The 57671-nt window shown below is 48.2% G+C and carries 57 protein-coding genes and 1 tRNA gene (2 of these 58 running past the window's edge); 24 read left to right on the top strand and 34 right to left on the bottom strand.

The annotated features are described in order from the left end of the window. The 5 genes from H6995_01080 to murJ all read right to left on the bottom strand — a co-directional run. On the bottom strand, positions 1-120 hold the start of the coding sequence (locus H6995_01080) for a peptidylprolyl isomerase (GenBank protein ID MCP5213590.1). It extends 318 nt beyond the left edge of the window; the window shows 120 of its 438 coding nt (coding positions 1-120); it begins with the start codon at positions 118-120; its stop codon lies beyond the left edge, outside the window. Positions 121-123: 3 nt separating this feature from the next. Further along, positions 124-633 (bottom strand): lipoprotein signal peptidase, encoded by a 510-nt coding sequence (locus H6995_01075; GenBank protein MCP5213589.1) that lies wholly within the window; start codon positions 631-633, stop codon positions 124-126. Between the two features lie 28 nt (positions 634-661). Continuing rightward, positions 662-3484, bottom strand: coding sequence for an isoleucine--tRNA ligase (gene ileS / locus H6995_01070; GenBank protein ID MCP5213588.1), 2823 nt, complete (start codon positions 3482-3484; stop codon positions 662-664). 69 nt (positions 3485-3553) lie between these two features. Beyond that, a complete protein-coding gene (gene ribF / locus H6995_01065) occupies positions 3554-4510 on the bottom strand; it encodes a bifunctional riboflavin kinase/FAD synthetase (protein MCP5213587.1) in 957 nt (318 codons plus the stop codon). Between the two features lie 120 nt (positions 4511-4630). Beyond that, complete coding sequence (murJ, locus tag H6995_01060; protein ID MCP5213586.1) at positions 4631-6199, bottom strand: murein biosynthesis integral membrane protein MurJ; 1569 nt, start codon at positions 6197-6199, stop codon at positions 4631-4633. 253 nt (positions 6200-6452) lie between these two features. On the opposite strand from murJ, the gene rpsT reads away from it, so the two are divergent. Continuing rightward, entirely contained in the window at positions 6453-6719 is a 267-nt protein-coding gene (rpsT, locus tag H6995_01055) for a 30S ribosomal protein S20 (GenBank protein ID MCP5213585.1), read from the top strand. 75 nt (positions 6720-6794) lie between these two features. Here rpsT and H6995_01050 read toward each other — a convergent pair whose 3' ends face one another. From H6995_01050 to rplU, 4 genes are all read right to left on the bottom strand, one after another. Continuing rightward, positions 6795-7931 carry a glutamate 5-kinase gene (locus H6995_01050; GenBank protein ID MCP5213584.1) on the bottom strand — a complete coding sequence of 379 codons (1137 nt, stop codon included), beginning with the start codon at positions 7929-7931 and terminating at the stop codon, positions 6795-6797. 37 nt (positions 7932-7968) lie between these two features. Further along, positions 7969-9162, bottom strand: a complete 1194-nt coding sequence (obgE, locus tag H6995_01045; protein MCP5213583.1) for a GTPase ObgE — start codon at positions 9160-9162, stop codon at positions 7969-7971. Positions 9163-9278: 116 nt separating this feature from the next. Then, positions 9279-9539, bottom strand: a complete 261-nt coding sequence (gene rpmA, locus H6995_01040) for a 50S ribosomal protein L27 (GenBank protein MCP5213582.1) — start codon at positions 9537-9539, stop codon at positions 9279-9281. 2 nt (positions 9540-9541) lie between these two features. Continuing rightward, the gene (gene rplU / locus H6995_01035; protein ID MCP5213581.1) at positions 9542-9898 is read right to left on the bottom strand and encodes a 50S ribosomal protein L21; all 357 of its coding nucleotides are present in this window, start codon (positions 9896-9898) and stop codon (positions 9542-9544) included. Positions 9899-10202: 304 nt separating this feature from the next. On the opposite strand from rplU, the gene H6995_01030 reads away from it, so the two are divergent. Together H6995_01030 and H6995_01025 are read left to right on the top strand one after the other, a co-directional pair. Continuing rightward, positions 10203-11174, top strand: coding sequence for a polyprenyl synthetase family protein (locus H6995_01030; GenBank protein ID MCP5213580.1), 972 nt, complete (start codon positions 10203-10205; stop codon positions 11172-11174). A 21-nt stretch (positions 11175-11195) separates the two neighbouring features. Then, positions 11196-11272: transfer RNA gene (locus tag H6995_01025), tRNA-Pro, on the top strand. A 162-nt stretch (positions 11273-11434) separates the two neighbouring features. On the opposite strand, the gene rpmG is transcribed toward H6995_01025, so the two are convergent. The 3 genes from rpmG to radC form a co-directional block, all read right to left on the bottom strand. After that, positions 11435-11590: a 50S ribosomal protein L33 gene (gene rpmG, locus H6995_01020; protein ID MCP5213579.1), complete on the bottom strand. Its 156-nt coding sequence runs from the start codon at positions 11588-11590 to the stop codon at positions 11435-11437. 46 nt (positions 11591-11636) lie between these two features. After that, positions 11637-11867: a 50S ribosomal protein L28 gene (gene rpmB / locus H6995_01015; GenBank protein MCP5213578.1), complete on the bottom strand. Its 231-nt coding sequence runs from the start codon at positions 11865-11867 to the stop codon at positions 11637-11639. A gap of 160 nt (positions 11868-12027) precedes the next feature. Next, the gene (gene radC, locus H6995_01010) at positions 12028-12702 is read right to left on the bottom strand and encodes a DNA repair protein RadC (protein ID MCP5213577.1); all 675 of its coding nucleotides are present in this window, start codon (positions 12700-12702) and stop codon (positions 12028-12030) included. A 194-nt stretch (positions 12703-12896) separates the two neighbouring features. On the opposite strand from radC, the gene coaBC reads away from it, so the two are divergent. From coaBC to slmA, 5 genes are all read left to right on the top strand, one after another. After that, complete coding sequence (gene coaBC / locus H6995_01005) at positions 12897-14126, top strand: bifunctional phosphopantothenoylcysteine decarboxylase/phosphopantothenate--cysteine ligase CoaBC (protein MCP5213576.1); 1230 nt, start codon at positions 12897-12899, stop codon at positions 14124-14126. Continuing rightward, positions 14107-14562: a dUTP diphosphatase gene (gene dut, locus H6995_01000; GenBank protein MCP5213575.1), complete on the top strand. Its 456-nt coding sequence runs from the start codon at positions 14107-14109 to the stop codon at positions 14560-14562. The genes coaBC and dut overlap by 20 nt, the downstream gene beginning before the upstream one ends. A gap of 50 nt (positions 14563-14612) precedes the next feature. After that, complete coding sequence (locus H6995_00995; GenBank protein ID MCP5213574.1) at positions 14613-17225, top strand: phosphomannomutase/phosphoglucomutase; 2613 nt, start codon at positions 14613-14615, stop codon at positions 17223-17225. A 60-nt stretch (positions 17226-17285) separates the two neighbouring features. Beyond that, a complete protein-coding gene (gene argB, locus H6995_00990; GenBank protein MCP5213573.1) occupies positions 17286-18185 on the top strand; it encodes an acetylglutamate kinase in 900 nt (299 codons plus the stop codon). A gap of 100 nt (positions 18186-18285) precedes the next feature. Then, positions 18286-18903: a nucleoid occlusion factor SlmA gene (gene slmA / locus H6995_00985; protein MCP5213572.1), complete on the top strand. Its 618-nt coding sequence runs from the start codon at positions 18286-18288 to the stop codon at positions 18901-18903. Between the two features lie 70 nt (positions 18904-18973). Here slmA and H6995_00980 read toward each other — a convergent pair whose 3' ends face one another. The 3 genes from H6995_00980 to rph all read right to left on the bottom strand — a co-directional run bounded on the left by H6995_00980 (position 18974) and on the right by rph (position 21143). Then, the gene (locus H6995_00980) at positions 18974-19609 is read right to left on the bottom strand and encodes a hypothetical protein (GenBank protein ID MCP5213571.1); all 636 of its coding nucleotides are present in this window, start codon (positions 19607-19609) and stop codon (positions 18974-18976) included. Positions 19610-19746: 137 nt separating this feature from the next. Beyond that, on the bottom strand, positions 19747-20391 hold the full coding sequence (gene pyrE, locus H6995_00975; GenBank protein MCP5213570.1) for an orotate phosphoribosyltransferase: 645 nt from the start codon (positions 20389-20391) through the stop codon (positions 19747-19749). A 35-nt stretch (positions 20392-20426) separates the two neighbouring features. Then, positions 20427-21143, bottom strand: coding sequence for a ribonuclease PH (gene rph / locus H6995_00970; GenBank protein ID MCP5213569.1), 717 nt, complete (start codon positions 21141-21143; stop codon positions 20427-20429). A gap of 117 nt (positions 21144-21260) precedes the next feature. Here rph and H6995_00965 point away from each other — a divergent pair, with 117 nt between their 5' ends. The 10 genes from H6995_00965 to ubiA all read left to right on the top strand — a co-directional run bounded on the left by H6995_00965 (position 21261) and on the right by ubiA (position 32107). Next, positions 21261-22127 (top strand): YicC family protein, encoded by an 867-nt coding sequence (locus tag H6995_00965; GenBank protein MCP5213568.1) that lies wholly within the window; start codon positions 21261-21263, stop codon positions 22125-22127. 16 nt (positions 22128-22143) lie between these two features. Next, positions 22144-22764 (top strand): guanylate kinase, encoded by a 621-nt coding sequence (gmk, locus tag H6995_00960; GenBank protein MCP5213567.1) that lies wholly within the window; start codon positions 22144-22146, stop codon positions 22762-22764. Between the two features lie 138 nt (positions 22765-22902). Next, positions 22903-23259, top strand: a complete 357-nt coding sequence (rpoZ, locus tag H6995_00955) for a DNA-directed RNA polymerase subunit omega (GenBank protein ID MCP5213566.1) — start codon at positions 22903-22905, stop codon at positions 23257-23259. Between the two features lie 200 nt (positions 23260-23459). Further along, on the top strand, positions 23460-25568 hold the full coding sequence (spoT, locus tag H6995_00950) for a bifunctional GTP diphosphokinase/guanosine-3',5'-bis pyrophosphate 3'-pyrophosphohydrolase (protein ID MCP5213565.1): 2109 nt from the start codon (positions 23460-23462) through the stop codon (positions 25566-25568). Between the two features lie 35 nt (positions 25569-25603). After that, the gene (locus H6995_00945; GenBank protein MCP5213564.1) at positions 25604-25990 is read left to right on the top strand and encodes a RidA family protein; all 387 of its coding nucleotides are present in this window, start codon (positions 25604-25606) and stop codon (positions 25988-25990) included. 27 nt (positions 25991-26017) lie between these two features. After that, the gene (locus H6995_00940) at positions 26018-26926 is read left to right on the top strand and encodes a hydrogen peroxide-inducible genes activator (GenBank protein MCP5213563.1); all 909 of its coding nucleotides are present in this window, start codon (positions 26018-26020) and stop codon (positions 26924-26926) included. A gap of 10 nt (positions 26927-26936) precedes the next feature. Then, on the top strand, positions 26937-29051 hold the full coding sequence (gene recG, locus H6995_00935; GenBank protein MCP5213562.1) for an ATP-dependent DNA helicase RecG: 2115 nt from the start codon (positions 26937-26939) through the stop codon (positions 29049-29051). A gap of 96 nt (positions 29052-29147) precedes the next feature. Next, positions 29148-30545, top strand: coding sequence for an HDOD domain-containing protein (locus H6995_00930; protein MCP5213561.1), 1398 nt, complete (start codon positions 29148-29150; stop codon positions 30543-30545). A gap of 85 nt (positions 30546-30630) precedes the next feature. Next, positions 30631-31197: a chorismate lyase gene (locus H6995_00925; GenBank protein ID MCP5213560.1), complete on the top strand. Its 567-nt coding sequence runs from the start codon at positions 30631-30633 to the stop codon at positions 31195-31197. 34 nt (positions 31198-31231) lie between these two features. Further along, complete coding sequence (gene ubiA, locus H6995_00920; GenBank protein MCP5213559.1) at positions 31232-32107, top strand: 4-hydroxybenzoate octaprenyltransferase; 876 nt, start codon at positions 31232-31234, stop codon at positions 32105-32107. A gap of 47 nt (positions 32108-32154) precedes the next feature. On the opposite strand, the gene H6995_00915 is transcribed toward ubiA, so the two are convergent. From H6995_00915 to rpe, 8 genes are read right to left on the bottom strand one after another with little or no spacing between them, the layout of a single operon-like run. Continuing rightward, complete coding sequence (locus H6995_00915) at positions 32155-33330, bottom strand: hypothetical protein (protein MCP5213558.1); 1176 nt, start codon at positions 33328-33330, stop codon at positions 32155-32157. Further along, on the bottom strand, positions 33302-33811 hold the full coding sequence (locus tag H6995_00910; protein ID MCP5213557.1) for a gamma-glutamylcyclotransferase: 510 nt from the start codon (positions 33809-33811) through the stop codon (positions 33302-33304). The genes H6995_00915 and H6995_00910 overlap by 29 nt, the downstream gene beginning before the upstream one ends. Continuing rightward, positions 33804-34190, bottom strand: coding sequence for a hypothetical protein (locus H6995_00905; GenBank protein MCP5213556.1), 387 nt, complete (start codon positions 34188-34190; stop codon positions 33804-33806). Before H6995_00905 ends, H6995_00910 begins: the two co-directional genes overlap by 8 nt. 27 nt (positions 34191-34217) lie before the next feature. Then, complete coding sequence (locus H6995_00900; GenBank protein MCP5213555.1) at positions 34218-34859, bottom strand: DUF2959 domain-containing protein; 642 nt, start codon at positions 34857-34859, stop codon at positions 34218-34220. Positions 34860-34900: 41 nt separating this feature from the next. Continuing rightward, positions 34901-35938 (bottom strand): anthranilate phosphoribosyltransferase, encoded by a 1038-nt coding sequence (trpD, locus tag H6995_00895; GenBank protein ID MCP5213554.1) that lies wholly within the window; start codon positions 35936-35938, stop codon positions 34901-34903. Between the two features lie 5 nt (positions 35939-35943). Further along, positions 35944-36528, bottom strand: coding sequence for an aminodeoxychorismate/anthranilate synthase component II (locus tag H6995_00890; GenBank protein MCP5213553.1), 585 nt, complete (start codon positions 36526-36528; stop codon positions 35944-35946). Positions 36529-36531: 3 nt separating this feature from the next. Beyond that, positions 36532-38055, bottom strand: coding sequence for an anthranilate synthase component I (locus tag H6995_00885; protein MCP5213552.1), 1524 nt, complete (start codon positions 38053-38055; stop codon positions 36532-36534). Positions 38056-38115: 60 nt separating this feature from the next. Then, positions 38116-38787 carry a ribulose-phosphate 3-epimerase gene (gene rpe / locus H6995_00880; protein MCP5213551.1) on the bottom strand — a complete coding sequence of 224 codons (672 nt, stop codon included), beginning with the start codon at positions 38785-38787 and terminating at the stop codon, positions 38116-38118. 271 nt (positions 38788-39058) lie between these two features. Between rpe and H6995_00875 the strand changes: the two genes are divergently transcribed. Then, positions 39059-39634, top strand: a complete 576-nt coding sequence (locus tag H6995_00875; GenBank protein ID MCP5213550.1) for a HupE/UreJ family protein — start codon at positions 39059-39061, stop codon at positions 39632-39634. 37 nt (positions 39635-39671) lie between these two features. Here H6995_00875 and H6995_00870 read toward each other — a convergent pair whose 3' ends face one another. The 6 genes from H6995_00870 to H6995_00845 all read right to left on the bottom strand — a co-directional run bounded on the left by H6995_00870 (position 39672) and on the right by H6995_00845 (position 45440). Next, positions 39672-39980, bottom strand: coding sequence for a hypothetical protein (locus H6995_00870; protein MCP5213549.1), 309 nt, complete (start codon positions 39978-39980; stop codon positions 39672-39674). A 15-nt stretch (positions 39981-39995) separates the two neighbouring features. Next, a complete protein-coding gene (locus H6995_00865) occupies positions 39996-40613 on the bottom strand; it encodes a cytochrome c oxidase subunit 3 family protein (protein MCP5213548.1) in 618 nt (205 codons plus the stop codon). Positions 40614-40646: 33 nt separating this feature from the next. Then, positions 40647-41423, bottom strand: coding sequence for a CbbQ/NirQ/NorQ/GpvN family protein (locus H6995_00860; GenBank protein ID MCP5213547.1), 777 nt, complete (start codon positions 41421-41423; stop codon positions 40647-40649). Positions 41424-41437: 14 nt separating this feature from the next. Continuing rightward, the gene (locus tag H6995_00855) at positions 41438-43270 is read right to left on the bottom strand and encodes a nitric oxide reductase activation protein NorD (GenBank protein ID MCP5213546.1); all 1833 of its coding nucleotides are present in this window, start codon (positions 43268-43270) and stop codon (positions 41438-41440) included. A 135-nt stretch (positions 43271-43405) separates the two neighbouring features. Beyond that, positions 43406-44824 (bottom strand): cbb3-type cytochrome c oxidase subunit I, encoded by a 1419-nt coding sequence (locus tag H6995_00850; GenBank protein ID MCP5213545.1) that lies wholly within the window; start codon positions 44822-44824, stop codon positions 43406-43408. Positions 44825-44993: 169 nt separating this feature from the next. Next, on the bottom strand, positions 44994-45440 hold the full coding sequence (locus H6995_00845; protein MCP5213544.1) for a cytochrome c: 447 nt from the start codon (positions 45438-45440) through the stop codon (positions 44994-44996). A gap of 297 nt (positions 45441-45737) precedes the next feature. Between H6995_00845 and norR the strand changes: the two genes are divergently transcribed. Genes norR through H6995_00830 form a run of 3 tightly spaced genes read left to right on the top strand, consistent with a single transcriptional unit; the run spans position 45738 to position 48970 of the window. After that, positions 45738-47303: a nitric oxide reductase transcriptional regulator NorR gene (gene norR, locus H6995_00840; protein ID MCP5213543.1), complete on the top strand. Its 1566-nt coding sequence runs from the start codon at positions 45738-45740 to the stop codon at positions 47301-47303. A 28-nt stretch (positions 47304-47331) separates the two neighbouring features. Continuing rightward, positions 47332-47910 (top strand): hypothetical protein, encoded by a 579-nt coding sequence (locus H6995_00835; GenBank protein ID MCP5213542.1) that lies wholly within the window; start codon positions 47332-47334, stop codon positions 47908-47910. A 37-nt stretch (positions 47911-47947) separates the two neighbouring features. Next, on the top strand, positions 47948-48970 hold the full coding sequence (locus H6995_00830) for a nitronate monooxygenase (GenBank protein MCP5213541.1): 1023 nt from the start codon (positions 47948-47950) through the stop codon (positions 48968-48970). A gap of 227 nt (positions 48971-49197) precedes the next feature. Here the strand turns inward: H6995_00830 and djlA are convergent, their stop codons facing one another. From djlA to H6995_00805, 5 genes are all read right to left on the bottom strand, one after another. After that, the gene (gene djlA / locus H6995_00825) at positions 49198-50007 is read right to left on the bottom strand and encodes a co-chaperone DjlA (protein ID MCP5213540.1); all 810 of its coding nucleotides are present in this window, start codon (positions 50005-50007) and stop codon (positions 49198-49200) included. A gap of 37 nt (positions 50008-50044) precedes the next feature. After that, positions 50045-50734, bottom strand: a complete 690-nt coding sequence (locus tag H6995_00820; GenBank protein MCP5213539.1) for a nucleotidyltransferase family protein — start codon at positions 50732-50734, stop codon at positions 50045-50047. Next, positions 50731-51780 (bottom strand): phosphotransferase, encoded by a 1050-nt coding sequence (locus tag H6995_00815; GenBank protein ID MCP5213538.1) that lies wholly within the window; start codon positions 51778-51780, stop codon positions 50731-50733. The genes H6995_00820 and H6995_00815 overlap by 4 nt, the downstream gene beginning before the upstream one ends. A gap of 84 nt (positions 51781-51864) precedes the next feature. After that, positions 51865-53637, bottom strand: a complete 1773-nt coding sequence (locus H6995_00810; GenBank protein ID MCP5213537.1) for a cation acetate symporter — start codon at positions 53635-53637, stop codon at positions 51865-51867. A gap of 9 nt (positions 53638-53646) precedes the next feature. Then, a complete protein-coding gene (locus H6995_00805; protein MCP5213536.1) occupies positions 53647-53940 on the bottom strand; it encodes a DUF4212 domain-containing protein in 294 nt (97 codons plus the stop codon). Between the two features lie 438 nt (positions 53941-54378). On the opposite strand from H6995_00805, the gene H6995_00800 reads away from it, so the two are divergent. Both H6995_00800 and H6995_00795 read left to right on the top strand, forming a co-directional pair. Beyond that, positions 54379-57156 (top strand): cation-transporting P-type ATPase, encoded by a 2778-nt coding sequence (locus H6995_00800; protein ID MCP5213535.1) that lies wholly within the window; start codon positions 54379-54381, stop codon positions 57154-57156. Positions 57157-57294: 138 nt separating this feature from the next. After that, positions 57295-57671 carry the 5' portion of a universal stress protein gene (locus tag H6995_00795; GenBank protein MCP5213534.1) on the top strand. Its footprint extends 604 nt past the window's final position, so 377 of the gene's 981 nt are visible here — the first part of the coding sequence; the start codon lies at positions 57295-57297; its stop codon lies off the right edge, out of view.

The raw sequence follows: 57671 nt of genomic DNA, 5'->3' as shown, positions 1-57671 counted from the left end.
GTCACCGACCCTAAAGGTTGCCGGAGCTTTATCAAAGTTAGAGTCAACCACTCCCGCATCGACTATCTCAATCGAAAAATGTAAAGTCACCTGTCTATCTGGACCTATTGAATAGCTCATCTTTTATCTACCATTAGGTTGTTTCTTTTTACTCTGCATCAGGGAATCAATAATTAACAATACAGCTCCGACGCTGATCGCTGAATCGGCAATATTAAAAGCGGGGAAATAATGTTGTTGATAGTGTACTGAAATAAAGTCGATCACATAGCCCAAAGTAACACGGTCATAGAGATTACCCAACGCCCCCCCCAAAATCATTGCCAAAGCAATAGCCAACAGGGTTTCCGATGGTTTCAACCGTTTAATCCAAATCACCAACAGCAAACTAACAGCGGCGGCTAATATCGCAAACACCCAGCGTTGCCACCCCCCCGCATCCGCCAAAAAACTAAACGCTGCACCTTTATTGTAAAGTAGCGTTAAATCGAACACGGGAAGTACAGTGGCAGCCTGGGCATAAGAAAGGTACTCGTCCGCCAAATACTTGGATACTTGATCTAAGACGACGATCAGTAGACTTAACCCGAGCCAGATGAGTTGTCCCCATCGCTGCTTGCCTGTCGGACTCATACTCATGCAACCTGATCCCGCAAGTAGCTTATGCATAACGGCGCGATTCGCCGTCACCGAAAGCATTATTAACACAGCGTCCACACAACTCAGGATGTTCTTGATCGATACCCACATCTTCACGTCTATGCCAGCAGCGCCCACACTTCTTATGGCTCGAAGGAACGACAGCCACCCGCAAACCAGAAACCTCCGTTTGTTGCGCCGACATTGTTTTGTCTTCCAGTAACGCTTCCGCTTTAGAAGTAATCAGGACAAAACGTAATTCGTTTTCTAATTGCGCCAACGTTTGTTGCAATTCATCCGAGCAATAGAGTGTCACCTCCGCATCCAGACTTGAGCCAATTGCGCCAGACGCACGAGCAGCTTCCAACTCTTTATTCACCGCCGCTTTTACCTGCATCATCTGCTGCCAGCTTTGACGCCCTTGCGATGCGACAAGGTGCTGAGAGCCTAAAGCCTCATACCAATGCGCCACAAATACCGGATTAGTTCTGTCACCAGGCATATAACCCCAGATTTCATCGGCGGTAAAACTCATAATCGGCGTAATCCAACGCACAAAAGCTTCACACAGATGATACAAAGCCGTTTGCGCCGAACGTCGAGGTAAGCCGCCAGTTTTCGCCGTATAAAGCCGGTCTTTGATAATATCCAGATAAAAACCACCCATGTCGGTTACACAGAAATTGTGTAGCTTTTGGTAGATATGATGGAACTGGAAATTGTCGTATGCAGCGATAATTTCACTTTGCAGTTGTGCTGCCCGATCTAATGCCCAGCGATCCAATGCCAACATATCTTGAACCGGAACTAAATTCGCATCCGGATCAAAATCATCCAATCCAGATAAGAAAAACCGCGCTGTATTACGAATACGCCGGTAGGAATCTGCCGTGCGTTTGAGGATTTCATCCGACACACTCATTTCACCGCTAAAATCCGTCGCCGCTACCCAGAGACGCAAAATATCGGCTCCCAGATCATTCGCTACTTTTTGCGGCGAAATCACATTACCCAACGATTTCGACATCTTTTTACCAGCAGCGTCAACCGTAAATCCATGAGTCAAAACGGCCTTATAAGGCGCGTTACCATTGATAGCGACGGCGGTTTTTAAAGAAGATTGGAACCAACCGCGATGCTGGTCAGAACCCTCCAAATAAAGATCCGCCGGATAGTGCAGCACCTTGTTGCGATTGAGTACGGCGTAGTGGGTCACGCCGGAATCGAACCACACGTCCAATGTATCAGTCACCTTGCTATAGTGTTCAGCTTCGTCACCCAACAATTCGGCAGCATCCAGATCAAACCAGGCATCAATGCCCTCAAGCTCCACCTTTTGTGCTACCTGCTCAATTAATTGGGATGTATTTGGATGTAAATCCTGAGTGTCCTTGTGTACAAACAGCGCTATAGGTACACCCCAGGTACGCTGCCGTGAGATACACCAATCGGGGCTGCTGTCGAGCATGGCCTCAATCCTTGCTTGGCCCCATTCCGGCACCCACTTCACACCCTTGACAGCCTGTTTCACATCGCCCATTAGCTGATTTTTAGTCATGCTAACAAACCACTGCGGTGTGGCTCGATAGATAAGCGGCGTTTTCGTACGCCAGCAGTGCGGAAAACTGTGGGTAATTTTTGCTTGCGCCAACAAACGTCCATGCTCTTCAAGCACGGTTACCACTTTCTCATCAACCTTATAAACATGATCGCCCGCAAACAGCTCTGTTCGTTCGCGGAACAAACCGTTATCGTCCACTAGGTTAAGCGTTCCGATGTTATATTTTTGGCCGACCACAAAATCGTCGACACCGTGATCAGGAGCGGTATGCACCGCGCCAGTGCCAGCTTCTGTGGTCACATGCTCACCAAGAATAATCGGTACTTGCCGATCATAAAACGGATGCGCCAATAGCAAGCCTTCGAGCACTTGGCCTTGGCAACGGCCAACTATTTCAAACTCTTCAGTGCCATAACGCTGCAACGCTGATTGGTATAATTTTTCCGCCAACAATAAACGTTGCTTTGCAACGCCTTCTGGTGGCTGGCATTCGACCAATACATATTCAAGATCAGGATGTAACGATACGGCCTGATTGGAAGGCAGGGTCCAGGGGGTCGTCGTCCAAATCACCACAGAAATCGAGCCCGTGCCAGCCGCACCGCCCATCGCTGCTAGAAAAGCCTCCTGATCAACTACCGGAAAACCCACATCGATTGAATAGGACACTTTATCCTGGTACTCAACCTCTGCCTCAGCCAAAGCGGAGGCGCCGACCACACTCCAATACACAGGCTTAAAGCCGCGCTGCAAATGGCCGTTCGCGACAATCTTGCCAAGTGCTCGAATAATATCTGCTTCGAACGGAAAATTCATGGTGAGATAAGGATTTTCCCAATCACCAAATACTCCCATACGAATAAAGTCTTTGCGCTGCCCATCCACCTGCTTGGTTGCATATTCGCGGCATTTACGACGAAAGGTTTTGTGGTCAACCTTAACACCGGCTTTGCCAATCTTGGTCTCGACCTTGTGTTCAATCGGCAGACCGTGACAGTCCCAGCCGGGCACATAGGGGGCATCATAACCACCCAGCGTTTTTGACTTAACAATAATATCCTTCAACACCTTATTCACGGCATGACCAATATGAATATCACCATTGGCATAGGGAGGACCGTCATGCAGCACATATTTTTCGCAGCCTGCACGAGCTTGGCGAATCTGCTGATAGGTATTTTCCTGCTGCCAGCGCTTGAGGATATCCGGTTCGCGCTGTGCCAGATTTGCCTTCATCGGGAAAGCGGTTTTGGGCAAATTTAACGTTTGTTTATAATCAGTCATTTCTCTTCAAAACTTATTATCTAAATACATAAATTGGTTTCTTGGGCTCGCTATCACTAACGAGTAGGTCTAAATTAGCCCAAAATGTTTTTTTGCCGCTTCTATATCCAACAATATCTGCTGCTTAAGCAGCTCTACATTATCGAACTTTCTCTCATCCCTGATCTTATGCCTAAAAATAACGCGAATACGTTCGCCGTAGATCGCATGGTCAAAATCAAAAATGTGGCTTTCCAGCATTGGCTGCTCGCCGTCAACAGTTGGTCGCAATCCGACGTTAGCAACACCTTGCCATAATTTAATCCCACCAAACCGCTCAAGCCCCGCGACCTGCACTGCATAGACACCTTGCAACGGTGCTTTTTTACCTTTAAGCGACAGGTTGGCGGTGGGAATACCAATAGTTCGCCCTATTTGGCGACCATACATCACCCGCCCCGACATGCTATAAGGCCTACCCAACAATTGTTCCGCTAAGGAAAAATCACCGTCTTCCAAGGCCACGCGAATCCGCGTACTACTGACACGGTGGTTATCCCACACCAGCGTGTCGTTTTTGGAAACACTAAAACCGTGCCTAACACCAGCTTCGCGCAGCAATTCAAAATCGCCACTTTGTTTGTAACCAAAGCGAAAATCATCCCCAACGATTAAGGCCTGAACACCCAGGCTGTTGACCAGAATTTGCTCTATGAACTGATTGGCGGGCATATTGCGCAACGCCTCATTAAAATGCAGGCAGACTACGGAGTCAATCGAGTTACCTAAAATCAGAGCTACTTTTTCATGAAAAGGTGTTAAACGCGCTGGTGCACCACTACCGGCAAAAAACTCCATCGGCTGTGGTTCAAAAATAAGCACGCGTGTTGGCAAACCCAATTCATCCGCTTTCTGTTTGAGCTGACGCAAAATCATCTGGTGGCCGCAATGAACACCATCAAAATTGCCGGTGGTCACCACATATCTTCGATCGGGATTTTTACGTTGCTGCGCGACTAGGTTATGTAACCCGCGTATAAGTTCCATAAATAACACTGAGTGATAAATTTTGGATTATATATCACCGGACCAAGGGGTAACATGGATGATATTGAATGAATTCAGTATTTTACTGAAATATGGGCGCTTTTACGCACCAATTTCTTATTAATGTCGAAAATGGCGAAATCGAACCCCACTTAATAGCAGAGCTGCAAAATACAGAGCAACCCCCAATAGACAGAGCAGGCCCAAATGCCAAGCACGCACCCACCAATCCCACGTCAGCCAAATATTGGTTGGCTCCACAAACCAAAGGACTCCTGAAACTAATACCGCATTGGAGAAAAGTAAGCGCAAGACCAGCAGTTTCCAACCCGGCTGTACACGATACAATCCTAACCGATATAACCCGGCAAATAACAATCCCGCGTTAAGAAAAGACGACAGGGATGTCGCCAACGCCAAGCCTGCGTGTTGTAAAGGCCAAACTAATATAAGATTCAAAACCATATTGGTCACCATCGCCCAAATTGCAATACGAACCGGTGTTTTGGTGTCCTGCCGCGAAAAATAACCTGGCGCCAACACCTTAATCAGCATAAAGGCGAACAAACCAAAGGAGTAAGCGCGCAAGCTCATGGCCGCCATGGCGACATCGCGTTCAGTCATCGCGCCATACTGAAACAGCGTGATAATCAGTGGCTCCGCCAGAATAAACAGCGCCAGCGCCGCCGGCACGCCAATCAAACAAACCGAACGTAGCGCCCAATCCAAAGTCTGAATGAATTTTTCGGTTGACTGGCTCGAATGCAGACGCGACAAACTCGGCAAAATTACCGTCGCAATAGCGATTCCAAACACCCCCAGCGGCAATTCGACTAAGCGGTCGGAATAGTAAAGCCAGGAGACACTGCCGGTTTGCAAAAACGACGCCAGCAGCGTATCTAGCAGCAGGTTAATCTGACTTACCGATACGCCAAATATGGCTGGCAACATTAGTATTAATATTTTTTTCACCCCTTCATGCTGGCGATTTATTCTAGGTCTCGGTGACAAATGCAACTGTGCGAGGAAGGGTAGCTGGAACAAGAGCTGAGCCACCCCGGCAATCAACACACCCCAACCAAGCGCCATCACAGGCTCTTTCAGGTTCGGCGCCAAAAATAACGCGGCACAAATCAATGCAATATTCAGCAGCACTGGCGTAAAGGCTGGCACCCCGAATCGACCATAACTATTGAGAATCGATCCGCCAAATGCCGTCAGAGATATAAAGAAGAGATAGGGAAAGGTAATTCTTAACAGGTCGGTGGTGAGCGCAAACTTCTCTTCGTACTGAATAAAACCCGGTGCAAATACCAACGCAATCACTGGTGCGGCCACCACTGCAATGCCCGTTAACAGGGCTAAAGTTAGACCCAGCGTACCCGCCACATGGTCAACCAGATCCTTAACCGCCCGATGTTCTCGCTGAGTTTTATACTCCGACAAAACCGGCACAAAAGCCTGCGCAAAGGCACCTTCGGCGAACAAACGGCGGAGAAAATTGGGGATTTTAAAGGCGACAAAAAAGGCATCGGCACTGGCCGAAGCACCTATAAAATTAGCAATAACGACATCGCGTAGCAGGCCCAGGATACGTGACAGCATAGTATAACTGCCAACCACACCCGTTGATTTTAGGTGAGAAGGGCTTTTTTTATCGGAATCTGGCGACGGCTCAGCGGGATGCATTCAATCGTTTCTGGAATTTTATTGTTGACGCATCATAGTCTGCATCCCCCACAAATTCCAATATTAGCGGGTGGAATTACGCTGATCTCATCCGCGACGGTTTACGCACGCGGTTCTCCCAGCAACCCAAGGCATATAGAGGCGGAAAAAAATTGACAATTTGAGTTCGAACAGGCATAGTTCCGCGTCCTAAATTTCAACCAAATTATTTTGGTAACCCTTTGTTACCATTTACAACCCAAGGAGCCGAAAAGTGGCAAACAACCCTGGATCTAAAAAACGCGCACGTCAAGCCGTCAAGCGCAACGAGCACAATGCCAGCTTGCGTTCCATGGTGCGTACCTATGTTAAAAAAGTTATCGCTGCCATCCAATCTGGCGATTATGACACTGCACAAGCAGCCTATAATGCGGCCGTGCCTAAAGTTGACTCCATGGCGAACAAGGGCATTATCAAAAAGAACAAAGCTGCCCGCTGGAAAAGCCGCCTCAATACGAGAGTGAAAGCGCTTAAGGCTTAGCTTCTTACTGACTGTAAGGCATAAAAAAAACCGGATCCAATCCGGTTTTTTTTATGCCTGCAAAATATAGATGTTTTATAACAGAACTAAATTATCTCGGTGAATCAGTTCCGGCTCACTCACATAACCAAGAATTGCTTCAATTTGCCCACTGGGCTTACCCATAATTTTTCTCGAATCCTCAGCATCGTAGTTAATTAAGCCGCGCGCAATCGCATTACCATCAAGACCTTCGCAAGTGACCATGTCGCCACGCGAAAAATCACCATAGACCGCTTTGACGCCAACCGGCAATAGGCTTCGCCCTTGACCAATCAGCACATCTACCGCACCCTGATCCAACACTATGCGACCACGAGCCTGCAAATGGCCAGCCAACCAACGTTTGCGAGCGACTAAAGGCTCCAGGTCAGGTATCAATAAAGTGCCGAGTTGTTCGCCTTGATGCAACCGCTCTAAAACCTGTTGTTGTCGCCCACTGGTAATGAGTGTCCCTGTACCGGAGCGCGATGCCAAGCGTGCCGCATTCAACTTCGTTGACATGCCGCCTCGACCTACCCGCCCCATGCCACCACTCACCATCTCATCCAACGTACGATCACTGGCGAAAGCTTGCGAAATAATCGGGGCCTCTGGATTTTGACGAGGATCGCTTTGATGCAAGCCCATCTGGTCAGTGAGTATGATCAGTAGATCCGCCTCTACCAAGTTGGCAACCAGCGCACCCAAAGAATCATTATCACCAAAACGTATCTCGTCGGTGACGACCGTGTCATTCTCGTTAATCACCGGCACCGCCCCAAGTTTGAGCAGCTCCTTAATCGTACTACGCGCATTCAAGTAACGCTGGCGATTGGAAAGGTCATCATGGGTTAGCAATATTTGTGCGGTATGGGTTTGATAGCGCTGAAAATTCGATTCATACGCCTGAATCAGGCCCATTTGACCCACCGCCGCTGCCGCTTGTAAACGGTGCAATTCATGTGGGCGTTGACGCATATTTAGGCGCGACATGCCTTCAGCGATGGAGCCGGAAGAAACTAAAACAATATCTATACCTTGCTTGCGCAGAGCGGAGATTTGATCTACCCAGGCGGCAATCGCCGCTTGATCTAAGCCAGCGCCATCTGCCGTGAGTAGCGCACTGCCAATTTTAACCACCCATCGTTTCGCTTGGGACACTCGGCCCCACGCATTATCTAGTCCCGACAATTAAAAACCCCCGCGCTAATCCCTGATGAAGTGATCATCAAGACACATAGAAAACCTCAGCCTCGCCATCATCGTCTTCGTCGTCATCATCTGAATCCCGCTCTGCTCGTTTCTGGGCGCGTAACTCATGGTAAGCGCGTATACACAAGCGAGCTTCTTTTTCCATCTTTGCCTTAATTGCCTGCTCTTTTTCAGCGGACTCTGGATCTTCAGTCTCTTTTCTATTGCGCTGCTCGATATAGTCCATAATTGCACCGCTTAATTCCTGCGTACCCTGTTTCTGAATCGCCGACACTTTGAATACAGGACCGTCCCAAGATAACTGCTCTAATAAAGCGTTACATCGATCTTCGCGCTCCTCGGCCGGAATTAAATCAAGCTTATTCAACACCAGCCAGCGGTCTCGCTGAGCCAAAGTCGGACTAAATTTTTCTAGCTCATTTGCAATACTACGTACCGCTTGCACCGGATCAGATTCATCAAGTGGCGCCATATCAACCATATGCAACAACAAGCGGGTACGTGCAACATGTCTTAAAAACTGAAATCCTAATCCAGCCCCTTCAGAAGCGCCTTCGATAAGCCCAGGAATATCTGCAATCACGAAACTACGATGCTTTTCGACGCTAACCACACCTAGATTTGGCACCAAGGTAGTAAAGGGATAATCCGCCACTTTAGGCCTTGCCGCAGAAACTGCTCTAATCAAAGTGGACTTACCCGCATTCGGCATACCCAACAAACCCACATCCGCGATAACTTTCAGCTCTAATTTGAGTTGGCGAGATTCGCCAAGTGTGCCATCGCTGGTTTGCCGTGGAGTTCGATTCACACTCGACTTAAAACGCGCGTTACCCAAACCATGGAACCCGCCTTTAGCAATAACAAATTGCTGCCCAACCGTCGTCATATCAACCAATAATTCCAATGTATCCTTATCGATTACCGAGGTACCCACCGGAATCTGCAGCACTAAATTTGCTCCGCCGGCTCCTGTACAGTTTCGACCACGACCATTTTGGCCTGACTCCGCGCTGTAACGTGGTTGATAGCGAAAATCCACTAAGGTATTAATAGCATCGCTAGCTTCCAGAATAACCGAACCACCGTCACCACCATCACCACCGTCGGGGCCACCCTTGGGTCGATACTTTTCACGCAAAAAACTGAGACAGCCATTACCGCCTTTGCCTGCTTCTACGGTGATGTTCGCTTCATCAATAAATTTCATAATTTTAGTGTAACCTGTAATAGCGCCAAAATCAGCTTGATCTCATGTTGACCAAAAGCTCATAACAGTCAAAAAAAAACCCCGCGATGCGGGGCTTTTTCTAATGCTGATTTTCGCTAAGCACTCGCTTCAATACTGACAAATCGTCGATTGTTGGGACCCTTAACTTCAAATTTCACCAATCCATCTTTTAATGCAAACAGGGTATGGTCTCGACCACAGCCTACATTGCTTCCCGGATGGAATTTAGTTCCACGCTGACGAACTATAATACTACCTGCCGTCACTAACTGGCTACCATAACGTTTGACACCAAGGCGTTTCGATTCCGAATCGCGACCGTTACGGGTACTACCACCTGCCTTCTTGTGAGCCATGACTAATCCTCGCTTTCTGCTTCTGCTTTCTTCTTACGGGTTGCTGTACCAAACTTGATGCCAGTGATTTTAATTTCCGTAAACCACTGACGATGGCCCATATGCTTTAAATGATGCTTACGACGTCTGAACTTGATGATATTCACCTTGTCCGCGCGACCGTGAGAAACAATCTCTGCGCTCACCTTACTACCCGCTACAAAAGGCTCACCAATTTTAACCTGATCGCCTTCGCCTACCATCAATACTTCATCGAAATCTAAAACCGAACCAGTCTCAAGGTCGAGCTTTTCCACCTTAAGGGTTTCGCCTTCTTGGACACGATGTTGTTTGCCACCACTTTTAATTACTGCGTACATAACCTTACTCCGAAATTCTGCTCGTCCTATTGTACCCGTAGCGCCCAAACCCAAAGTCCGAAGCGAAAAAGCCTGTTGTAATTCTGATATCAGGGACGAGGTCAACAGGGGGCGCAATTTTACGGCATCGATTGCCTCCAATCAAGCGTAAAACCATAAATAAAACAGGATATTGTCGGAAATTTTGCGCCGCCCCAAAATAAGCAGTGATTATAGTCCATAATAAGGCTATTCGTCAGGCTTGATATTGACAGCCAAAGCCTTGCCACCTAGTATTCATGCCCTAATTTGCTGGCTTTAACCTATGGATTCGAAACCAATTTTTTCGATGGTTGCAGCCGATTTTGAGGCAGTCAATCAGTTAATTCTTGGCCAGCTTCACTCGGATGTTCAGCTTGTCGAGACCATCAGTCAATACCTCGTGGACGGCGGCGGTAAACGCATTCGTCCGCTGTTAGTATTGCTAGCCGCCAATTGCTGCGGCTATCAAGGCAGCAATCATTCCTTGTTAGCTGCTATTATTGAATTCCTACATACCGCAACCCTATTGCATGATGATGTGGTCGACACCTCCGAATTACGACGCGGTCGCTCCACCGCCAATGCCGTTTGGGGTAACGCCCCCAGCGTACTGGTTGGCGACTTCCTCTATTCACGCGCCTTTCAAATGATGGTCGAACTGGGCGACATGCGTATTATGTCAATCCTGGCTCACAGTACTAACCAAATTTCCGAAGGTGAGGTGCGGCAGCTCGCCAATGTGCGTAATGCTGAACTTACCCAGCAGGAATACCGCGATGTCATTAAGGCAAAAACTGCGATACTCTTCGAGGCCTCATCCTATACTGCAGCGGTATTAAGCCAGGTCGACAACCGACAAGAGCAGGCACTTAAAGATTATGGCCTGCATTTGGGCATGACTTTCCAACTTATTGATGACGTCCTCGATTACGAGGGCGATGCCAAGAAAATGGGTAAAAATGTCGGGGATGACCTTGCGGAAGGCAAAGTAACGCTGCCTTTAATTTACACCATGGAAAACAGCAACGAAACCGAACTAAAACTAATACGCGACACAATTACCAATGGTAATTCCACCGCTGCTGAACAAGAAATTATAGCTCTGGTTAATGCCTGCGGCGCCATCGACTTCGCCAAAGAGCAAGCACAACTAGAAGCTCAGCAGGCCGTTCTTCAATTGGAAACTCTTCCTAATAACCAATACCGCGACGCGCTGGAAAATCTGGTCGCGTTGGCTGTCAATCGAAATAATTAATGTGTAAAATCCGCACCGAGTCGGAGTGTGGCGCAGCCTGGTAGCGCACCTCGTTCGGGACGAGGGGGTCGGAGGTTCAAATCCTCTCACTCCGACCAATTAAATCAAACTACTGTCTTACAGCGACTTTCTGTGGCGCTCAGCCCATTCTGAACAATTAGTTACCCAATAATAGAAAAATCTATCTCACTGTAACCAGCTAAACTGACAGGCATAAAAAAGCCCAGACATCGCTGGGCTTTCAAAATAGGCGATTGTGCTTATTTTATTTTAGCTTCTTTATAAAGCACATGCTTACGAACCACTGGATCATATTTTTTGATTTCCATCTTATCGGGCATGTTACGCTTATTTTTGGTAGTGGTATAAAAATGCCCAGTACCTTCAGATGAAACCAATTTAATTTTTTCGCGCATCTTTTAATTCCTTAAAATTTTCGTACCGGCAATATAGATATTTAGCTTATGCTTTGCGAGCGCGGATATCGGACAATACTTTCTCAATACCCTGCTTATCAATAATTCTCATACCTTTAGAAGATACTCGCAGCTTGACGAATCGCTTCTCTGATTCAACCCAAAATCGATGCATATGCAGGTTTGGCAAAAACCGACGGCGCGTCTTGTTGTGTGCATGTGATACGTTATTTCCAGTAACCGGACGCTTTCCGGTAACCTGACATACTTTAGACATTGTTACGTCCTTAACTTAATTAAATCTTTTAATACGTCGCCTAATGTTCATTGGGCAACCGCAAAGGGGACGCATTTATACCAGAACAGTCAATGGTTGACAAGCCATACCTAGACTTTTTCGAGCCGTGAAGAAGCTGCTCCTGCATCAGAGTTGCAATTCATATCAACCCACGCTCAGCAAAGGAAATAACCTCCCCATCCCCAACTATCATATGGTCAAGTACTCGCACATCCACCAGCTCTAGCGCCGACTGTATGCCCCGCGTGATCGTTTGATCGGCTCTGCTCGGCTCCGCCACTCCGGAGGGGTGGTTGTGCGCCAAAATGACTGCAGCCGCATTGTGCTTTAATGCGGTCTTCACCAATTCACGTGGATAGACGCTAGCACCATCCACAGTACCAAAGAAGTGCGTATGAAAATGGATCAGTCGATGCTGACTATCCAAATAAAGGCACGCAAATACTTCCTGCTGGTAGGCACGCATAGTGACGGATAGAAATTCTCTGGTTACATCGGGGCTGGTGATTTCGACTCCGTTCTGCATACGTTCAGCCAAATGGCGGTGAGCCATTTCCAAGATCGCTTGCAATTGCGCATACTTGGCTAACCCCAAACCAGGTTGCGCGGAGAAGCTTTGAAAGTCAGCCTCTAAAATCCCTCTCAGACCACCAAAAGATAGTAATAAACGGCGAGCTAAGTCAACTGCAGTTAACCCTGGTATCCCAGTACGGAGAAAAATGGCAAGCAACTCCGCATCTGAGAGGGCCGCTGCACCAGCCTTGATTAATTTTTCTCGGGGCCTCTCGGCTTCTGGCCATTCCCTAATTGCCATAGTCACATCCTTGTCATAGTGATTATCTTATTTAACCTGTTTATTATTTAACCTTTGCTGAACACTTATCCTTTCTCTGCATTCAAGCTCCGCTTGGCGACCTTGAAAAAGCCGATAATGCATTGCCGGGCCTGTTATCCAATCCAAAGCAATGGTATCTTAATCCATTCATTCAATAACACCATAATTTCTCGATGCACCGTCTCACTAACAAACAGATTTTACTCGGCATTACTGGCGGCATTGCCGCCTACAAAAGCGCAGAACTATCACGTCTCCTAATAGATGCCGGCGCTACTGTTCGCGTAGTAATGACGCAGGCTGCACAAGAATTTATTACACCCCTAACGATGCAAGCGCTAACTGGAAATCCGGTTCACACCAAGCTGCTTGACCCCAGCACTGAGGCGGGCATGGGGCATATCGAGCTGGCGCGCTGGGCGGATATTATTTTGATCGCCCCCGCCAGCGCAAATTTTATGGCGCGATTAGCACAGGGACGAGGTGATGATCTATTAACAACCCTGTGCTTGGCATCGAGAGCGCCGATTGCTTTAGCTCCAGCTATGAATCAAGCAATGTGGCAAGATGTCAACACTCAACGCAACCTAAGGAGACTGCAGGAAGACGGCAAAATTATCATGGGGCCTGGGCACGGAGCACAAGCTTGTGGTGATGTTGGCCCCGGAAGGATGTTGGAACCTGCTGAATTACTAAGACTAACCGCCAATCAATTTGAACAATATGCATTGAGCGGTAAACACCTAGTGATCACCGCAGGACCGACACGCGAAGCAATCGACCCAGTTCGATACATTACCAATAATAGCTCTGGAAAAATGGGTTATGCGCTCGCTGAAGCCGCTGTTGAGGCTGGCGCAAAAGTAACGCTGATCAGTGGGCCAGTATCGCTATCACCACCACCAAGGGTAAAGCTAGAAGCCGTTATTAGTGCGCAGCAGATGTATGAGTCGGCACTACGCTTGGCTCCAGTCTGCGATATCTTTATTGCTTCAGCGGCAGTTGCCGATTATAGCCCATTGCGTGTTGCTCCTCAGAAAATAAAAAGCTCTCCTGACACTATGAGGATTGAGCTGAAGAAGACATTGGATATCGTAGCGGCGGTAGCGGCGATACCGGACAAACCCTATACAGTGGGATTTGCCGCAGAAACCCAGGATTTGATTAGCTACGCTCAAAATAAATTAAAAAACAAGAAGCTTGATATGATTGTGGCAAACGACGTTTCTACCAAGGGTATCGGCTTTGACAGCGATGATAACGCGGTCACGCTGATTTGGCCGGAGCGTAGCATCAATCTAGAACAATCATCCAAACGCCAAATTGCGCGCCAAATAATTACCGCTATTTCCCAACAAATCAACCTCACAAAAAAAATAAACTATGCAAAAACTTCAGATTAAAATTCTCGATCCCCGTATTGGCAATGAAATACCCCTACCAGAATATGCAACGCAAGGCTCCGCCGGGCTCGACTTACGCGCCTGCATTGATCAGGACATAGCACTCGCGCCAGGGCAAACGCTATTAATTCCGACCGGACTAGCAATCTACCTACAAGACCCGCAATACGCAGCCATGCTACTACCTCGATCCGGCCTCGGACATAAACATGGCATCGTCTTGGGTAATTTGGTAGGTTTAATCGATTCGGATTATCAAGGACAATTAATGGTTTCTTGTTGGAATCGTGGAGAAGCAAGCTACACTATAAAGGTTGGCGAACGCATCGCCCAAATGATCATTGTCCCGGTTATCCAAGCTCAGTTTGAAGTGGTAGAAGAATTTATTTCTACTGAGCGGGCCGATGGAGGCTTCGGCCATACTGGAGGGCACTAATTTATTAGCATATCGACTATGCACAAACAGCTTTAGGGTAGGGGGATAACTTGTCAAAAACAAAAACTGCGGCATCACCCAACGACGCCCGCAAGGCGATTGAACCCGATCAGAGTTTGTTCAAGTTTAGCTTTTTCAGCTTGCTTGGTTCGGTGGCGGCACTCGCTGTTACTGCCTTTTTACTATTTACGCTGGTTATTAATGGCAGTAACAAGCAACTTACCGCAACTTTTTTTCAATCCTATGCGCAAACCTATACGAATTATTTCAACCAGAAGCTTGCGCAGCTACAACATCAGTTAGCGCACATCTCGACGCAAACAGAACTCGCAAAGGTATTACAGCAACAGAATCTTCAAGCAATTGCCGATGCTGAAAAAGTTATTACCGCTAATATTCCTGACCTCATTAAGGTCAAACTGTTACCCTATAGCGGCGCCAGCCTGAACCGGGAAAAATATCAACTTAGTTTTCGGGAAGTGGATATGGTTAACCGTGCCGAACAGGGTGACGAGGTCTCGGCAGAATCTCACTCCTATGAAGGCGAGACAGTAATTCGCATGGTGCAGGCGGTTAAAACCCTTAAAAAAGATACGATTGCAGGTGTAATACTGGCTACTTATCACCTGAATGCACTCCAAAATCAATTAAATAACTTTGACACCAGCAACGGCGCTATGCGCTTGGAACAAGTATTTCGCGGCAGTGAACCGCAAACACTGATTCACCTCGGTGCCAGCTTTAACCCCAATGAGCCCATTCTTGACCTAAAGCTTGATGCCCCGCACCTGCGCGTGCAATTTCAACCTTCTACCAAATTGGCGCAAGCCAATAGCCTTTCCAACCTCTCCTTCTGGCTACCTCTGGCTTTTGCTTTGATTGGCGTAACTCTAAGTATCCTATTCTCATATTTAAAACTCAGAACAAGCGTCCGCAGTGATGCCATTAGTTTGATTAATTATTCTCGCGCCCTCATCAATGGCGAAGAAGAAGCCACGCCCAAATTTTCCCTGAGCCTGTTCCACAGTATGGCTCGTACGCTGGCAAATACTGAGCACGACAAAGCACTAGACAATGAAATTGCTAAACCCGTAGCAGCTGAAAATTTTGCTGACTCTCAGGCAGTGCCGGCTGACGCGATGGAAGTTGACGAGTTGCTGGATACTGAGCTGGAAGATGAGGACATTCTCGACCTTGATTTAGATACCTTGGTAAACCCTTCTACGGTCAGAAATGACATCACCTTAAGCGAGGAGAATACGACTGATAATCAACCCGCCATTTCCCCGCGAGAAATTTCCGCCAGTATATTCCGCGCCTATGACATTCGTGGCATCGTCGATGAAACTTTGGATACCGATGTCGCCTACCGCCTGGGCCAGGCAGTGGGAACCGTAGCGAAAATCAAAGGCAATGACTCTGTCGTAGTCGGCGCTGACGGGCGTTTATCCAGCCCGGAATTATGTGCCGCGCTGGTCCGAGGACTGCGTGATAGTGGTAGCGATGTGATTAATATTGGAACCGTGCCCACTCCAATGGTTTACTTCGCGACCAATGTCACTGAAGCTAAGTCAGGCATTATGATTACCGGCAGTCATAATCCGTCAAATTACAACGGCTTTAAAATTGTGGTTGATGGCAACACCTTGGCTGGCCAAGAAATTCAATCTCTGCGTCAAATGATCGAAAGAAATCAGTTTAACTCTGGCAACGGAGCCTTGGATGATTTGGATATCCTGGGCAATTATATCGAACAAATCACCAGCGATATTGCAATTGGCAAACCATTAAAGGTCGTACTCGACTGCGGTAATGGTGTTGCTGGCGTAGTTGCGCCAAAACTGATCGAGGCCTTGGGCTGCGAAGTAATCCCCCTTTACTGCGAAATAGACGGTCGATTTCCGAATCATCATCCTGATCCGGGCAAACCAGAAAACCTCAAGGATTTAATCGACACCGTGTTAGCTCAGCAGGCTGATATCGGCTTGGCCTTTGACGGTGATGGTGACCGCCTGGGAGTGGTTACTAATCGCGGCAATATCATCTGGCCAGATCGATTAATGATGCTGTTTGCTAAAGACGTCGCCTCGCGCAATCCCGGTGCTGATATCATTTTCGACGTTAAGTGTTCTCGACGCTTAGCCGGCCTGATTAGTAATTACGGCGGGCGGCCCATCATGTGGAAAACGGGGCATTCTCTGATTAAGGCCAAAATGCGAGAAACCGGAGCCTTGCTTGCGGGCGAAATGAGCGGTCACATATTTTTTAAAGAACGCTGGTTTGGGTTTGACGATGGCATCTACAGCGCAGCCCGACTATTGGAAATTCTTGGGCTCGACGAAAGAGATGCTGACACCCTTTTTGAGGCATTTCCAGACGATATCAGCACGCCGGAGATTAATATTAAAGTGACGGACGAAAGCAAATTCGATATCGTGTCTCAACTACAACAGGAAGCGAATTTTGCTGACGCCGAAGTAATAACCATTGACGGCATCCGCGCCGACTTTGACAATGGCTGGGGTCTGGTGCGGGCCTCCAATACCACACCCGTTTTGGTACTGCGTTTCGGCGCAGACGATGAGGCTGCCCTGGCGCAGATACAAAGCCGATTTAAACAAGCATTACTCGCCGTGGCTCCTGATCTCAAGATTCCTTTTTAACGATAGACTTACGAGAATTATTGGCCATGTGACTTTGGCTAACTTTGAATTAAGGTAAAAATGTCCGACCCTAATGAATTACAACTAATCCCCAGAGTTCTCCTGGAAGCGCTACCCTATATTCAACGCTTTAGTGGCAAAACTATCGTGATCAAATACGGCGGCAACGCCATGATCGATAAAGAGCTCAAAAACAGCTTTGCCCGAGATATTGTCCTGCTCAAGCATGTCGGCATCAACCCTGTTGTGGTACATGGTGGCGGGCCTCAAATTGGCTCCTATTTACAAAAACTTAATATCGAATCACATTTTTTTGATGGTATGCGCGTCACCGATAGTGAAACCATGGATGTGGTGGAGATGGTATTAGGGGGCCTCGTCAATAAGGAAATTGTTAATCTGATGAATCAGAACGGCGGCAAAGCGGTGGGACTAACCGGTAAAGATGGCCATTTTATTAAAGCTAGAAAACTGCAAGTTACTCGTAAAACCCCCGAAATGGAGGCCTCTGAAATAGTGGATATCGGACATGTCGGAGAAGTTACCTGTATTAATTCAAGCGTGGTGGATATGTTGGTGAACAGTGATTTCATTCCTGTTATCGCACCGATTGGCGTCGGAGAAGATGGTGTTTCCTACAACATCAATGCTGATCTAGTGGCTGGCAAAGTTGCCGAGCAGCTTAAGGCTGAAAAATTAATTTTACTGACAAATACCGCAGGGCTACTGGATAAATCGGGTAAAGTGTTGACGGGGCTAGACCCCGAGCAAGTGAAAGCGCTTATTGCGGACGGCACTATTTACGGCGGCATGTTGCCTAAAATACGTTGCGCTTTGGACGCAGTAGCTGGCGGAGTCACCAGCAGCCACATTATAGATGGGCGTGTTCCTCACGCGACTTTACTGGAGATTCTTACCGACAAGGGTATAGGCACTCTCATCACCCATCAGCAACAATAAATAAGTTTCTCTTTTAATAAGCATACTCGGCTGACAGATCAGCGTCTGCCGAGTAAGATTATGCAGTCCAAAGAATAAATCTGGTGTTTCGAAATCACTTATGACAAAAGCTAAAACATCACGCCGAGAAATCATTTTGCAAACGCTAGCACAGATGCTGGAATCACACCCAGGCCAGAGGGTGACGACAGCGGCGTTGGCACAACAGGTAGGAGTATCCGAAGCCGCTCTCTACCGACATTTTCCCAGCAAGACCAAAATGTTTGAGGCGCTGATAGAATTTGTCGAAGACACCCTTTTTTCACGCATTAGAATTATTTTAAATGAAGAAAATGCAGCCGCTGCGCGCTGTGAAAGAATGCTTTCTCTTATTGTTAACTTTGCGGCAAAAAATCCTGGCCTATGCCGACTACTCACGGGAGATGCATTAACTGGTGAAAATGAACGCTTGCGCGCACGCACGTCACAGGTTTTTGAGCGTTTGGAAACACAACTGAAACAGATTTTACGACAAGCGGAAGTACAGGAAAATCTCGTTGTTTCTCAATCAGTTACCGCTACAGCAAACCTACTACTCGCTTGGGTAGAGGGCAGAATTATTCAATTTGTGAGAAGTGGCTTCAAACAGGCGCCAAACGAAATGTGGCCTGAGCAATGGCGGTTAATTTCTGCTGATTTATTTAGTCAGGAAAAGTTTGCGTATTTAACTGAGTCATAACCTAACCACGAGCTGGTTGCACGTTACCTGAGTATTCTGACTCCAAAAAAATCGTCTGCTGCAATATAAATCACTTGCTTTTTGCTGACTGAGTTGCGATCGGTTCGTCGCCAAACAATAAATAACCCAACCGCTTAATGTCCTGCTCAAACGCTTGACGCACTTGTTCCTTCTCCTTCTTTTTCAGTTCTATCGCTTGCTCCGCATCACTTATTTTTTCTTCCAGCGTTTTTAACGTATCCAAAATTTCCTTGGGTATGTCACGATTGGTTCGCTCTAGTTCCGCTGCCTGAGCCTGTAGGTTAGCCACCTTCTTTTTGTACGAAAGAATGTTGGCTTCCTGAATATTCATAAAATTATCAAATTCTAAAAGCTTGCGTTCACGCACACGCTCGACATCTTCTATCGAGCTATAGAACCTTAATAACGCTTCATCCTTAGAGCGTTGCATTTCAGTTTGGTGTCTGATCTCGGCTTCACGCAGCAATTCTTTTGAGCGCTCGTCTAAAACTTTTTTCGGTAATACCACCTCAACTACGCGACCTTGGTCATTCAGCATTTCGTAGCCGTTTTCAACAAACTGCGGTGGAATTGAATAGCCGATATGCGTGATCCCGGTATTATCTCGATAGCGATAACTGAATCCCGCCGACCACACCGGCTGTAACATCAGGAAAAGTAACGTGACTGTGACAAAATATTTCAATTTGGCACCTGGCATATTAGGTTATTTTACATCTACAAAGATCACATTGCTTGTGGGAGCACCCCTACAAAACTTTGGCTTTGCTTTCAAAGGTTAGTTCAAATTAATCATACAGGCAAAACCGGCAGAATATAATTTTAATTCACGCCATAACGAGCGCGATAAGTCTGCAGGTCTTCCAGCAAACCAGAAACGTCCGCTCGTTCATTAAAGTAGTCCACCAGATCGTTGAGGTTAATAATGCTGATAACAGGAATACCGAAGTCCCGCTCCACCTCTTGGATAGCAGAGAGTTGTCCCTGACCTTTTTCTTGTCGATTCAACGCAATGACTACGGCGGCGGGAGTTGCACCATTCTGCTTGATTAGTTGCATTACCTCACGGATTGCCGTACCGGCGGTTATCACATCATCGATAATTAAAATCCTGCCACGCATTGGCGCCCCGACTAGCTGTCCACCTTCACCGTGTTGTTTTTTCTCTTTGCGGTTAAAGACGTAGGGGATATCTAAATGATACTCATTAGCCAATGCCACTGCTGTAGTAGCCACCAAAGGTATACCTTTATAAGCGGGACCGAGCATGACGTCATACTTTATTCCAGACGCTTGTATCGCAGAGGCATAAAAACGCCCTAATTGAGCAAGTGCTGCACCGCTATTAAAAAGACCGGCATTAAAAAAATAAGGACTTATCCGTCCTGATTTTAGGGTGAACTCGCCAAAACACAACACCTGCTGTTTAATAGCGAAATCAATAAAGCTACGTTGATAATCCTGCATCAATCATTAATCCAACAGATTTAAATGAATATAGTTTATTTCTCTAGTGCTAGTTGCTGCAGGGTAACAAGCTCGGCAATCCCCTGCTGCGCCAGCATTAACATTCCCTGTAGCTCTTCTGCGCTAAAGGCGCCGTCTTCAGCTGTCCCCTGCACCTCCACGAAGCCTGCCTGTTCGGTCATGATAACATTCATGTCTGTTTGCGCCTTGGAGTCTTCGGCGTAATCCAAATCCAACACCGGCTGCCCCTGATAAATACCCACAGAGACGGCGGCGATCAAATGTTTGATCGGATTTTCTTTGATTTTGCCTCGTTCCATCAACAGTTTTACGGCATCTACCAGCGCCACACAGCCACCAGTAATGGCCGCAGTGCGGGTGCCTCCATCGGCTTGAATAACATCACAATCGATAACAATAGTATTTTCACCCAACTTTTTCAGATCTATCGCAGCACGCAGGGAACGGCCTATGAGGCGCTGAATCTCCACAGTGCGACCACCTTGTTTACCGCGCGCAGCTTCTCGCCCCATACGCGAACCAGTAGAGCGCGGCAACATGCCATATTCAGCGGTGATCCAACCTTCCCCTTTGCCCTTTAAAAAGCTTGGCACGCCAGAATCAATACTCGCCGTGCAGATCACTTTGGTATCGCCAAACTCCACTAATACCGAGCCCTCTGCATGTTTAGTATAGCCGCGGCTAATGTTGATTGGTCTTAATTGATCTGTCGTTCTACCGCTTGGACGCATGCGTTTTTCCTGTCTCTGGTCAACATAAAGTGCAGCATTATACCCTGTTCTAGCGGTATAATGTTGCTGGATTTTAGAAACCGCGTAACCACAAAAACCTGCCTTTAGGGAGTTTTAATGACCATCAGTATGACCGCCTTTGCGCGCCAGGAAGCACAAACTGAATGGGGTGTATTAATCTGGGAAATACGATCAGTTAACCATCGTTACTTAGAAACGCAGTTTCGCTTACCGGAAAACTTTAGAGAGTTAGAGCCACCGTTACGTGAATTACTACGCAAAAAATTATCCCGCGGCAAAATAGAATCAAGTTTGTTTTACCGCAACACCAACGAAGATTCCGCAAGTTTAAAAATTGACACGGAGCTTCTTAACCAGCTGCAACAAGCCTTAGCCCAAGTCAGCCAACATACGGGGGCAGCGGAAAGCTGTAATTCTCTGGAGTTGTTAAAGTGGCCAGGGGTTTTACAAACGGCTGACATCGAATATGACAAGGTTAAGAAAACGGCCTTTCAGCTTTACCAAGATGCACTCAAACAACTGGTGGATATGCGCAAACAAGAAGGGAGCGCTCTCGCTAAATTTATTGAGCAACGGCTGGCAAGCATCGACAAAGTAACCACCGATATTCGGGGTAAAATCCCCAAGGTGCTGGATCAGCAAAAACAAAGACTGATCAGTCGCTATGAAGAACTGTGCATCAATCTTGATTCTTCACGTATTGAGCAAGAAATGGCTCTGCTGATACAGAAAGCTGATGTAGAGGAGGAACTTGACCGCTTAAAAACGCATGTTAAGGAAGTCAAACGCACCTTAAAACAATCCGGTGCCGTTGGCCGCCGCTTGGATTTTTTGATGCAGGAACTTAACCGCGAAGCTAACACGCTTTCATCTAAAGCGATTGATACCGATATTACTCAAGCAGCAGTGGAGCTTAAGGTTTTAATTGAACAGATGCGTGAGCAAATCCAAAACATAGAATAGGAAGACAATGGGTATAATGACAAATCCCCCCGGTACACTTTTTATCATCTCCGCTCCTTCTGGAGCCGGAAAGACCAGTTTAGTGCGCGCGCTGATCGAAAAAGTGCCTTCCATTGTGGTCTCCGTTTCTTTCACAACTCGACCAAAACGGGCGGGCGAGGAAGATGGCGTTCATTATAATTTCGTTTCAAAACAAACCTTTGAAGAAATGCTAGAACAAAGTGATTTTCTGGAATACGCCACGGTCTTTGGCAACAAATATGGCACCTCGCAAAGCCGCGTTGAGAAACAGCTAGCAGCAGGCCAGGATGTTATTTTGGAAATTGACTGGCAGGGTGCTGCACAGGTGCGCCGGTTAATGCCGGCAAGCGTGGGCATTTTTATTTTGCCACCCTCCAAGCAAACGCTCAGAGCCCGGCTGGAATCTCGCGGACAGGATGATCAGTCAACCATTGAGCATCGTACGGCGCAGGCGGTGGATGAAATGTCCCATTATGCAGAGTATGACTATCTGCTGGTCAACGATCAGTTCGATGAAGCACTGCGACAACTTATCGCTATTGTGGAGTCTCGTCGTCTTTCCATCACCAAGCAACAAAGCGCGCTCAAAGAGTTACTCTCTGAGCTGTTGGCATAGCATTATTATGCTTAAGGAAGCCCTGATTAAGTCCTTATGTTTGACGGGAACACACTAAATTAAGTAAACTTGCCGCCCTAATTTGGGAACCTCCCAATTGGGCGGATAACTGAATCACACCTCCAAGGTAATTAAAGTATGGCGCGTATCACTGTAGAAGATTGTTTGGGTAACGTTGAAAATCGTTTTGAACTGGTAATGCTGGCCACCAAGAGAGCGCGTCAAATAGCGACCGGTGGCAAAACACCGTTGGTCAAGGAAGACAGCGATAAACCTACGGTAATCGCTTTACGTGAAATTGCCGAAGGCTTGATAACCCCGGCACTGCTGAAGCAATCCAACAAATTCGATGACGACGAATATGAAATGGATGTCTTCGAAGAAAAAGTCAGCCCTGTTGACGCGGATATTGATTTAGAACTATCGCAAGTGCTAGCGCAAACAGATATCGACGAAGCCGATGAAGTTAATGATTCCGATCAGGAAGAGGAATAACTCACTTAACACTCCCATCATATCCGCTTTTCTGGCGCCGTTTACCGATAATTGAAACGGCGCTGTCGAGATTTGAACCAGCAGCCCTAAATAATCTCGCTTGCCTCTAGCAAATTCCGCCACCCTTTGATAGTTTCATGTCATAGTTGCTAAAGCCTGAGTCTGGGCTTCACGTATGCTATTTGTTTTCGGAGCGGGCCTTGCTGTCAATCTTAGAGTTTTCAGACCAACTAATCAGCTATCTTGAGCCTGATCAAATTGATCAGGTGAAGCATGCCTACTATTATGCCGAGCAGGCGCACGATGGTCAGCTCCGCCAATCAGGCGATCCCTACATCACTCACCCTCTCGCGGTCGCCAAAATTCTTGCCGAAATGCAGATGGATCATCAAAGTTTGATGGCCGCATTGCTCCATGATGTCATTGAGGATACGGGTGTTAGTAAGGCAGCACTGGCGAAACAGTTTAATACGACAGTGGCCGAGCTGGTGGACGGGGTTAGTAAATTAACCCATTTGGAGTTTGAAACCATCGCCGAAGCGCAGGCGGAAAATTTCCAGAAAATGGCGCTCGCTATGGCGGAAGATATTCGTGTCATCCTGATTAAACTGGGAGACCGGCTGCATAATATGCGTACGCTAAATGCGTTGAACCCTGAAAAACGCCGCCGCATAGCCCGCGAAACACTCGATCTTTATGCGCCAATTGCGAACCGCCTTGGTATGAATAACGTTCGCATAGAGTTGGAGGAGCTAGGTTTCAAAGCACTGCACCCAATGCGCGCCGAGCGCATTCAGCAGGCCGTCAAAAAAGCCCGGGGCAATCGCAAAGAGATTCTCAGTCAAATTCAAACTGCGCTCTCCGACTGTTTAGAACAAGAGGGTTTGCCGGGTCGGGTGATAGGTCGTGAAAAACATCTTCATGGTATTTATCAAAAAATGCGAGCACGCGGCAAATCCTTTAATGACATTATGGATGTCTATGCGTTTCGTATCATTACCGACACGGTGGATGACTGTTATCGTATTCTAGGGGCTGTACACAATCTCTATAAGCCGGTGGAAGGTCGCTTCAAGGATTATATTGCAATTCCCAAGGGCAACGGCTACCAGTCCCTGCACACAACACTTTTCGGCATGCACGGCGTACCCATAGAGATTCAGATTCGCACCCGCGAAATGGAAGAAATGGGCAACAATGGCATCGCCGCCCATTGGCTCTATAAAAGTAACGGGGATACTGATCATAACCATGTGCGCGCCCGACAATGGGTAAAGGATTTGCTGGAAATGCAGCAACGCGCCGGTAACTCCCTTGAATTTATTGAAAACGTTAAGACTGAACTGTTCCCACATGAGGTTTACGTATTTACCCCAAAGGGAAAAATTTTGGAGGTACCACTTGGCGCTACACCGGTTGATTTTGCCTATGCCGTACACACGGATATCGGTAATACCTGCGTTGCCTGTCGTATTAACCGTCGACTAGCACCACTGAGCACGCCATTGCAAAGCGGCCAAACCGTCGAGATTATTACCGCACCGAGCGCTCGCCCCAATCTCGCTTGGCTTAACTTCGTCATCACCGGTAAAGCCCGCAGCGGTATTCGCCACTTCCTCAAACACCAAAAACATTCTGAGGCAATTGCGTTAGGCAAACGGCTATTAAGTAAAGCATTGCTGGACATGAATGTTGCGCTCGAAAACCTTACCGAGGAACAAATCGGGAAAATATTACAAAGTCCCGGTGCTTCCTCAATGCAAGATATCTATGCTGATATCGGGCTAGGTGATCGTATGGCTTACGCGATAGCACGCTTGCTCGTTGATGGCCATCAGGGAACCTCATCAAAACAAAAATCCTCATCGAATTTCACCATCCAAGGCACTGAAGGCATGGTGGTAAGTTTTGCCAAATGCTGTCATCCCATCCCCGGTGATCCTATAATTGGCCACCTCAGTGTCGGCAAGGGCATGGTCATTCACCGTGAAACGTGCCGCAATATTAAGGAATACAGAAATAATCCGGAAAAATGTGTACTGGTCAACTGGGATGATAAAGTGGTGGGTGAATTCAATGTCGCTCTGCGCATTGAAGTGATTAACCAAAGAGGTATCGTCGCCAGTATTGCGACTCTGGTGACCGCTGCAGACGCCAATATTGAAAAAATCAGTATCGAAGAAAAAGATGCCAGGTTGAGTCTTCTCCATATGGAATTATATGTTAAAGACCGCCTTCACTTGGCACGGGTGATGCGTAGAATCCGCAACAATAATGCGGTCAACCGAATTTCACGAGCCCGCAACTAAAACAATCAATTACCCTCTATTATCAAGGAGTCATAATGAGCAATCGTTCTGTCATTTCAACCTCAAACGCACCAGCAGCCATCGGCACCTATTCGCAGGCAGTCAAAGCCGGAAATACCGTTTATCTTTCAGGCCAAATTCCGCTGGATCCAAGTACGATGACGCTGGCCGTTGGTATTGAAAACCAAATCGAGCAAGTGTTTAAAAATTTATCAGCAGTCGCAGAAGCTTCGGGCGGTGGATTGAAGGATATTGTTAAGCTTAATATTTTCCTCACCGATCTAAGTCACTTCGCGCTCGTCAATGAAACCATGGCAAAATATTTCAGTCAGCCTTATCCGGCCCGCGCCGCCATTGGCATCAACAGTCTACCCAAAGACTCGTTGGTTGAAATGGACGCGATCCTAGTGCTCAGCGAATAATAGTCACCTGTTTAAGGCATCCGATCAGTGACCCTGACAGAACTACGTTATCTCGTATCACTCGCCCGATTAAAACATTTCGGGCGTGCTGCTGAATATTGTCATGTCACACAGCCCACACTCAGTATCGCCGTCAAGAAATTGGAGGAAGAACTGGGGGTGCCGCTTTTCGAGCGCCTTAAAAACACAGTCCATCTGACACCGCAGGGGCAACAAATTGTAAAACAAGCCGAACGGGTATTGGGTGAAGCCGATATCTTGCAGGCCCTCGCGCAAGCAAACCAAGATCCACTCAAAGGTTCTCTGAAACTCGGGGCTATTTTCACCATCGGCCCGTACCTCTTTCCTCACATTATTCCACAATTACAAAAGCTCGCACCGGAAATGCCGCTCTACATCGAAGAGAACTACACGGCAAAATTGCGGGAAAAACTCAGGTTGGGCGAACTGGATGTGATTATTATCTCGTTACCCTTTACTGAGCAGGACGTATTGACACAAACGCTTTACGATGAACCCTTTGTGCTCTTGCTTCCGCCAAGCCATGCCTTATCAGCGGAAGCAACAGTTGCCTGCGAAGCACTGAATGCGGAGCAGTTGTTGCTCTTGGGGGAAGGCCATTGCTTTCGGGACCAGGTATTACAGGCCTGCCCAAACATTCAGCACAAATACGGAGAATCGAAGGATGCGGCGAGTATCACCGAAGGTAGCTCCCTCGAAACCTTGCGTCATATGGTAGCCTCTGGAATGGGCATTACCGTCCTGCCGCAAATGGCAGCCGGAGATAACAGCTATGCGGCAGGATTACTCACTACCCGCCCATTTACGGCCCCGTCGCCAAAACGCACTGTTGCCCTGGCCTGGCGCACAAGTTTTACCCGCCCACAGGTCATCGATGTACTCAATCAGGCGATCCGAGCCTGTCAGTTATTCTAAAGTTTTAACCATGACTGCTGCGCCGTCTCTGAGTCAGATACTCATTTCGCAATTGAACGGGGTCGGACCAAGCACCGCCATGAGATTAGAGCGGCTAAACATTTTTAGCGTACAGGATATGCTATTCCATTTGCCTAGTCGCTACCAAGACCGCACTCGTATTACACCCATCGGCGCTTTACGCGACGGCATGGAGGTGCTGATTGAAGGTACCGTTCTCATCAGTGATACGGTGCGTGGTAAGCGCCGTAGCTTACTGTGCCGAATCGAAGACAATAGCGGTGTCACCAGTTTACGATTTTTTCATTTTTCCAGCGCGCAAAAAAACCAATTGCAGCGGGGCGCCAAAATCCGCTGCTTTGGTGAAGTACGTCGAGGTATTACTGGGCTGGAACTCTATCACCCAGAGTATCAGCGATTAAGTGACAGCCATAACACCAATGAAGCCGACCAACTCGAGCAATACTTGACCCCCATTTATCCAACCACCGAAGGTATTAGTCAAAACAAGCTGCGCCAGCTAGCCCAACAGTCGCTAGGGCTGCTGGATCAACAGGGCACACTAGAGGAATTGCTACCCTTAACCGATACTAGCCGTTTCCCCTCCCTGGGTATCGCCCAGACTATCCATTTTCTTCATCAACCTCCCGTACAGGAGATTTCGGAGAGGGACAAACAGTTACTTGAGCAGCGTCGCCATCCTTTACAACAAAAATTGGCGCTTGAGGAACTGGTGGCACATCAGCTTAGTTTGCTTCGTGTTAGACGCAAGGTCCGCGCACTCAGGGCACCCCAGTTTCCAATAAAAAATAATTTTGCGCACCAGCTATTAGCCTCGCTACCCTTTCAATTAACCACTGCTCAACAACGCGTCATTCAAGAAATCGCAGCCGACCTAGCCATAGCACAACCGATGTTGCGTCTATTACAAGGGGATGTGGGGTCCGGTAAAACTCTGGTGGCCGCAATGTCTGCGCTCCAGGCCGTCGCCACCGGATATCAGGTTGCACTGATGGCACCGACAGAAATATTAGCGGAGCAGCACTTTAAAAACTTTCAGCAATGGATGGAACCGCTTGCTCTGCGTATCGCCTGGCTTAGCGGTAAACAGAGTGCCAAATTACGGCGCGAACAACAGGAAATTGTCAGCAACGGCATGGCTAATATCATTATCGGTACACACGCGTTATTTCAGAAGGACGTTCATTTCAAGCAACTGGGGTTGGTCATTATCGACGAACAACATCGTTTTGGTGTACACCAGCGTTTAGCGTTGAGGGAAAAAGGTGTTGCCCGCCGATTGGTTCCTCATCAGCTTATTATGACCGCAACCCCGATTCCACGCACCTTAGCCATGTGCGCCTATGCCGACCTGGATATTTCGGTTATCGACGAACTACCGCCAGGCCGACTACCTATTGAAACCTTGCTAATTAGCGATGCCCGTCGCCAACAGGTTATTGATCGTGTTCGTAATGCCTGCACTCAAGGACGGCAGGTTTACTGGGTTTGCACGCTGATTGAGGAGTCGGAGGTGCTGCAATGTCAAGCAGCACAAGCAACTGCGGAACTATTACGCAAAGTACTGCCGGAGCTGCACATTGGATTAATTCACGGGCGTTTAAAAGCTGACGAAAAAACCACTATGATGCAACAATTTGCAGCCGGAGAAATTCATGTTTTGGTAGCGACTACCGTCATTGAAGTTGGCGTGGACGTGCCCAACGCCAGTCTGATGATTATTGAAAACCCAGAGCGCTTAGGGCTAGCGCAACTGCACCAGTTACGTGGCCGGGTTGGACGTGGTCGTGAACAGAGCTATTGCGTTCTCATGTACTCCGCTGCACTTAGCCAAGACAGCAAACAGCGCCTAGCCATCATGCGCCAATCCCAGGACGGCTTTGTTATTGCTGAAAAAGACCTCGAATTACGCGGCCCTGGTGAAGTGTTAGGAACACGCCAAACCGGCATAATGCAGTTTAAAATCGCCGACCTTCAGCGTGACCAAGGCTTAATACCTATCGCGCATGAATGCGCACAACGGGTGATGCATGAAAAGTCATCTACAATAACAACCCTAATTCAGCGCTGGTTGGCCTCGGACAAAGAATATGGACAGGTCTAAGCATAGGAAATAACCCATATAACTTGTGCGTGAATAATAAAAAATAAGCTAAACTTGAACTGATCATCAGTTACTTCGAACAGAGAGGTTGGAAGTTTGGATATTCCAGGGAATATTGCCAATAAACTTGAAAATTTAGGCATTCAATACAGTCTTGAAAAGTACCACGACGATTTATTGGCAGCACGCTTGCAGCGTGCTAATTCTCGTCTTACTCAACTTGCCAGGGTATCGTTCCTGCAGTCTGCCAACGAAAAAATTCAGCTGATTACTTCCGCCAGTTCCCTTTGTCGTCTCGACATGATCATTGAGCAGATCAATCAGGCAGTCACGGCAGTAACGCCCGAATTTGAGAGAAGGTTAATTGATTCGAAAAAACTAGATGTGTTTACGGCCCTTCCTCAAGCATCCGACTACCGGGTGTTAGTAGACTCGGGATTATTCGAGGCAGAGAAAATATATCTCCCGTGCGGTATAAAGGGCACGTACCTGCTGGTTTCAGACAGCGATTTCAAAAAATTAGTATCCGGCCATGAAATTATCAGTGCTGATCTTCCACTTGAAAAATTAGAGCTCAACCTGGAACAGCCGGAGTCGGATTCCGAACAGTTACATAAAGCCATTCGCAGCTATACCTCCCGCAAAATAGCAAAAAATCTCAGCGAAACCTTAGATATCCCGCCTTTATCGCACACCGCACAAAAAGTGATTAGCCTTAGTGCGAACCCTAATGCCGAGGCTGATGAACTGGTCGCTATCGTTGAGCAGGATCCCAGTCTTACCGCACAAGTGGTCGGTTGGGCCGCCTCCCCCTATTATTCTGCGCCAGGTAGGGTTCGCTCGATTCGCGATGCGATCATACGCGTGTTGGGCTTTGAGCTAGTGATGAGTTTAGCAATGGGATTAGCGGTGGGGAAAACTTTACAGGTACCCAAGGAGTGCCCAAGAGGAGCATCCGCTTTCTGGCGACAATCGATTTATTGCGCTATCGCAATGGAAAAACTAAACCGCCACCTTCCTCCCGAAAACCGAGTAGCATCGGGGCTTTGCTATATTGCCGGACTGCTGAACAATTTTGGTTATTTAATTCTTACGCACGTTTTTAAATCTCATTTTATTCAGCTATGCCGCTATCAGGAAGTTAACCGCCACCTTCATCCTAGCCTTATTGAAACCTATTTGCTGGGTATATGCCGTGATCAAATGAGTGGCCAATTGATGCAATACTGGAACCTGCCGGATGAAATTTCTACAGCGTTACGGTTTCAGCAGGTTGCCGACTACCAAGGCGAGCACCATATTTATGCCAATCTGTGTTTTATCGCCCAGCGATTGCTGGCGGCTAAAGGTATTGGCGATAGCCCGGCAAGCATCATTCCCGTTCAACTTTATGAACGACTGGGGCTTACCCCTTCCAGTATTGAGCAGGTCATCGAAGAACTTTTTAGTTCATCCGTTGAAATAGACGCCATGACGTCTGTGTTCACCAGCTAGCACTCTTCGACAGCCGCGAGACAACTCAATAGAAGCTCTTTATAATGCCCGGCTTTAATTGGCCGACCATGGTTGTGTACCTCCATTGAAAAGTCCCTCTCCTTTCGCATTGACTCATTGGCGTAGTTATAAAAGAGTTCCTGGCATTGGTCTCGATCCGTTTTGGCGGTCATGGCTTTTAGACCGGGGCTCTCTTACCGAACGCTTAGTCCGCGCCACGGAAGGTAATTTTTTTGTGCGGGTAACACAGCAAGGCTGGCTACGACCTCATTTGTCCGAAGCGACACGGCTAAGAATCAAACCGGGACAGATAGCGCTGGTAAGAGAAGTTCAACTCGTGTGCCACAAAGAAGCCTGGGTGCACGCACGCAGCGTATTCCCGCTCAGCACGCTATCCGGCAGCCTGGGTTATTTGAGAAACCTCGGTAATAAATCTCTAGGGAGTCTGTTATTTAAAGATCCCAGCCTGAAAAGAACTCTATTTGAGATCGCCTCCATGAGAAATTACCCTATTGGTTCGCCGGAACAGTCTCTTGCTGATTCAACTCTTTGGGGCCGTCGCTCACTATTTTATGTACAACAAATGCCAATTCTTGTAACCGAGATTTTTTTGCCCGCGTTAAAGGCGCATATGGAACAACATCAGTTATAATTTGCGGCGACGCCAATAAAATATAAGAACTGTTATGACTCTATCGTCATCCTTAAAAAACCAGCTAGGCGATTATGCCCGCCTTATGCGTTTAGACAAACCCATTGGTACTTACCTGTTACTTTGGCCGACCCTCTGGGCGTTATGGATTGCGGCGGATGGCTTTCCCAGCGAGCGGGTACTCATTATTTTTGTGCTTGGCGTGATCTGTATGCGCGCCGCTGGTTGCATCATTAACGATTTTGCCGACCGCAAAATTGATCACCAGGTAGAACGTACACGTGAACGCCCATTAACCACGGGCAAAGTTTCCGTCGCTGAAGCTAGCATCCTCTTCGCAGTGCTGGTGGCAACGTCACTTTATTTGGTGCTGTTAACCAATACCCTAACCATAGGACTGTCATTTATTGCCATCCTACTCACTGCGACCTATCCCTTTATGAAGCGCTACACCTACTTACCGCAGGTGGTGCTGGGGGCAGCATTTTCTATGTCAATCCCTATGGCGTTTGCCGCCGAGACCAACGCCGTTCCCCTAATTGCCTGGTTGGTTTATACGGCGAACGTGTTATGGACTGTGGTATATGACACCATCTACGCAATGGTAGATCGTGATGATGACCTAAGAATTGGCGTCAAATCCACTGCCATTCTATTTGGAGAAGCCGATAAGTTAATTATTGGAATCTTGCAGCTACTGACACTGACAGCACTCGCGGCAACTGGTTATCAACTAAATATGGGGCACTGGTTCTATGCCAGTCTAGTTTTGGTTAGTCTGATTTTCCTTTATCACCAGTACCTAATGAAGGATAGGGAACGTAGCCTTTGTTTTCGGGCGTTTCTACATAATCATTGGGTCGGCATGATTATATTCATCGGTATCCTTTTGAACTACGGCTATCAATAAATTCCCTAGCGTACATGACGAAAACACTTTCGTCCGTGGGCTGCCGCTTAATACCCCTGCGCACTAATCCGCCCTAGCGGTGTTAGGCGATAGGCCAGGTCATCCTGCGCAAAGCGTTCACGCAAAGTCACTAATGCTTGTGCAAATTCATCGCTGAGTAAACGGGCTATACCAGCTCCGGTAGTCGCGTCCCGCTCAATCTGTGTACCTAGAAAATAGGTGTTCAGTTCGTTCTGAAACAATATCGGACATCCGGAAGACCCCGGCTCAGAAATACAGCTATGTATACCTAACTGAGCGGTTACCCTGCCCGCATAATAGTCCAACACTCCCGCATTTGTTGGGTAAATTCGGCACTGCTCTTGATAGAGCGATGGCATAACGTCCTGATCACTCTGATGATAACAATAGAGACTCACCGCTAAACCCGCCTCCGGTAGCGCGCTAGTGCTGACAGCCTGAAATGAAGACTCAGTGTAATCTTTGCCACAGTAAAGTTTATCCGCAATTAGCAGTGTCCAATCCTGCTCTGGCTGCGTAGGCGATTGGATAGGCAACACCTCTACCAGGGTAAGCTGTTCGCCCCTCAAGCGAATGCTTAACTCCGCCAACGGCGCTCGCATAGTTCCATCGGCGTCGATCACATTATGTCCGGCAGTCGCCAACCCCAACTGACATTCACTTTGCGCTAACAGGAAAGCAGCACCCTCCCAGCGCACTCCCCCATACTCACCCACAAAGCTGGCGACACGCTCTAAGGAGTCCGTCAGTGAGAACTGGTGAGCAGTTACCTTAGTACGATGATCCTGCTGCTCTAGCTCCGTAATAGCGTTCAGTAGCGCCACAATATCTACCGTCTTTAATTCAGAATACCGCTCCATAAAAACAAAGCTTTTACCCTGCCCAACAACTTGCTGGACAAAGCTTTGCCGGAAACTTTGCTCATCAAGATGAGCGAGCAATACCGTAAAAGATTGTGGGTGTGACAACGCCCAGTCAACCAACAAAGCCATCACCTCAGAATCATTGCACAACCGTTGCAATCGTTTGATGCTTGCTGTTTGCCAATTAGCGGGGGGAAGTATTACGAACTGTTCAAGCCTTTGTTGCGCATCCACTAGGCTTTGTATCGATGACTGCCTTTGTAAATCACAGGCAAGACTAACCAGCAACAAGGTCAGCAAACACAGCACTTTAACGCATGCAGGTAAGTAACTGCTCATTTTTTTGATGACGCTCGATATCTTCATCCTGAATTGACTCAACTCGGGCTATTTGTTCGATAAGGTGCGCCGGAAAGGCATGGTATAGAGCACCAAGATACACCAGTTCTTTATACCAGTGATAAGGTTTAAGCTGAGGGTCGATATAATCATCTTCGGCAATATAGGCAAATGCCGAAAGCATCTCTCCGGCCAAGCAAACACTAAGCGTATCGACGCGGTATCCAAGACCTTCAATCTCATCCAGAGTAGGTTTCTCCGCAGCCCGCATTTGAAATAGCGCACCCGGTAATTGATGCTCTGGATTACCACTAAACAAAGCATTACATTTAGCCGACCCATCTGCACCTCTTTTGTGAAAGGCTAGCTGATAGTTTGGTAGCAGGGCGATACCCAAGAAGCGGCTAGAGGGAATACGCGCAGCCAGCCGTGCGGGGTGTAAATTGGAGCCATAGGCGTAGTAAAGCAGATGATCAGGCACAGGTTTCGGCTTCTTTGCGAAACCATCCTAAGGCTGCCGCATGATCCCTGAAAATCGCTAATTTCAAACCGGCGCGCATTGCTTTAATATGGAATTTTCTGCCGACCCCCATGGCGATATCGTTGCCAATAATAAAAGCGTAACGTTCGACAAAGGCCGCTGTCTGCCCAGCGAACACCTCCACTAAGGCGTCCATTTCGCGCACGAAAAATGCCCGACGAATCTCTCTCGCGTCAATCAGTGCTGTTATTTTACTCGCCACATTGGGATCATTTTGAACTTCATCCAGCGTCTCTTTAATATCTCTAATATTGATGACATCGTAAATTCGCACAAACACGATATTACTCTTCGGATCAATATCATAGCTTATAGCCATTCAACCCTCTCCAACACCCCAACTAGTTCAATTACTGAGCGATTCAATATAGGCATTGGACGCATCAATCGACTTTTGCATTTCCCGCACCAAGCGCGACACATCAGCACGCACACTCACCAATTCACTTTTCAATGACGCCACCGCTTTTGCGTTAAGACTATGTTTTAAAAAGAGCACTTGATCCTTAAATGCCGCTAGCACAGGTGCAATTTTTGACTCCGCCTTGCGCATGGCCTTAATCAATCCTGCGTAGCGTTTTTTTGCTTCTGCCAGTTCACGCTGTTTCATACCCTTGTATTTATCGCTGCTATATTCTTCCAGCTCCGCTTCCCATTCTTCAAACAAAGCATTGGCGACATCATCTACCGCTTCAATATGGTCATGTACCACCGCAGCCTTCTTTTCACTTTTTTCATATTCATCATTGAGCGCTTCATACTGCTTTTCCAGGTCGCCACCATCAAAATTGACCACTTCGCTGAATCGCTCCAAAGCAGACTTGAACTGTTCCTGTGTTTCGATTTGACTGTCGCGCGCCTCCTCAACCCGATCGACCAGAATTTCGCGCTTATGCACGCCAAACTTCTCCATCGTGTTGTAATAAGCTTGCTGGCATCCCGTTAAGCTAAACGCCAACAAAACCGCCATTGGTAATTTGATTCCCATGATATAACTCCTGGCTACACTACTGATGTACGCTAACTTTCTTACGCACTCTCGAAACAATCAGAAAAACTGACTAATTCTCGTATCTTTTCCCGGGCCAAGCCGCCGCCTATCGCGTCCTGCGCCATCACCACACCTTGCGCCAAATCACTCGCGACGCCTGCCGCATAGATCGCCGCGCCCGCATTTAACGCAATTAGATCGGCGGCCTTTTGCGCCACCTCCGACTCTTCTTGCTCCAACGCACTATAGATCAGCGCCAGCGACTGACTTGAGCTATCGACACAAAGTCCAGACAAACTATGGCTCGTTATACCAAAGTCTTCGGGCGCAATCTCATATTCTTTAATCTTTCCTTGATAGAGCTCAACCACATGAGTGGGTTGTGCCAGACTGATTTCATCAAGACCATCATGGGAATGTACCACTAACACATGTTCACTTCCCAACTGCTGTAGTACCTGGGTAACCGGCAAACATAATTTTTTGTCGAATACCCCAATGACCTGATTGACCACCCCGGCTGGATTCGTCATCGGCCCGACCATATTAAATAGCGTGCGAATACCCAGAGCTTTACGCGGAGCCGCTGCATAGCGCATTGCGCCATGATGTGCGGGGGCATACATAAAGCCGACGCCCACTTCTTCGATACAACGCGCCACCTGCTCCGGTGTTAATTGAATATTAATTCCCGCTGCCTGCAACAGATCTGCACTGCCGCTAGAACTGGAAACCGAATGATTACCATGCTTGGCAACCTTTGCACCCGCCGCTGCGGCAACAAAAGCACTGGCGCTGGAGACGTTAAACAGATTGGCGCCATCGCCGCCAGTGCCGACAATATCAACCAAATGATCACCCCTGACTGTAACGGGTGTGACCAGCTCTCGCATCACGCTGACCGTACCCAGAATTTCATCCAGGGTTTCACCCTTCATGCGCAATGCCACCAGGAACCCGGCAATCTGTGGCTCGCTCGCTTGGCCTGACAAAATCTGACGCATCACCTCAGCTATCTGTTTCGCCGTCAGGTTTTGCCTGTCGACCAGTTGACCAATCGCCGTTTGAATATTCATACTAACTAAGGAGAGTTCGTTATAAAGTTTCTGAGCAGATCATGTCCGTGCTCAGTCAGTATCGATTCAGGATGAAACTGCACGCCTTCAATCGCCAAGGATTTATGGCGAACCCCCATAATTTCATCTATCGATCCATCGGCATTGGCCGTCCAAGCAGTGACTTCCAAACAGTCCGGTAGGCTTACCTTTTCAATGACTAACGAATGATAACGTGTTGCTTCAAAGGGGTTTTTCAAATCCTTAAAGACGCCTTGATTTCGATGATGAATCATTGATGTTTTGCCATGCATCACCTGGCGGGCACGAACAATTTTACCGCCAAAAGCTTGACCAATGGATTGATGTCCCAGACAAATACCCAGGATCGGTTTTTTACCCGCAAAGTGTTCAATCGTGGCAACGGATATGCCCGCTTCGTTGGGCGTACAGGGGCCGGGCGAGATTACAATACGTTCCGGGTTCAGACCTTCTATCTCGGCGATGGTTATCTCATCATTACGGTAAACCTGCACGTCTGCACCCAGCTCGCCCAAATATTGCACCACATTGTAGGTGAAGGAGTCATAGTTATCGATCATTAGTAACATAAACTAACCCTGTCCCACATTATCGTTACTTTCTGTTTCCGTATGCGCCATCGCGACCGCACGAAACATGGCGCGCGCCTTATTCATGGTCTCTTTCCATTCCAGTTTTGGTACCGAATCCGCCACCACACCGCCACCGGCCTGGACATAAAGCATTTTATCTTTGATTACCGCCGTACGGATGGCGATGCAGGTATCCATATTATCTTGCCAGGAAATATAGCCTACCGCGCCGCCGTATACACCGCGCTTGACCGGCTCGACCTCATCGATAATTTCCATCGCACGAATCTTCGGCGCACCGCTAAGCGTACCCGCTGGGATAGTTGCCCGTAACACATCAATCGCCGATAGCCCCGGTTTAATCTCACCAACTACATTAGAAACAATGTGCATGACATGAGAGTAACGCTCTACCACCATCTTATCCGTGACCCGGACGCTACCCGTTTTGGCGACACGGCCAACATCATTGCGGCCCAGATCAATTAACATTAAATGCTCGGCAATTTCCTTCGGATCGCTCAATAAATCCTGCTCCATAGCCAGATCATCCGCTTCCGTTTTGCCGCGCCGCCGAGTGCCGGCAATAGGCCGCACTGTGATTTCACCATTCTCAACCCGCGTTAGCACTTCCGGTGAGGCCCCCACCACATAAAAATCACCCAGGTTCAGATAAAACATATAGGGTGAAGGATTAAGGTTTCTAAGGGCTCGATAAAGGTTAATCGGCTCTGCTTCGAAGGGAATAGTCATCCGCTGTGAAGGCACCACCTGCATGATATCTCCCGATAGTGCGTACTCTTTAATTTTTTCTACTGCGGCTTCGTATTCGGGTTGGGTGAAATCCGACTTAAATTCGCTTTCGCTGATCGGCAGTTTATCCGCTGCCATATTCACTACATCCAAATTAATTTCCGCCAGCAAAGGCGAAGGTTCCGGCAACTTCGAGACTAGATAATCCAGCCGTTGTTGTGCCAGCTGATAAGCATCCGGTACTGCCGGATCGACATGAATAATAAGACTCAGGGTGCCTGCCAGGTTATCGAACACCAACACCTCATCCGACAACATCAACACAATGTCCGGATTCCCTATCTTATCCTGTGGCATTGACGCCTTGAGACGCGGCTCGATATAACGCACCGTGTCATAACCGAAATAACCAGCCAAACCACCATTATAACGTGGACTATCATCGAGCTGAGCCACCCGGTATCGCGCCTGAAATTCCTTCACAAACTCAAATGGATCGGCATGCTCTAGCGATTCCACCAATTCGCCATCGGTTTCAACACTGATTTGATAGCCCCGTACTTTTATGACCGTACGACAAGGCAAACCAATAATCGAATAACGCCCCCATTTTTCACCGCCCTGTACCGACTCAAACATATAGGAGTAGGGACCAGACGCCAACTTCAGGTAGGAACTTAAGGGTGTGTCCAAATCCGCCAGCACTGTGCGCGTAATGGGTATGCGGTTATAGCCCTCGGTAGTGAGCTGGGCAAAATATTCGGGGGTCATCAGAAAACGTATTCCTTGTTACTTTAACGTCGATCGACGGGTACTTGTTACGGGCAATAATTAACTCACTTGGGCGAGCGCGTCACGCATATTTTGTATCGTTTGCTGATAATCGCCGCTCCCAAAGATCGCTGATCCGGCAACGAAAGTATCTGCGCCGGCTTTAGCAACCTCGGCAATATTATTAACACCGATACCACCATCGACCTCGAGTCGGATATCCAAACCGCTGGCAGCAATCAGTTCACGTACCCGCTGAATTTTTTTGTAGGTACCGGGGATAAATTTTTGTCCACCAAAGCCAGGGTTTACGGACATCAGCAGAATCATATCTAGCTTATCCATCACCTCCTCAAGACAGCTCAAAGAGGTCGCCGGATTCAACGCCAAACCGGCTTTACAGCCGCCATCGCGAATCAGTTGCAACGAGCGATCAATATGTTCCGAAGCTTCCGGGTGAAAGGTTATATAGGAAGCCCCCGCATCGATAAAATCACCAATAATTCGGTCCACGGGTTTGACCATCAAATGGACGTCAATCGAGGCAGTGATGCCGTATTTGCGCAGCGCTTCGCACACCATCGGACCGATCGTAAGATTAGGCACGTAATGGTTGTCCATCACATCAAAGTGCACGATATCAGCGCCCGCCGCAAGCACCGTATCGACTTCTTCACCTAAACGCGCAAAGTCCGCAGAAAGGATGGAGGGTGCAATCAAATAGTCAGCCATATGATTTCTGTTCGCCCGTTAATTACCAAAATAAGCGCCCTATTCTACACACAAAAAAACACGTCGTATATTTGCTTGGGCGAATGAGTAACAGTAACTGCTGTCACAGGGAAAATGACTTAAAACCCTTGAAATAATTTCAGTATTTTTTATAACGAGCCAGCTGTATGCGGGGCGGCATCAAAGCCCGTCTTATTTTGCTTCAAACTAAAAAGTTTCATGCAATTCTTATTACTTCGCCTAGAATATCTTAGATACCCAAGGAGAGCAGATGAAAAAGATCATACCCCCACTAACGATTGGATTACTTTTCCCAAGCTTAGCTTACGCTCATGGAACTGGTTACGGTGGAGGGTTTATGGCGGGCCTGAATCATCCGGTGCTCGGATTGGATCACCTCTTAGCTATGATCAGCGTCGGTATCTTAAGTGCTCAAATGGGCGGACGAGCTATTTGGAGCGTTCCAGCTACTTTTGTATTTGTTATGTTAATTGGCGCGATAATGGGAATGCGGGGTATACAATTAGTTTCCGTTGAACATGGCATCGCCTTTTCCGTATTGGCTCTTGGCTTTGCACTTGTTGCCGAAAAGAAACTCTCACCAATATTGGCAATGACCTTTGTGGGCTTTTTCGCCATTTTTCACGGTCATGCACATGGCTCTGAAATGCCCTACTTGGCCAAGCCTGTACTATATGCATCCGGATTTGTTGTCGGGACTGCCGGTATTCATATCGCTGGCGTTTTGATAGGTGTCTTTGCAAAAAAATTCAACAATGGCGCTCAGTTCCTGCGCTATGTTGGGGCAGGTATTGTCGGCATCGGTTTTCACCTTATCATTATGTGAATACCTGATGATCGATCTATTCCAGGCATAATATTCACTAAAGCGTCGTCACCCGTACTACCAAATCTGGAAACAAAATCGCCCCCCCGATCAAAATAGGCAGGACGACAAAATATGCCAACATCAACCAACGGGCATTCCCAATGGCCGTATAAAGCCCCATCAGTCTTTCTGTCACTAACGAGCCTTTTACGGCAAAGGAGATGCAGACAAAAACAACCAGGAGTGCGCCGGAAGCACCCTGCTCCGCAAATGCCGCGCTGAACAAAGTAAGGGCCAACAGCAGGCCCCAAACCAGCGTGAGTTGTTTATTCTGCTCGCGGAGTTTTAGCAACAACGATGCCACTTCGATTTACCTCTTTTAACACAGCACATACAGCAATGGGAAAATAATAATCCAGGCCAGGTCAATCATGTGCCAATAACTCGCCGCACTTTCCAGGCCTTCGTGACTCTTCTCATCATAGGCATTCATCTGGGTACGAATAGTTACGAACAAAATAGTACACATACCGACCAGCACGTGTAACAAATGATTGAACGTCAGATAATAATAGAGCGAAAAGAAAACATTGGTTTTCGAATCGATGCCCTGACTATGATTCCAATAGTACTCCCAGCCTTTGATGGCGCAGTATCCAGCGCCCGCCGCCAAGGTCAGCCATAGCCATTTCAGGCAGGCATCGCGCTGCCCTGCTTTAATGCTCGAAATCGCCCGCGCAATAAAATAGCTACTGCTGATTAACACGAGCGTATTGAGTACACCAGCGAGCGTATTGAGCTGACTAGGCCCAACTGCAAAAATATCCTGATTATGGGAACGCACTACCAAGAAGACGATGAAAAATAGTGCAAATTCGGTTAGCTCGGCATAGATCAATATCCAAATAGCGATATTGCCCGGCGTTTTTTTAACCCTTTCCCCTGACGTTGGTTGTGGCCAAGCCGCGGCAACTACCGCCTGATTCAAGCCAGTCATATTAGCGCTTCCATAGGACCACAGACATTTGCCTTAGAAGTGGGCATCGATTAACTTATTCAACGCCGCCAGCGTTTCCAATTCATCGGTGAGCGGCTCCGCCATGCAGGCCACGCAGGCTTCTTTTACTGGCAGCCCAGATTTAATCATCAGTGCGGTATATATCAGTAAGCGCGTCGACGCCGCCTCTTCCAAGTCATGCTCTTTGAGCCTGCGTAAATCGTTCGCCAGCATCACTAACTGGTGGGCCAATGCCGTTTCCACCCCGCTTTCTTGGGCGACAATCTCTGTTTCGAGTGCTATCTTCGGGTAATCAAAACTCAGTGCAACAAAGCGCTGACGGGTGCTGGGCTTGAGTCCTTTCATTAGATTCTGATAACCAGGGTTATAGGAAATCACCAGCATAAAATCTGGATGCGCCTTCAACAGCTCTCCGGTTCTTTCCAGTGGTAACACGCGCCGGTGATCTGCCAAAGGATGCAAAACCACCGTAGTATCTTTGCGTGCTTCCACCACTTCATCCAGATAGCAGATGGCTCCTTCACGAACCGCTTTGGTTAGTGGGCCGTCCTGCCAATAGGTCCCTGCGGCGCCAATCAAATGCCGTCCTACCAGGTCAGAAGCAGTCAGGTCATCATGACAAGCGATAGTGTATACAGGGCGCTCCAGCTGCTGTGCCATGTATTCAACAAAGCGGGTTTTACCACAACCAGTCGGCCCTTTAAGTAGGACTGGCAAGCCGTTTTGGGCCGCTTGATTAAAAATTTCAATCTCTCGCCCTTGCGCTAAATAATTGATCGTTTCGTTCATACTGACACCTGCGGTTAACTGATCGCACCGGTTAAATTTAAATAAAGTTTCGGTAATAATTGCGGCAATCGCTGCACATCACTCACCATGGCGTAGCCCTGTGCACCGAACAGATAGGGAAGATAGTCACCAGCCTTATCGTCCACCGTCACACAAAAGGGCAGTAGCCCTTGCTGTTTCGCTTCTAAAATTGCCTGACGAGTATCTTCAACGCCGTAGCGGCCTTCATAATGATCAATATCGTTAGGCTTGCCGTCGGACACGATAAGCAGCAAACGCTGTTGCGTTTTTTGAATTTTGAGGATAGCTGTGGATTGGCGGATCGCCGCTCCCATGCGGGTGTAAAAACCCGGCTTAATAGCGAGTATGCGGCCACGGGTTTGATCGCTATAGGCTTCGGCAAAATTCTTCAACAGATGATAACGCACCTGTTTATTTTTCACCGAGGAAAAACCATAGATGGCAAAGCGATCGCCCGAACCACTCAGGGCCTCGGCAAACAGCAGCAAGGTATCACGAATCACATCGATCACCCTTTGCTGTTCGGTCAGCGCAACATCAGTAGACATGGAAAGATCCGCCAACAGCAAGCAGGACAGTTCTCTGCCCACAGCAGCGCGTGATTTGAACAAATCCTGACCTTCGACTTTTTGTTCAGGTTGCGTTAGTGAATCGATATAAGCACTCAAATCTAATTCATCACCGACTGGCTGGCGCCATTGCCATTGTCGTTGCGGTCGCAACATCGAGAAGCGGTTACGCAGGCAGCGTGCGCTATTTTTTAAAGCGTTGGGTACCTGCGCCGGAACAGTCTGATCTGCAAGAAATGGTTGTAGTAGGCAATAGTTTTCGATTAATTTTGACTTGCGGTAATCCCATTCCGGCAACCGGATACCCTCACCCAAAGGCAATTCGTCGTTTTCCGCCGCAGGCAAATCCAAATCAAATTTTACTTTGGCCGCACCTGCGCGGCGTTGCCGTGCAAGGCTAATAACATCAATATCCTCAACTGCTTTGCTGCCGTCATCATCCGTGTCTTCGTCCTGACAACGATCAACCGCCACCTGCTCCGTCCAACTCAGCAGGCTGGCCAGTTGAAACACCATCAAACCATCGGTTTCGCGGCAATCATCAATTCGTGTTGCTGTTTTCCGCTCCGCCTGTTTTAAATCCTGTGGCCCAGCACTGTTGCTTTCGGACTTGTCATCCAAGACTTCGTCCGCCGCGATAGCTACCGCATGCAAAGGTTCCGGGTATAACCAAAGCGGCACCGGCAAAGGTTCGCGGGGCGCGCGCGGCAAATTAGCAACACTGCCCGGATTAAGTAAAGCGGATCTGATAGCCTGTTCACGCTCCAGTTCCGCCCCGTCAAAACGATACCATTGATCACGCAAATCGATAACTGACTCGACCAGCTGCGCATAGACCAGCTTTAAGCCGGGATAACGTTGCAGGATTTGCTGGCAGACTTGTTGATTATCCAAAAACCAATGTCGGATCACCGGCTGATGCGCTGCCATCGCGGTCAACCAGTAATAGAGCGTCTCGTTTAATTCCTGACTCGGAAAACAGGCGATACTTTTCGGTAAGCGCAGACTGCGCTCGTCCTGCCAGCTCAAAGGAAAACGCTTTTGCGTGCCCGCCAATTGATCACGCAAGCGGCGGCGCGTATTAATCCGCCGTGCCGGTGTCCCCTCGATGAGTTTGCCGGGAGCGCCCCCCATTGCACGATAATAGGGTGCCAGTTGATGCGCCACCTCGCTTAGCTTGACTTGTGCATCAAGATACTCCGATTGCGAATGACGCGTGACTAACCGATGCCAAAGCTGACCGACAAACTCTTCCATTAAACTCTTTAAGCCTCTTTAATACAGTAGGTTCAGCTTTCACCCGATAATGTGGGCAAAGCTGTACCTACAACTAATTTCTTAGCCTGTAGCAGGGGAACCTAAACCGTAAGCTGTTCACCATTCCCCAACCCACTAGGCCGCCGTCGCATCCGACAGCTGCGACTGGTCTTCAATAGCAGTGGCTTCACTACCGACAAAGAAGCTAGCCAAATAAGCGACGAGACCAACCAGGAAGACCAGCCCAAAAATTTCTCTTACCCAGAATATTGGTGCGATCCTGTCCTGCGTCGCCATAAAGTTGAGGGCTTCGCCCGATTCCGGCAAACGCTGTATCGCCACCTGCCAAGCTCCCGCAACGGTCAATGCCAAAGTAATACCGATCATACTGATACACATAGTCCAAAAGGCAAAGGTTTCCAGGCGTTGCGCGGATAACGGATTACCGTGCGGCCTGCCGCGTAAGATCGGCATCGCGTAGGAAATAATGGTCAGCACGATCATCGCGTAGGCACCAAAGAAGGCTAAGTGCCCGTGGGCCGCAGTGAGCTGTGAACCGTGCGTAAAGTAGTTGACCGGCGCCAGCGTGTGAATAAAACCCCAAACGCCTGCACCCAGAAAGCCCATAACCGTAGTGCCAAGTGCCCACTTAACGGCTACTTTGTTGTGATGCTCGAATTTGCGCTCGCCAACCATTTTGAAGGCAAACATCACCATCATAAAGAATGGGACGGGCTCAAGAGCAGAGAAGATTGAACCGAGCCACAGCCAATACACACCAGGGCCAATCCAGAAATAGTGATGCCCCATCCCAATCAGACCAGAAATTAACGCCAACGCGATAATCACATAGAGCCATTTCTCAACGACCTCACGGTCAACACCGGTCACTTTAATCACCACAAAAGCCAGAATCGCGCCAAGAATCAATTCCCATACGCCCTCAACCCACAAATGCACAACCCACCACCAGAAATACTTGTCCAGCACCAGGTTGTCGGGATTATAGAAGGAGAATAGGAAAAACACTGCCAGACCGATCAAGCCGGTAATAAGCACCATATTGATCACGGTTTTGCGGCCTTTAAGAATTGTCATGCCGATGTTAAACACATAGGACAGGCAGACCAGCACAATACCAATCTTGGTAATGGTGGGCTGTTCCAGAAACTCACGGCCCATAGTCGGTAACAGGTGGTTATAGGTCAACTCTGCCAATTTGGCATATGGCACCAGCAGGTACCCTAGCACCGTTGCCACACCTGCCGCCGCAAAGACCCAAAAGGTAACCCGCGCCAACCAAGGGCTATAAAGTTCAGTATCACTTTCTTCGGGAACCAGATAGTAAGAAGCTCCCATAAAGCCAAATAACAGCCAGACCAGCAACAGGTTGGTATGCACCATACGGGCAACATTAAAGGGAATATAGCTGGTTAAAAAATCGCCATTTACGTACTGCAAACCCATGATTAACCCAAATAGGATTTGCCCCACAAAGAGCGTTAGCGCAAAGATAAAATAAGGTTTTGCGACCTTTTGTGATTCAAATTTCATTGTTACGTCTCTCTCAATTTGAAGGTTTTCGCTTAGCTGCGATGGAGCGCAAAGCAGGCTGATTTAGTCAAAAATACGGGGATTCTTGCAGCATTCAACGAGCATTTCCAACCAATACCGGCACTACTGCACGCCCCATCGCAGCTAAGCGAAAGTTTAATGTTGACCGCTAACCTTCAATATTTGGCGGCCAATTATTGTCATCAATCCTTGATGTCCAGATCAGAAATTCGGACAGGTCTTGCACCTGCTCCGAGCTGAGATGGAACTGCGGCATCTTACGTCGCCCTTCAATTTGCAACGGCTGTGCTGCCATCCAGCCTTCCATAAAACCCAAGAAAGCCTGCTCGTTACCGCCACCTCGGCGATCAAACACATTAGCCAGTTCTGGTGCATAATAGGCGCCTTCTCCCATTAGGCTATGGCAGCCGATGCAGTTATTGTTTTCCCAAAGCTCCTTACCACGAGCGACCGCTTCGGTAATATTTTCCCGGTGATCTCTTTGTGGTAATTTAAGCATCGTATCAAAGGTTAAACCCAACAACAGGAGGAATGTAAAAACGCCACCCCCGTAGTAAATATTTCTCGCCATGCCTTTGGTAAAGCGGTCGGCCATGGAATTCTCCTTACTTCACAGAATCAATATTTGATGGTTATTTTGTGAGAACTGGTCGGTTTTGCGACACTCTGTTCTTATTTGGTGCTGGAAAGACTAAAAATTGCAGAAATTGCGGCTTCATACTGTTATCCTTTAGCCCGGTTAGGGCAAAAATTGAAATATATTAATTGTATGCAACCCTTATACAAATTTTGTGCCAGATTTTTATCTTACTGATATATATAAATTTAATTTAAATAGTTGTCTTTTTGATAACAGCCAACCGTTATCTTTATGACACGATAGGTTATCTTTATGACAACTTATTTGTTTTCGCAAAACCTTATTTCCATTGTGGCTGATCTGTCCCGGGATATTCCCGACGAAATACGCTATAAACGCCTGCTCGACGCTATGCAAAGCATCTTCCCCTGCGATGCTGCCGCGCTGCTGGAACTGGATGGCAATACGCTATTGCCGTTAGCTATTGAGGGTTTGGCCGACGACACAATGGGCCGGCGCTTTGCGGTCGATCAGCACCCCAGGTTGGCACGGCTACTACACTCACGAGAACCAGTACGTTTCGCTGCTGACTCAAACCTGCCCGACCCCTATGACGGCTTGGTGGAAACTGAAGATCATCATTTGCATGTACATGATTGCATGGGTGTTTCCCTCTACATAGACGACGAACCCTGGGGCGTCCTAACCTTAGACGCAATGAAAACCGGTACTTTTGACGAAATCGACCCCATCGAACTGCGCACCTTTATAGGCCTGACCGAAGCGACGGTTAAAGCCGCTCAACGAATTGGCGCACTGGAAGCCAGGGTTATTCAAGAACGGCAATTGGCGGTTGCACTGATCGAAGGTGATAGTCGGGTAGAAATGATTGGCAACAGCACCGCATTGAACCGGCTTAAGGACGAAATTTCCATCGTCTCACAATCGGACCTCACCGTACTCATTCAGGGTGAAACCGGCGTTGGCAAGGAGCTAGTAGCACGGCAAATCCATACCCTCTCCGCACGCGCCGACAAACCTCTCGTCTATGTGAACTGCGCGGCATTACCCGAAAGCATTGCCGAGAGCGAACTCTTTGGTCATATTAAAGGCTCCTTTACTGGCGCAACTTCTGACCGCCTCGGCAAGTTTGAAGTTGCCAATAGCGGGACGCTGTTTCTGGACGAAATCGGCGAACTCCCCCTGACGATTCAAGCCAAAATGTTGCGGGCGATTCAGAGCGGAGAAATTCAACGCGTGGGCAGTGATCAGCATATAAAGGTCGATGTGCGCATTCTGGCAGCGACCAACCGCGATCTTCATCTGGAGGTTTCAAAAGGTCGATTTCGCGCGGACCTCTATCATCGATTATCCGTATATCCGGTGAAGGTTCCCCGACTTGAGGAACGCGATAATGACTCCTTGTTGCTCTCTGGCTATTTTCTGGAAAAAAACCAGAAGCGATTCGGCGTACAGGGCTTGCGTCTGTCACTGGAGGCTAAACAGCTTATTAAACAATATGCCTGGCCCGGTAATGTTCGGGAATTAGAGCACGTATTAAGCCGCGCTGCTCTCAAGGCCATCAATGAGCAAGGGCGCGAGACGCGCTCCATTTTGATCACTCAAAAACACCTCGACCTAAGTCCGGACGAATCGACTGCTGGTGGAGTACCAAAACCCATTCAGCGGCCTATAAATCAGGAGCAGATTTCATTGAAGGACGCCACTGAACAATTCCAAAAAGAAATCATCACAGAGAGATTAGAAAAGAATCATGGCAATATTGCCGCTGCCGCGAGAGAATTAGGCATTAACCGTAGCAATTTATACCGGCTGCTAAAACGGCTAGATCTTTTAAGCAACGCAGCTTCAAGTTAACTGTTAAATACGCAACAAGAGAATCGATATGACTAATACCATAGCTCGTAATTTCAGCATTGGACTCATCCTCAGTTTGGCTTTGGCCATTAGCGGGTGTGTCACCACTGGTAGCAACCCCCCTGAGCAGAAACGCCGCGCCGTACTTGAAATGAAAGAAGGCGTACTCCAAGACCTTTATGCCATCAAACCCAGCGTCAAAGCTCAAATTGCCGCCGCGCCCGGTTATGCCGTGTTCAGCAACGCTAATATCAGCGTTATTTTTGCCAGCTTCAGCGGTGGCTACGGCGTAGTCAAAAACAACCATACAGGCAAACACACCTACATGAATATGGGCGAGGTCGGCGTTGGTTTAGGCGCAGGCGTTAAAGATTTTCGTGTGGTCTTCGTTTTCCACAAGGAAGATAGCATGCAGCGGTTTGTTGAGCAGGGCTGGGCTTTTGGTGGCCAGGCTGATGCCGCCGCAAAAGCGGGCGACAAGGGTGCCGCTGTCGGCGGTGAAGCAATGTTTGATAATGTCACAGTTTACCAGTTAACCGAAAGTGGTTTAGCACTGCAGGCAACTTTGAAAGGCACTAAGTATTGGAAAGATGCCGAGTTAAACTAAGGTCTTGCAACAATACCCCACATAAGTAGAAACCCACATGCCACCACAGATAATAACAGCCCTAACCCGAGAATATCAGGTTGAACACCCTATTGCCCTAGCACCCATGGCATTTGTCGGTTCGACACCCGCGCTTGCGATAGCCGTTTGCAATGCTGGTGGAATTGGATCCTTGGCAGCAGGAATACTTCCTGTGAATGTCCTATTTAACACCATTCAGGCCATCAAGGATCAAACAGACCGACCATTCAACGTTAACTTTGTTTCGCTCTTCGTACAACCAGAACAGATACAGCTCTGCATTGAGCAGGCTGTGCCGATTGTCTCCTTTCACTGGGGCGCGCCCGAGCCTGTTTACATTCAGCAGCTAAAAGATGCTGGGATAAAAGTGTGGATGCAGGTTGGCTCAGTAGCTGCAGCTCAGGAAGCCGCTGCCTTAGGAGCTGATTTCATTATCGCACAAGGCAACGAAGCCGGTGGTCATAATTACGATGGCTTACCGCTCTTCATCCTGTTACCCGAAATTGTCGCCGCCGTGGCTCCTATTCCGGTATTGGCCGCAGGCGGAATATCCAAGGGAAATCAAATCGCGGCTGCGCTCGCACTGGGAGCGGCAGGAGTTTCGATTGGCACCCGTTTTATTGCATCGCCAGAAGCCAACGCCCATAAAGAATATAAGAGACAACTGCTTGAAGCCAATAGCCTGGACACCTGCCTAACCTCGATATACGGCCCTGACATGCCCGAGTTTAACCCCATGCGGGTACTAAATACTGGCCTAGTAAAAGCCTATGCCGGCCGTGAAGATGACGCAGCGCAAGACCTTGACACCGAACCTGTCATCGCCACCATGCAAACGCCAGTCGGTGAAATCCCCCTGCGGCGTTTTACCAGCTACCCACCAACTCCAGACACTGAAGGAGATATTAGCGATCTTCCGCTTCTCGCCGGACAAGGGGTTGGCTTAGTTAAGGAAATCAAACCTGTCGCTGAAATAATGGTGGAACTTATGCAGGACAGCATCAACTCGCTGAATGGCATACAATACGCGCACGAATAGTTTGCTCTAAACCAGAACCCAAAGCCGGGAATTTCCAGGCAAGGAGAGTCTCGTGTTACAAGAGGATAAACTCAAGTACCTAAAAATAGCTCTTATTGTGTTCGGCATTATTTTCATCTTTGGCGTCCCTCTCATGATGATGTGTATCTGGCCTTCCGGCTGGAGCTGGCTTCCCCGGCAACACACCTATTTAATAAAATATTGATCACAATAAATCAGGTTGCTTGCTAAGCCCGAGCCTCTTTAATCAATTCATAAGCTGCTGAAATTTCCTGTGTTTTTTCCTTCGCCAGCTTCATCATTTCCTCTGGCAAACCTTTCGCTACGAGTTTATCCGGATGGTGCTGGCTCATCAGGCGACGATAGGCTTTTTTGACTTCGGCTTCCGTACTATCGGGTTCAACTCCCAGCACACGGTATGCTTCCTGCAATTTATCCTGTGTCGAATATTGTCGCTGTGGACCGCCACCATATTGTTGATAGTCACCGCTGGCAAAGGCTCTTTCCGCGCGAATACGCTGATGAATCGCTTCGAAGCGGAATAGCGAAATACCAAGGATATTACGCGCTAATTGCAGCAGCTCAAGCTCTTGTTGATTCAATTCACCGTCGGCATAACCCGCTTGGATTTGAATCTCTAAAAACATTTGGATGAGGGTGGCATGACGGCCCACCTTGCTGCGAAAGTTTTTCAGCTCATCGGCGATATCGTCGTTCGCATCCTTGCCGTGGTTAAACAGCTCAATCGCCTGGCGTCGCATTTCCGCCGACAGGTTCATGCGCCCCATCACGTATTCGGCCCATTTGATTTCGGTTTGAGATACCCGACCGTCGGCTTTGGCCATTCGCCCCATCATTAAAAATGTCATGCGAAAAAAGGCTTTTTGTGTTTCCGCTTGCGAGGATGAGCCAGCCCCTGAAAAGTGTTGAGCTAAACCTTTATCGAACAAATGTCCGACATAGATACCAATCACCGCGCCCCAAAAACCCAGCCATGAGAAGCCAAACAAGCCACCGAGCAATTTTCCAAATATCATTCGCTTGGATACCCCGCGCAAAAAATGATTATCGCTTTCATAATCGCTCCAGGTATTGGTTCGTCATTTGGAGACGTTCGGGAGTACCGATATCAAACCATGCCCCGTGATAATGTTCTGCGCTAACCTGGCCTTGCGCTATTGCCTGTCTAAGCAGTGGCGCTAACGGAAAAGCACCGGACTGGCAGGACTCAAACAACAGCGGATTTAGCAGACTGATACCAGCAAAGGTAAGGGTTACAGCTTCGGGAACGCTGTCAGACTTTAGCAATCCTGTCTCTGCGCTTGCCGACTTAACCAGGTTAAAATCACCACTGGGGTTATGCGCTGGGTTATCCACCAAAACCAAGTACGCGCTAGCACACTTTTTGCCTAATAGCGTTGCTAGCGGATAGTCCGTCCAGATATCCGCATTAACCACTAAAAATGTCTCTACACCAAGTAACGGCAAAGCGTTAAAAATACCGCCTCCGGTTTCCAGCGCAGCGGCTTCAGGGGAGTATTGAATTTTTGCACCAAAGCGCGACCCATCCCCCAAAAAAGTTTCTATTTGCTCACCCCGATAGGCGTGATTAATCACCAACTCACTAACGCCTGCTGCGACCAAATTTTCGACATGGTATTGCAGCAAGGGTTTGCCGCCGACCAATAATAAAGGTTTGGGTACTGTATCTGTGAGCGGGCGCATACGTTCGCCACGACCCGCTGCCAAGATAAGGGCTTTCATGCTTGTCGATCCTGACGGATTGCTAAATCAGTACAGCTTGCCATTGCTGGCACAATCTTATCGTCCAGCCATTGGTTAAATTCTGCAAACTGTGGATAAGCAGCGCACACGACTTTCAGATAATCAAAGGTTCTTGGAATATCCTTAAGATAGCCAGCCTTACCATCTCGCAGATAGAGGCGCGAGAAAATCCCCACACATTTGATATGGCGTTGGAGGCCCATCCAGTCGAACCAGCCTTTAAATTGAGCATACTCCACGCTCTCAATCAGCTTGGCGCTTTTAGCCAGCGCCATATACTGCTTGATCCATTTTTCTTCCTGCGGTGCCGGCCAACTGATATAGCAATCTCGAATCAAGGACACCAGATCATAGCTCACGGGGCCAAGCACGGCATCCTGAAAATCGAGCACACCAACACCACCGTCTTGAAGCAGCATTAAATTACGCGAGTGGTAATCACGATGTACGCAAACCTGTGGCTGTTCCAGTGCGCTAGAAACCAACGCATCAAATACGCCAGTCAACAATTTTCGTTCCTCACGCTCTAACCGCAAGCCTAATAATTTAGAGAAAAACCACTCCGGACACAGCTCCATTTCTGTCGTTAAACGTGCTTCGTTATAGTGAGGAAGTTCATACCCTTTGATGTGACAGCAAGGTTGAATGTGGACGAGTGTTTGCAACGCCTGTTGATAAAGGGCATCAGCGGACTGCGCTGTTAATCTATCCAGATAGAGCACATCACCCATATCCGATAACAGCATAAAACCTTGCCCAAGATCCGCCGCATAGATTTCCGGCACGGGCACCCCTGCGGCAAACCAAGAATTCGCAATGGCGACAAAAGGCGCACTGTTTTCTTTTTCGGGCGGTGCATCCATGGTGATAAAACTACGCCCATTAGTCGTTGCTCGAAAATAGCGGCGAAAACTGGCGTCACCGGAAACGGGCGTTAACGGCAAAATAGCATCAGATTGCACCAAGGCTTTTTCTTTCAGCTGGGCCGTCACCCAGCTGGCGAGCTGTTGTTGCCTTTGATCCAATCGTGCTTCCTCTCGGGGCCAGTAAAAACGAAAGCGACTATTATCGCAATTGTCGTCAACACTACAAGCACTATCTCGCCGCGGTTAATGCTGATGGGCCACCCCAGCGCCACTTGGAATCCGGATATCATCAACCATCTCTTTGACCGCATCAGGGGGTTCCGCTGTCACTCTGGCAATCGCCAGAGCAACCATAAAATTCAATAGCATACCCAACGAGCCAATCCCTTCCGGCGATATTCCCAATAACCAATGGCCCGCATTATTGGCGGCCAGATTAATAAATTTGAAATAGAGAATATAGGCAAAGGTAAAACTTAACCCGGATAACATGCCCGCTATCGCGCCCTCCTTGTTCATGCGCCGCACAAAAATGCCCATGAATATCGCTGGAAACAGCGAGGCTGCGGCGAGACCAAAGGCGAAGGCGACAACCTCAGCGACAAAGCCGGGCGGATGAATCCCCAAATAACCGGCGACGCAGATCGCTACGGCTGCAGCAATGCGCGCATAAGCCAGTTCCTGCTTATCGGTGATATTGGGCTTAAAGGTTTTTTTCAACAGATCATGTGAAATGGAAGCCGAAACCACCAACAATAACCCCGCCGCCGTGGACAGCGCCGCTGCCAAGCTACCCGCCGCCACCAAGGCAATCACCCAGCCGGGCAACTGCGCGATTTCGGGATTGGCCAATACCATGATGTCACGATCCACATAGACCTCATTAGCGGAGTCGTCCACTGCGTTGGTCATTAAACGCTGCCCCTGCTCGCCCCGTTCTGCCATAAATTCCGGCGCGCCCTGAAAAGCTTTACCTACGCTGTACTGAATCTTGCCGTCCTGGTTTTTGTCACGCCAGCCGATCAGCCCAATATCTTCCCAGGTTTTCACCCAGCTCGGCGCTTTTTCATATTCAGTGTCATGCACCGTGTTGATAAAGTTAATACGTGCAAAGGCGCCAACAGCCGGGGCGGTAGTGTAAAGCAGTGCGATAAATACTAACGCATATCCCGCTGACAGACGGGCATCAGACACCTTGGGCACGGTAAAAAAACGTACGATAACATGTGGCAAACCCGCTGTACCGACCATCAGCGCCAGGGTGATCGCAAAAACATCTATAGTGCTTTTTTTGCCCTCAGTGTAGGGGTTGAAGCCCAATTCCACCAACGTCCCATCCAGCTTTTGCAACACCGACAAGCCAGAACCATCCAACACCTCTGCGCCTAAGCCCAATTGAGGGATGGGATTACCGGTTATCAAGATCGAAATAAAAATGGCAGGCACCATGTAAGCAAAAATCAACACACAATACTGTGCAACCTGGGTGTAGGTAATGCCCTTCATTCCGCCCAGAACGGCGTAGAAAAAAACCACTGCCATACCGACTAACACCCCGGTATTGATCTCTACCTCTAGAAAACGGGAGAACACGACACCCACGCCACGCATCTGCCCCGCCACATAGGTAAATGAAATAAATATCAAGCACAGCACCGCCACCACTCGCGCCGCCTTAGAATAATATCTTTCGCCGATGAAATCCGGCACGGTAAATTGGCCAAATTTGCGCAGATAGGGTGCAAGCAGTAGTGCCAACAGCACATAACCGCCAGTCCAGCCCATCAAATAAACCGATGCATCATAGCCTGCGAAAGCAATAATACCCGCCATAGAGATAAAGGAGGCAGCACTCATCCAGTCCGCTGCCGTCGCCATGCCATTGGCAATCGGATGCACGCCACCACCCGCCACATAGAAATCCTTGGTCGAACCGGCCTGCGACCAAATCGCGATGCCGATATACAGTGCAAAGGATAGACCAACGAAGAGATAGGTTAAGCTAGTGGTATCCATGTGCATCCCCTATTCGTCGTCATCTACGCCGTACTGGCGTTCGATTTTTTTCATCCGCACAACATAGAAAAATATCAACCCGACAAATACGTAGATCGAGCCCTGCTGGGCCCACCAGAAACCAAAAGGATATCCAAACAGGGAGATGCGATTGAGCTGCTCCACCAATAAAATCCCAAAGCCAAAAGACACCATAAACCATACCAGCAGTAACTTAACCAATAGTGAGATGTTGGCGCGCCAATAATTATCGACCAACCGCTGATCCAGCACCTGCTCATCATGCTTGCTGTGCTCGGGCATATTACCGCCCTGGTGATGATAAACCTCGCCGTTCTTTGCAGATAAACCGTTCAGGGTTTCTTTTTGATCATGCTGTTCTGTCATTAGACTATTTCCTCTGGTCATTTTTATTCTCGTCAGTATGCAGGTGACGTTGAGACGCACCAGTTCGGGTTATGACGGCTTCTTATAATTACGCAAACGATAGTCTCTTATTTTGAATTTCACAAATGCCAACACTGTGCGCAAAATTTACGCCCATAAATTTCTCATACTTCGTAGTCAACCCTTTGATCTAAAATTTCTAATCTTTTTTAAAATTTTCACAGAATCACTACTCACTTTGTACTTACCATCAGCTCTTCGTTAAAGATCACCCCAGCCCTTGACAACATACACCACCAACCTGGAAAGTAGTTAACCAATCGGCAACTTCCATCGCTAAACCAGAGATATTGAATGGATACTTTACGGATCAAACACTGGCATCATTTACCGCGCGAACAGATCGCAACACTATTAGATTCAGATGCCACGAAAGGGCTGAATACCGCAGAAATCGAACGAAGAAAAATCCGTTTTGGCACCAATCGGCTTACACTAAAAAAAGACAAAAGCCCGCTATTTTTATTCCTGCTGCAATTTCATCAACCATTAATTTACATATTACTTGTCGCCTCTGCGCTAACTTTCTTTCTGCAAGAATGGGTTGATAGCAGTGTTATTTTTGGCGTGATCCTGGTAAACGCAGTCATCGGCTTTATTCAGGAGTCGAAGGCGCGCAAAGCCATCCGTGCGTTGGCGCAAGCAATGGAAGGTACCGCTTTAGTAATCCGTGCCGGGAAGAAAGAAAAAGTTTCCGCCACAGAGTTAACTCCTGGTGATCTGGTGCTGCTACAATCCGGCGACAAAGTGCCTGCCGATCTAAGATTATTGCGCACCAGAGAACTACAGATCGACGAGTCCGCATTAACTGGTGAATCTGTTCCGGCGCCAAAACAACCGGAGTCTCTCGCTCAGGAAACCCTGCTTGCTGATCGTAGCAATATTGCATACTCGTCCACCCTGGTCACCTACGGCACGGGCGCGGGCCTCGTTGTTGCCACAGGTGACGACACCGAAATAGGGCGTATTAACGCTCTAATCGCCGGGGCCGACACTTTAGCCACCCCTCTGACCAAGAAAATATCCCATTTCAGCGGTATATTGCTCTGGGTTATTCTGGTGCTGGCAGGCCTCACTTTATTAGCAGGTTGGCTGCACGGCGAACCGTTGCTGGATACCTTTATGGCCGCCGTTGCGTTGGCTGTTGGCGCTATCCCCGAAGGACTACCAGCGGCAATGACTATCATGCTTGCCATAGGTGTCAGCAAAATGGCCAAGCGTCATGCCATTATTCGCCGCATGCCCGCAGTAGAAACCCTCGGCAGCACTACCGTGATCTGCTCCGATAAAACCGGCACCTTGACGCAAAATCAGATGACAGTGCAGGAGGTCTACGCAAGCGACGTTGGTTATCAGATTTCCGGCCTCGGGTATGCGCCACTCGGGGAAATTTTTCTGGATGATCAAGCTATTGATACGCAGTCACAACCCGCGCTTGTCGAGTGCCTCAAAGCAGGCTTACTATGTAACGATTCGCGTTTAATTAGCCGTGCCGAGCAATGGAGTATCGAAGGCGATCCCACCGAAGTTGCCCTGCTCACCGCTGCTAACAAAGCGGGGCTTAGCCGCGAACAGCTTGAACAGACGTTGCCGCGCATTGATACCCTACCGTTCGAATCCGAACATCAGTACATGGCAACACTGCACAGTTCTAAACCCACAGCAATCATCTATATGAAAGGCTCAGTGGAACGCGTGTTGGCCCGTTGTAGTAATGCCTACGACGGACACGGCGAAAGCACCACACTTAACGCCACCGATATCCATCAACAAGCAGAAAAAATGGGCGCTAAAGGCCTGCGAGTATTGGCATTTGCACGCAAGCTAGTCGCCACCTCCGTTGTCTCAGTCGGTCATGCCGATGTAACAGAAGGCCTTACCTTTCTAGGTTTGCAGGGCATGATGGATCCACCGCGACAGGAAGCGATTAGCGCAGTTAAAGCCTGTCAGAATGCGGGCATCCAGGTAAAAATGATTACCGGCGACCACCTCAGTACCGCCACCGCCATCGCCGGTCAGATGGGGCTCACTGGCGCTGTCAGTAACGATCCAAGCAGCTTTGCCATGAGTGGTCATACGCTAACACAGCTTTCCGACCATGAACTCATTGAGGTTGCACAGCGCACTGTCGTATTTGCGCGTGTCGCTCCGGAACAAAAATTACGGTTAGTTGAGGCATTACAAGCTAAAGGTCATGTGGTCGCGATGACTGGCGATGGCGTCAATGATGCACCCGCACTCAAACAGGCCAATATTGGTATCGCCATGGGTGCGGGCGGGACCGAAGTCGCAAAAGAGGCTTCAGATATGGTGCTCACGGACGACAACTTCTCCACCATCGAAGCCGCCGTTGAAGAAGGCCGGGCAGTTTTTGATAATCTGGTTAAGTTTATTACCTGGACCTTGCCCACTAACATTGGTGAAGGTTTGGTCATATTAGTTGCCGTGTTTACTGGTATCACACTGCCCATAACTCCGGTACAAATTTTATGGATCAATATGACCACCGCCGTTCTGCTGGGCCTGACACTGGCATTCGAAGTCAAAGAACCCGGTCTTATGGAGCGTCCGCCAAGACGCCCGGAAACCCCAGTTATTACAGCTGAGCTTGGTTTTCGAATCGGCTTGGTCAGCTTAATGCTGTTAATCGGCGCTTTCGGTTTATTTGAGTGGGCTTTAATACAAGAAAAGAGCATAGAAGCTGCGCGCACCCTCGCCGTCAATATGTTCGTTTTTGGTGAGCTTTTCTACCTGTTCAATTGTCGCTCGTTGCGCTACTCCATGTTTAGGCTGGGTATCTTTTCCAACCACTGGTTAATTCTCGGGGTTATCGGCATGACGGCACTGCAGCTGTTCTTCACCTACAGCCCAGCGATGAATCGAATATTTGGTAGCACCCCCATAGGTCTAACCGAATGGCTTTGTGTATTGGTGGGAGGAATGACAATATATAGCCTAGTTGGAGTAGAAAAATGGCTCCGTAATAAATGGTCGTCTAATAATCAGCCATACTCTCACCGAGCACCTCCCACCCACCGGGTAAGACAAGGTAGAGTAAAGGACGTGAAATAGCAGCCGATTCTTCCAGATCGTGTAATAGGTTTTTGAAGCTTCCCAGGAAAATTTAGCTGCTGCATTTGCTCAAAACTGACAAGAATTTCTAGCGCTGGCGGTCGTGCGATAGTCCGCCTCTCAAAGGAGCGTATTATAATGAACCGATTTAAGGCAATTTTATGCGTAATGCAACAAGGAAAGGACTGCGAACTCACGTTTAAGCGCTCCGTCTCGCTGGCGGAAACCAACCAAGCCAGCCTGAAGGTAATCACCGTTAGCGCAACCATGGCAGATATGAGTGGAACACCGTTGGGCAGCTCAATTTCAGCAGATATACAGACGGCCATCAAGGATACGCAAGAACAGTGGCTGCAAACCCTTATCACGCCCTACCAAAATCGATTAACCATTCAAGCCAAAGCATTAATTGGCACCCCCTTCCTGGAAATTATCCGCGAGGTGTTACGCCATGGTCACGACCTCGTCATTAAGAGCGTCGAAAATCAAGACTGGCTCGACCGGATATTTGGCAG

This window comes from Pseudomonadales bacterium, from assembly GCA_024234615.1.
Taxonomy (GTDB): Bacteria; Pseudomonadota; Gammaproteobacteria; order Pseudomonadales; family IMCC2047; genus JAJFKB01.
This window is presented reverse-complemented; position numbering and strand designations above follow the sequence as displayed.

What these genes read in the sequence shown, in the direction of transcription:
- H6995_00900 (MCP5213555.1), bottom strand. Translation starts at nt 34,859, where the DNA reads ATGGGAATCAAATTACCAATGGCGGTTTTGTTGGCGTTTAGCTTAACG.
- H6995_00820 (MCP5213539.1), bottom strand. Translation starts at nt 50,734, where the DNA reads ATGAAAGCCCTTATCTTGGCAGCGGGTCGTGGCGAACGTATGCGCCCG.
- rph (MCP5213569.1), bottom strand. Translation starts at nt 21,143, where the DNA reads ATGCGTCCAAGCGGTAGAACGACAGATCAATTAAGACCAATCAACATT.
- slmA (MCP5213572.1), top strand. Translation starts at nt 18,286, where the DNA reads ATGACAAAAGCTAAAACATCACGCCGAGAAATCATTTTGCAAACGCTA.
- norR (MCP5213543.1), top strand. Translation starts at nt 45,738, where the DNA reads ATGACAACTTATTTGTTTTCGCAAAACCTTATTTCCATTGTGGCTGAT.
- H6995_00835 (MCP5213542.1), top strand. Translation starts at nt 47,332, where the DNA reads ATGACTAATACCATAGCTCGTAATTTCAGCATTGGACTCATCCTCAGT.
- rpmA (MCP5213582.1), bottom strand. Translation starts at nt 9,539, where the DNA reads ATGGCTCACAAGAAGGCAGGTGGTAGTACCCGTAACGGTCGCGATTCG.
- H6995_00885 (MCP5213552.1), bottom strand. Translation starts at nt 38,055, where the DNA reads ATGACCCCCGAATATTTTGCCCAGCTCACTACCGAGGGCTATAACCGC.
- dut (MCP5213575.1), top strand. Translation starts at nt 14,107, where the DNA reads ATGCAAAAACTTCAGATTAAAATTCTCGATCCCCGTATTGGCAATGAA.
- rplU (MCP5213581.1), bottom strand. Translation starts at nt 9,898, where the DNA reads ATGTACGCAGTAATTAAAAGTGGTGGCAAACAACATCGTGTCCAAGAA.
- djlA (MCP5213540.1), bottom strand. Translation starts at nt 50,007, where the DNA reads ATGATATTTGGAAAATTGCTCGGTGGCTTGTTTGGCTTCTCATGGCTG.
- H6995_00965 (MCP5213568.1), top strand. Translation starts at nt 21,261, where the DNA reads ATGACCATCAGTATGACCGCCTTTGCGCGCCAGGAAGCACAAACTGAA.
- H6995_00860 (MCP5213547.1), bottom strand. Translation starts at nt 41,423, where the DNA reads ATGAACGAAACGATCAATTATTTAGCGCAAGGGCGAGAGATTGAAATT.
- H6995_01030 (MCP5213580.1), top strand. Translation starts at nt 10,203, where the DNA reads ATGGATTCGAAACCAATTTTTTCGATGGTTGCAGCCGATTTTGAGGCA.
- murJ (MCP5213586.1), bottom strand. Translation starts at nt 6,199, where the DNA reads ATGCATCCCGCTGAGCCGTCGCCAGATTCCGATAAAAAAAGCCCTTCT.
- H6995_00865 (MCP5213548.1), bottom strand. Translation starts at nt 40,613, where the DNA reads ATGACTGGCTTGAATCAGGCGGTAGTTGCCGCGGCTTGGCCACAACCA.
- H6995_00915 (MCP5213558.1), bottom strand. Translation starts at nt 33,330, where the DNA reads ATGAGCAGTTACTTACCTGCATGCGTTAAAGTGCTGTGTTTGCTGACC.
- argB (MCP5213573.1), top strand. Translation starts at nt 17,286, where the DNA reads ATGTCCGACCCTAATGAATTACAACTAATCCCCAGAGTTCTCCTGGAA.
- gmk (MCP5213567.1), top strand. Translation starts at nt 22,144, where the DNA reads ATGACAAATCCCCCCGGTACACTTTTTATCATCTCCGCTCCTTCTGGA.
- obgE (MCP5213583.1), bottom strand. Translation starts at nt 9,162, where the DNA reads ATGAAATTTATTGATGAAGCGAACATCACCGTAGAAGCAGGCAAAGGC.
- trpD (MCP5213554.1), bottom strand. Translation starts at nt 35,938, where the DNA reads ATGAATATTCAAACGGCGATTGGTCAACTGGTCGACAGGCAAAACCTG.
- coaBC (MCP5213576.1), top strand. Translation starts at nt 12,897, where the DNA reads ATGCACCGTCTCACTAACAAACAGATTTTACTCGGCATTACTGGCGGC.
- H6995_01075 (MCP5213589.1), bottom strand. Translation starts at nt 633, where the DNA reads ATGAGTCCGACAGGCAAGCAGCGATGGGGACAACTCATCTGGCTCGGG.
- recG (MCP5213562.1), top strand. Translation starts at nt 26,937, where the DNA reads ATGACTGCTGCGCCGTCTCTGAGTCAGATACTCATTTCGCAATTGAAC.
- H6995_00945 (MCP5213564.1), top strand. Translation starts at nt 25,604, where the DNA reads ATGAGCAATCGTTCTGTCATTTCAACCTCAAACGCACCAGCAGCCATC.
- rpe (MCP5213551.1), bottom strand. Translation starts at nt 38,787, where the DNA reads ATGGCTGACTATTTGATTGCACCCTCCATCCTTTCTGCGGACTTTGCG.
- ileS (MCP5213588.1), bottom strand. Translation starts at nt 3,484, where the DNA reads ATGACTGATTATAAACAAACGTTAAATTTGCCCAAAACCGCTTTCCCG.
- rpmG (MCP5213579.1), bottom strand. Translation starts at nt 11,590, where the DNA reads ATGCGCGAAAAAATTAAATTGGTTTCATCTGAAGGTACTGGGCATTTT.
- ubiA (MCP5213559.1), top strand. Translation starts at nt 31,232, where the DNA reads ATGACTCTATCGTCATCCTTAAAAAACCAGCTAGGCGATTATGCCCGC.
- H6995_00810 (MCP5213537.1), bottom strand. Translation starts at nt 53,637, where the DNA reads ATGGATACCACTAGCTTAACCTATCTCTTCGTTGGTCTATCCTTTGCA.
- pyrE (MCP5213570.1), bottom strand. Translation starts at nt 20,391, where the DNA reads ATGCAGGATTATCAACGTAGCTTTATTGATTTCGCTATTAAACAGCAG.
- H6995_00805 (MCP5213536.1), bottom strand. Translation starts at nt 53,940, where the DNA reads ATGCCCGAGCACAGCAAGCATGATGAGCAGGTGCTGGATCAGCGGTTG.
- H6995_00845 (MCP5213544.1), bottom strand. Translation starts at nt 45,440, where the DNA reads ATGGCCGACCGCTTTACCAAAGGCATGGCGAGAAATATTTACTACGGG.
- H6995_00905 (MCP5213556.1), bottom strand. Translation starts at nt 34,190, where the DNA reads ATGGCTATAAGCTATGATATTGATCCGAAGAGTAATATCGTGTTTGTG.
- H6995_00875 (MCP5213550.1), top strand. Translation starts at nt 39,059, where the DNA reads ATGAAAAAGATCATACCCCCACTAACGATTGGATTACTTTTCCCAAGC.
- rpmB (MCP5213578.1), bottom strand. Translation starts at nt 11,867, where the DNA reads ATGTCTAAAGTATGTCAGGTTACCGGAAAGCGTCCGGTTACTGGAAAT.
- radC (MCP5213577.1), bottom strand. Translation starts at nt 12,702, where the DNA reads ATGGCAATTAGGGAATGGCCAGAAGCCGAGAGGCCCCGAGAAAAATTA.
- H6995_00890 (MCP5213553.1), bottom strand. Translation starts at nt 36,528, where the DNA reads ATGTTACTAATGATCGATAACTATGACTCCTTCACCTACAATGTGGTG.
- ribF (MCP5213587.1), bottom strand. Translation starts at nt 4,510, where the DNA reads ATGGAACTTATACGCGGGTTACATAACCTAGTCGCGCAGCAACGTAAA.
- rpoZ (MCP5213566.1), top strand. Translation starts at nt 22,903, where the DNA reads ATGGCGCGTATCACTGTAGAAGATTGTTTGGGTAACGTTGAAAATCGT.
- H6995_00855 (MCP5213546.1), bottom strand. Translation starts at nt 43,270, where the DNA reads ATGGAAGAGTTTGTCGGTCAGCTTTGGCATCGGTTAGTCACGCGTCAT.
- H6995_00800 (MCP5213535.1), top strand. Translation starts at nt 54,379, where the DNA reads ATGGATACTTTACGGATCAAACACTGGCATCATTTACCGCGCGAACAG.
- H6995_00830 (MCP5213541.1), top strand. Translation starts at nt 47,948, where the DNA reads ATGCCACCACAGATAATAACAGCCCTAACCCGAGAATATCAGGTTGAA.
- H6995_00850 (MCP5213545.1), bottom strand. Translation starts at nt 44,824, where the DNA reads ATGAAATTTGAATCACAAAAGGTCGCAAAACCTTATTTTATCTTTGCG.